The sequence below is a fragment of the Mesorhizobium sp. WSM1386 genome, assembly GCF_055901595.1.
Genome location: NZ_CM148373.1, coordinates 2,663,503 through 2,721,173, shown reverse-complemented (window position 1 = coordinate 2,721,173; position 57,671 = coordinate 2,663,503). Strand labels below are relative to the sequence as shown.

Annotated in this window: 54 protein-coding genes (2 of these 54 only partly in view); 35 read left to right on the top strand and 19 right to left on the bottom strand. The window is 61.2% G+C overall.

Annotation, left to right across the window (positions count from 1 at the left end):
- Positions 1 to 588, bottom strand: partial view of an ABC transporter substrate-binding protein gene (locus AC0NIH_RS13265; RefSeq protein ID WP_473461589.1) — the 5' portion only. Its footprint begins 561 nt before the window's first position; 588 of the gene's 1,149 nt are visible here — the first part of the coding sequence; the start codon lies at positions 586 to 588; the stop codon falls past the left edge of the window.
- 122 nt (positions 589 to 710) lie between these two features.
- On the bottom strand, positions 711 to 1,895 hold the full coding sequence (gene uxuA, locus AC0NIH_RS13260) for a mannonate dehydratase (protein WP_473461586.1): 1,185 nt from the start codon (positions 1,893 to 1,895) through the stop codon (positions 711 to 713).
- 167 nt (positions 1,896 to 2,062) lie between these two features.
- On the opposite strand from uxuA, the gene AC0NIH_RS13255 reads away from it, so the two are divergent.
- From AC0NIH_RS13255 to AC0NIH_RS13240, 4 genes are all read left to right on the top strand, one after another.
- Positions 2,063 to 2,863 (top strand): FadR/GntR family transcriptional regulator, encoded by an 801-nt coding sequence (locus AC0NIH_RS13255; protein ID WP_473461584.1) that lies wholly within the window; start codon positions 2,063 to 2,065, stop codon positions 2,861 to 2,863.
- On the top strand, positions 2,856 to 3,641 hold the full coding sequence (locus AC0NIH_RS13250) for an SDR family NAD(P)-dependent oxidoreductase (protein WP_473461582.1): 786 nt from the start codon (positions 2,856 to 2,858) through the stop codon (positions 3,639 to 3,641). The genes AC0NIH_RS13255 and AC0NIH_RS13250 overlap by 8 nt, the downstream gene beginning before the upstream one ends.
- A gap of 3 nt (positions 3,642 to 3,644) precedes the next feature.
- Positions 3,645 to 4,757 (top strand): mannonate dehydratase, encoded by a 1,113-nt coding sequence (locus AC0NIH_RS13245; RefSeq protein ID WP_473461579.1) that lies wholly within the window; start codon positions 3,645 to 3,647, stop codon positions 4,755 to 4,757.
- A gap of 99 nt (positions 4,758 to 4,856) precedes the next feature.
- Positions 4,857 to 5,057 (top strand): KTSC domain-containing protein, encoded by a 201-nt coding sequence (locus AC0NIH_RS13240; protein ID WP_473461577.1) that lies wholly within the window; start codon positions 4,857 to 4,859, stop codon positions 5,055 to 5,057.
- A gap of 567 nt (positions 5,058 to 5,624) precedes the next feature.
- On the opposite strand, the gene AC0NIH_RS13235 is transcribed toward AC0NIH_RS13240, so the two are convergent.
- From AC0NIH_RS13235 to AC0NIH_RS13205, 7 genes are all read right to left on the bottom strand, one after another.
- On the bottom strand, positions 5,625 to 6,620 hold the full coding sequence (locus AC0NIH_RS13235; RefSeq protein ID WP_473461574.1) for an acyltransferase family protein: 996 nt from the start codon (positions 6,618 to 6,620) through the stop codon (positions 5,625 to 5,627).
- 103 nt (positions 6,621 to 6,723) lie between these two features.
- On the bottom strand, positions 6,724 to 7,263 hold the full coding sequence (locus AC0NIH_RS13230) for a prepilin peptidase (RefSeq protein WP_023767808.1): 540 nt from the start codon (positions 7,261 to 7,263) through the stop codon (positions 6,724 to 6,726).
- Between the two features lie 8 nt (positions 7,264 to 7,271).
- Positions 7,272 to 7,832, bottom strand: a complete 561-nt coding sequence (locus AC0NIH_RS13225) for a tetratricopeptide repeat protein (RefSeq protein WP_473461571.1) — start codon at positions 7,830 to 7,832, stop codon at positions 7,272 to 7,274.
- Between the two features lie 53 nt (positions 7,833 to 7,885).
- Positions 7,886 to 8,836 carry a type II secretion system F family protein gene (locus tag AC0NIH_RS13220; protein ID WP_224731754.1) on the bottom strand — a complete coding sequence of 317 codons (951 nt, stop codon included), beginning with the start codon at positions 8,834 to 8,836 and terminating at the stop codon, positions 7,886 to 7,888.
- A gap of 18 nt (positions 8,837 to 8,854) precedes the next feature.
- A complete protein-coding gene (locus tag AC0NIH_RS13215; RefSeq protein WP_023767804.1) occupies positions 8,855 to 9,826 on the bottom strand; it encodes a type II secretion system F family protein in 972 nt (323 codons plus the stop codon).
- Positions 9,826 to 11,217: a CpaF family protein gene (locus tag AC0NIH_RS13210; RefSeq protein ID WP_473461568.1), complete on the bottom strand. Its 1,392-nt coding sequence runs from the start codon at positions 11,215 to 11,217 to the stop codon at positions 9,826 to 9,828. The genes AC0NIH_RS13215 and AC0NIH_RS13210 overlap by 1 nt, the downstream gene beginning before the upstream one ends.
- Positions 11,218 to 11,349: 132 nt before the next feature.
- A complete protein-coding gene (locus tag AC0NIH_RS13205; RefSeq protein WP_473461566.1) occupies positions 11,350 to 12,597 on the bottom strand; it encodes a phosphatase PAP2 family protein in 1,248 nt (415 codons plus the stop codon).
- 485 nt (positions 12,598 to 13,082) lie between these two features.
- Here AC0NIH_RS13205 and AC0NIH_RS13200 point away from each other — a divergent pair, with 485 nt between their 5' ends.
- The 11 genes from AC0NIH_RS13200 to AC0NIH_RS13150 all read left to right on the top strand — a co-directional run bounded on the left by AC0NIH_RS13200 (position 13,083) and on the right by AC0NIH_RS13150 (position 21,472).
- Positions 13,083 to 13,298, top strand: a complete 216-nt coding sequence (locus tag AC0NIH_RS13200) for a Flp family type IVb pilin (RefSeq protein ID WP_473461564.1) — start codon at positions 13,083 to 13,085, stop codon at positions 13,296 to 13,298.
- 51 nt (positions 13,299 to 13,349) lie between these two features.
- Complete coding sequence (locus tag AC0NIH_RS13195; protein ID WP_473461561.1) at positions 13,350 to 13,550, top strand: Flp family type IVb pilin; 201 nt, start codon at positions 13,350 to 13,352, stop codon at positions 13,548 to 13,550.
- 95 nt (positions 13,551 to 13,645) lie between these two features.
- Positions 13,646 to 14,686 carry a Flp pilus assembly protein CpaB gene (gene cpaB / locus AC0NIH_RS13190; protein ID WP_031258213.1) on the top strand — a complete coding sequence of 347 codons (1,041 nt, stop codon included), beginning with the start codon at positions 13,646 to 13,648 and terminating at the stop codon, positions 14,684 to 14,686.
- Between the two features lie 55 nt (positions 14,687 to 14,741).
- Positions 14,742 to 16,178, top strand: a complete 1,437-nt coding sequence (locus AC0NIH_RS13185; protein ID WP_473461558.1) for a type II and III secretion system protein family protein — start codon at positions 14,742 to 14,744, stop codon at positions 16,176 to 16,178.
- Positions 16,179 to 16,182: 4 nt separating this feature from the next.
- Positions 16,183 to 16,461, top strand: a complete 279-nt coding sequence (locus AC0NIH_RS13180; protein ID WP_473461555.1) for a hypothetical protein — start codon at positions 16,183 to 16,185, stop codon at positions 16,459 to 16,461.
- Positions 16,462 to 16,580: 119 nt separating this feature from the next.
- A complete protein-coding gene (locus AC0NIH_RS13175) occupies positions 16,581 to 18,047 on the top strand; it encodes a pilus assembly protein TadG-related protein (protein WP_473461553.1) in 1,467 nt (488 codons plus the stop codon).
- Between the two features lie 4 nt (positions 18,048 to 18,051).
- Positions 18,052 to 18,546, top strand: coding sequence for a TadE/TadG family type IV pilus assembly protein (locus AC0NIH_RS13170; RefSeq protein WP_181176798.1), 495 nt, complete (start codon positions 18,052 to 18,054; stop codon positions 18,544 to 18,546).
- Entirely contained in the window at positions 18,540 to 19,172 is a 633-nt protein-coding gene (locus AC0NIH_RS13165; protein ID WP_473461550.1) for a TadE/TadG family type IV pilus assembly protein, read from the top strand. The genes AC0NIH_RS13170 and AC0NIH_RS13165 overlap by 7 nt, the downstream gene beginning before the upstream one ends.
- Positions 19,169 to 20,332 carry a CpaE/TadZ family protein gene (locus AC0NIH_RS13160; RefSeq protein ID WP_473461548.1) on the top strand — a complete coding sequence of 388 codons (1,164 nt, stop codon included), beginning with the start codon at positions 19,169 to 19,171 and terminating at the stop codon, positions 20,330 to 20,332. The genes AC0NIH_RS13165 and AC0NIH_RS13160 overlap by 4 nt, the downstream gene beginning before the upstream one ends.
- The gene (locus AC0NIH_RS13155; protein WP_473461545.1) at positions 20,316 to 20,894 is read left to right on the top strand and encodes a L,D-transpeptidase; all 579 of its coding nucleotides are present in this window, start codon (positions 20,316 to 20,318) and stop codon (positions 20,892 to 20,894) included. The genes AC0NIH_RS13160 and AC0NIH_RS13155 overlap by 17 nt, the downstream gene beginning before the upstream one ends.
- Positions 20,891 to 21,472, top strand: coding sequence for a hypothetical protein (locus tag AC0NIH_RS13150; protein ID WP_023767792.1), 582 nt, complete (start codon positions 20,891 to 20,893; stop codon positions 21,470 to 21,472). Before AC0NIH_RS13155 ends, AC0NIH_RS13150 begins: the two co-directional genes overlap by 4 nt.
- Before the next feature lie 26 nt (positions 21,473 to 21,498).
- Here the strand turns inward: AC0NIH_RS13150 and AC0NIH_RS13145 are convergent, their stop codons facing one another.
- On the bottom strand, positions 21,499 to 22,035 hold the full coding sequence (locus tag AC0NIH_RS13145) for a hypothetical protein (protein ID WP_031258210.1): 537 nt from the start codon (positions 22,033 to 22,035) through the stop codon (positions 21,499 to 21,501).
- Positions 22,036 to 22,360: 325 nt separating this feature from the next.
- On the opposite strand from AC0NIH_RS13145, the gene AC0NIH_RS13140 reads away from it, so the two are divergent.
- The 4 genes from AC0NIH_RS13140 to AC0NIH_RS13125 are packed head-to-tail and all read left to right on the top strand — an operon-like array spanning position 22,361 to position 27,942.
- Complete coding sequence (locus tag AC0NIH_RS13140) at positions 22,361 to 23,809, top strand: TolC family protein (RefSeq protein WP_352712483.1); 1,449 nt, start codon at positions 22,361 to 22,363, stop codon at positions 23,807 to 23,809.
- Positions 23,810 to 23,851: 42 nt separating this feature from the next.
- The gene (locus tag AC0NIH_RS13135) at positions 23,852 to 25,984 is read left to right on the top strand and encodes a type I secretion system permease/ATPase (RefSeq protein WP_473461542.1); all 2,133 of its coding nucleotides are present in this window, start codon (positions 23,852 to 23,854) and stop codon (positions 25,982 to 25,984) included.
- 43 nt (positions 25,985 to 26,027) lie between these two features.
- Positions 26,028 to 27,317, top strand: a complete 1,290-nt coding sequence (locus tag AC0NIH_RS13130; protein WP_031258209.1) for an HlyD family type I secretion periplasmic adaptor subunit — start codon at positions 26,028 to 26,030, stop codon at positions 27,315 to 27,317.
- The gene (locus tag AC0NIH_RS13125; protein ID WP_023767787.1) at positions 27,307 to 27,942 is read left to right on the top strand and encodes a ribbon-helix-helix domain-containing protein; all 636 of its coding nucleotides are present in this window, start codon (positions 27,307 to 27,309) and stop codon (positions 27,940 to 27,942) included. The genes AC0NIH_RS13130 and AC0NIH_RS13125 overlap by 11 nt, the downstream gene beginning before the upstream one ends.
- A gap of 34 nt (positions 27,943 to 27,976) precedes the next feature.
- On the opposite strand, the gene AC0NIH_RS13120 is transcribed toward AC0NIH_RS13125, so the two are convergent.
- Complete coding sequence (locus tag AC0NIH_RS13120) at positions 27,977 to 28,960, bottom strand: transglutaminase-like cysteine peptidase (RefSeq protein WP_473461539.1); 984 nt, start codon at positions 28,958 to 28,960, stop codon at positions 27,977 to 27,979.
- A 324-nt stretch (positions 28,961 to 29,284) separates the two neighbouring features.
- Here AC0NIH_RS13120 and AC0NIH_RS13115 point away from each other — a divergent pair, with 324 nt between their 5' ends.
- The 6 genes from AC0NIH_RS13115 (at position 29,285) to AC0NIH_RS13090 (ending at position 39,623) form a co-directional block, all read left to right on the top strand.
- Positions 29,285 to 35,545: a beta strand repeat-containing protein gene (locus AC0NIH_RS13115; RefSeq protein ID WP_474025232.1), complete on the top strand. Its 6,261-nt coding sequence runs from the start codon at positions 29,285 to 29,287 to the stop codon at positions 35,543 to 35,545.
- A 24-nt stretch (positions 35,546 to 35,569) separates the two neighbouring features.
- Positions 35,570 to 35,938: a hypothetical protein gene (locus AC0NIH_RS13110; RefSeq protein ID WP_140780845.1), complete on the top strand. Its 369-nt coding sequence runs from the start codon at positions 35,570 to 35,572 to the stop codon at positions 35,936 to 35,938.
- Between the two features lie 14 nt (positions 35,939 to 35,952).
- Positions 35,953 to 36,729 carry a lytic transglycosylase domain-containing protein gene (locus AC0NIH_RS13105; RefSeq protein WP_473461533.1) on the top strand — a complete coding sequence of 259 codons (777 nt, stop codon included), beginning with the start codon at positions 35,953 to 35,955 and terminating at the stop codon, positions 36,727 to 36,729.
- 94 nt (positions 36,730 to 36,823) lie between these two features.
- A complete protein-coding gene (locus AC0NIH_RS13100) occupies positions 36,824 to 38,041 on the top strand; it encodes a type 1 periplasmic-binding domain-containing protein (RefSeq protein WP_473461531.1) in 1,218 nt (405 codons plus the stop codon).
- A gap of 48 nt (positions 38,042 to 38,089) precedes the next feature.
- Positions 38,090 to 38,785: a thermonuclease family protein gene (locus AC0NIH_RS13095; RefSeq protein WP_245272654.1), complete on the top strand. Its 696-nt coding sequence runs from the start codon at positions 38,090 to 38,092 to the stop codon at positions 38,783 to 38,785.
- Between the two features lie 106 nt (positions 38,786 to 38,891).
- Positions 38,892 to 39,623, top strand: coding sequence for a GGDEF domain-containing protein (locus AC0NIH_RS13090; protein ID WP_473461528.1), 732 nt, complete (start codon positions 38,892 to 38,894; stop codon positions 39,621 to 39,623).
- 299 nt (positions 39,624 to 39,922) lie between these two features.
- Here AC0NIH_RS13090 and AC0NIH_RS13085 read toward each other — a convergent pair whose 3' ends face one another.
- Together AC0NIH_RS13085 and AC0NIH_RS13080 are read right to left on the bottom strand one after the other, a co-directional pair.
- Entirely contained in the window at positions 39,923 to 40,705 is a 783-nt protein-coding gene (locus AC0NIH_RS13085; RefSeq protein WP_473461526.1) for a Crp/Fnr family transcriptional regulator, read from the bottom strand.
- Between the two features lie 134 nt (positions 40,706 to 40,839).
- Entirely contained in the window at positions 40,840 to 41,004 is a 165-nt protein-coding gene (locus AC0NIH_RS13080; protein WP_023767776.1) for a hypothetical protein, read from the bottom strand.
- Between the two features lie 217 nt (positions 41,005 to 41,221).
- On the opposite strand from AC0NIH_RS13080, the gene AC0NIH_RS13075 reads away from it, so the two are divergent.
- The 7 genes from AC0NIH_RS13075 (at position 41,222) to AC0NIH_RS13045 (ending at position 48,714) form a co-directional block, all read left to right on the top strand.
- Positions 41,222 to 41,521 (top strand): PRC-barrel domain-containing protein, encoded by a 300-nt coding sequence (locus tag AC0NIH_RS13075; protein WP_023776591.1) that lies wholly within the window; start codon positions 41,222 to 41,224, stop codon positions 41,519 to 41,521.
- 32 nt (positions 41,522 to 41,553) lie between these two features.
- Positions 41,554 to 42,048, top strand: coding sequence for a GFA family protein (locus AC0NIH_RS13070; protein WP_474025231.1), 495 nt, complete (start codon positions 41,554 to 41,556; stop codon positions 42,046 to 42,048).
- Positions 42,049 to 42,320: 272 nt separating this feature from the next.
- Positions 42,321 to 44,033 (top strand): HAD family hydrolase, encoded by a 1,713-nt coding sequence (locus AC0NIH_RS13065; RefSeq protein ID WP_473461520.1) that lies wholly within the window; start codon positions 42,321 to 42,323, stop codon positions 44,031 to 44,033.
- A gap of 104 nt (positions 44,034 to 44,137) precedes the next feature.
- Complete coding sequence (locus AC0NIH_RS13060) at positions 44,138 to 45,331, top strand: HlyD family secretion protein (protein WP_473461517.1); 1,194 nt, start codon at positions 44,138 to 44,140, stop codon at positions 45,329 to 45,331.
- 8 nt (positions 45,332 to 45,339) lie between these two features.
- Complete coding sequence (locus tag AC0NIH_RS13055) at positions 45,340 to 46,926, top strand: DHA2 family efflux MFS transporter permease subunit (RefSeq protein ID WP_473461515.1); 1,587 nt, start codon at positions 45,340 to 45,342, stop codon at positions 46,924 to 46,926.
- A gap of 128 nt (positions 46,927 to 47,054) precedes the next feature.
- A complete protein-coding gene (locus AC0NIH_RS13050) occupies positions 47,055 to 47,450 on the top strand; it encodes a hypothetical protein (protein ID WP_473461512.1) in 396 nt (131 codons plus the stop codon).
- Between the two features lie 73 nt (positions 47,451 to 47,523).
- On the top strand, positions 47,524 to 48,714 hold the full coding sequence (locus AC0NIH_RS13045) for an NADH-quinone oxidoreductase subunit D (RefSeq protein ID WP_023767769.1): 1,191 nt from the start codon (positions 47,524 to 47,526) through the stop codon (positions 48,712 to 48,714).
- A gap of 196 nt (positions 48,715 to 48,910) precedes the next feature.
- On the opposite strand, the gene AC0NIH_RS13040 is transcribed toward AC0NIH_RS13045, so the two are convergent.
- The 6 genes from AC0NIH_RS13040 to AC0NIH_RS13015 form a co-directional block, all read right to left on the bottom strand.
- Positions 48,911 to 49,654, bottom strand: a complete 744-nt coding sequence (locus tag AC0NIH_RS13040) for a ribonuclease activity regulator RraA (RefSeq protein ID WP_473461509.1) — start codon at positions 49,652 to 49,654, stop codon at positions 48,911 to 48,913.
- Between the two features lie 23 nt (positions 49,655 to 49,677).
- A complete protein-coding gene (locus tag AC0NIH_RS13035) occupies positions 49,678 to 50,841 on the bottom strand; it encodes a mandelate racemase/muconate lactonizing enzyme family protein (protein ID WP_473461507.1) in 1,164 nt (387 codons plus the stop codon).
- A gap of 27 nt (positions 50,842 to 50,868) precedes the next feature.
- Positions 50,869 to 51,966, bottom strand: a complete 1,098-nt coding sequence (locus AC0NIH_RS13030; protein ID WP_023767766.1) for an ABC transporter ATP-binding protein — start codon at positions 51,964 to 51,966, stop codon at positions 50,869 to 50,871.
- Between the two features lie 9 nt (positions 51,967 to 51,975).
- Positions 51,976 to 52,866 carry a carbohydrate ABC transporter permease gene (locus AC0NIH_RS13025; RefSeq protein ID WP_287274872.1) on the bottom strand — a complete coding sequence of 297 codons (891 nt, stop codon included), beginning with the start codon at positions 52,864 to 52,866 and terminating at the stop codon, positions 51,976 to 51,978.
- Complete coding sequence (locus AC0NIH_RS13020) at positions 52,863 to 53,810, bottom strand: carbohydrate ABC transporter permease (protein WP_473461503.1); 948 nt, start codon at positions 53,808 to 53,810, stop codon at positions 52,863 to 52,865. The genes AC0NIH_RS13025 and AC0NIH_RS13020 overlap by 4 nt, the downstream gene beginning before the upstream one ends.
- A 76-nt stretch (positions 53,811 to 53,886) precedes the next feature.
- A complete protein-coding gene (locus AC0NIH_RS13015) occupies positions 53,887 to 55,368 on the bottom strand; it encodes an ABC transporter substrate-binding protein (RefSeq protein WP_473461500.1) in 1,482 nt (493 codons plus the stop codon).
- A 185-nt stretch (positions 55,369 to 55,553) separates the two neighbouring features.
- On the opposite strand from AC0NIH_RS13015, the gene AC0NIH_RS13010 reads away from it, so the two are divergent.
- The 3 genes in view from AC0NIH_RS13010 to AC0NIH_RS13000 are tightly spaced (at most 60 nt apart) and all read left to right on the top strand, a layout consistent with a single transcriptional unit that may run on beyond the window.
- Positions 55,554 to 56,264, top strand: coding sequence for a GntR family transcriptional regulator (locus tag AC0NIH_RS13010; RefSeq protein ID WP_023767762.1), 711 nt, complete (start codon positions 55,554 to 55,556; stop codon positions 56,262 to 56,264).
- Positions 56,265 to 56,320: 56 nt separating this feature from the next.
- Positions 56,321 to 57,487, top strand: coding sequence for a mandelate racemase/muconate lactonizing enzyme family protein (locus tag AC0NIH_RS13005; protein ID WP_473461497.1), 1,167 nt, complete (start codon positions 56,321 to 56,323; stop codon positions 57,485 to 57,487).
- 60 nt (positions 57,488 to 57,547) lie between these two features.
- On the top strand, positions 57,548 to 57,671 hold the beginning of the coding sequence (locus AC0NIH_RS13000; RefSeq protein WP_473461494.1) for a mandelate racemase/muconate lactonizing enzyme family protein. 1,235 nt of this gene lie beyond the right edge of the window; 124 of the gene's 1,359 nt are visible here — the first part of the coding sequence; the start codon lies at positions 57,548 to 57,550; its stop codon lies off the right edge, out of view.

Genomic DNA, 57,671 nt, shown 5'->3' with positions numbered 1-57,671 from the left:
AAGTTCGCGCAGTTGCCCGACGACCTGCTCGACCATGTCCCTGGCGATGAAGTGCTCGCCGGTCTCCTGCGGATGACCAAGCGTCAGGAGCATGCACATGGCATCCGTCGGCACCGAGGGCAGGCCCAGCCACTTGCCATCCTTGCGCGCCTGCCGGCCAAGCTCGACCATGTCGTCGTGCGTGCGCGGCACCGGCCCGTAGCGCTCCAGGAGATCCGGACGATAGGAGGCGACCTGGCAGGCGGCATCGATGGGCAGCGCCCACTGGCGCCCGTTCTTTTCGTAGGATTGCCAGGAGGCACCGACGGAATCGCGTTCGAAGAAGCGGATTTGCTCCGCCGACAGATAGGCGTCGAACGGCACCATCAGCTCATCCTGCGCGATGTCGCCGATGAAAGGATGGTCGAATACGACCAGATCGTAGGTGGCAAGCACCGGGCCGAGCGCACCCTCGCCGAATTCATACAGGCTGCGGCGGTCCCATTGGATTTCCAAGCCCGGATTGCCAGCGCAATACGGCCCGACGCTGGCGTCCAGCGGTCCCCAGCAACGTCGATGATCCCACGCAAGACCGCGCAGTCTTGTCATTTCAGGCAATTCCTCCCTGGAACCGGGCATGCGTGCCCGGCCCGCTGTAGTAGCAGGTATTTTCACCTAGACAAACAGTTTGTACATATGCAAACGGCGAACCTATCGCCGGCTGACCATTCTCATGCCAGCCCGAACCGCTCCACGGCGCGCATGATGCCGCGCAGTTCAGCGAGCCCTTTCAGCCGGCCGATCAGCGAGTAGCCGGGGTTGATCTTCTTCTTGCCGATGTCGTCGGCAAGCAGATGACCGTGATCGGGACGCATCGGGATCCGCCAGTCGGCGCGGCCTTCCCCGCGGCGGCGCGTCTCTTCCTGCATCAGAGCGAGGATGACATGCGCCATGTCGGTGCCGCCCTCGAGATGCTCGGCCTCATAGAAGGAGCCATCTTCCTCGATGGTGATGTTGCGCAGATGGACGAAGTGGATGCGGTCGGCGAATTCCTTGACCATGGCGACGATGTCGTTGTCGGCGCGCGTGCCGTAGGAACCGGTGCAGAACGTCAGGCCATTGGCCGGGCTGTCGACGGTTTTGAGGATGAAACGCGCATCCTCGGCGGTCGAAACGATGCGCGGCAGGCCGTAGAGCGAGAAGGGCGGGTCGTCGGGATGGATGCACATGCGCACCCCCTCCTCTTCAGCCACCGGAATGATCTCGCGCAGGAACCAGGCTAGGTTTTCGCGCAGTTCCTTCGGGCCGATCGCATCGTATTCCGCCAGCGCCTCGCGAAAGCTGTCGCGGTTGTAGCTGCGCTCGGTGGCCGGCAGGCCGGCGATGAGGTTGCGCTCGACCTGGTCGATCTTGTCAGGCGCCAATTCCTTCAGCCGAGTTTCGGCCTCCGCGATACGAGCCGCCGTATAGCTTGCCTCGGCATTTCTGCGCTTCAGCACGAACATGTCATAGGCCGCGAAATCGATCGCATCGAAACGTAGGGCATAGCCCGTCGTCTGCAGCCGATAGGCCAGGTCCGTGCGGGTCCAGTCGACCACGGGCATGAAATTGTAGCAGATCGTCGCGATGCCGGCCTTGGCAAGCGATCGGATCGAGTCGCGATAGTAGCCGGCATAGCGCTGGCGTTCCGGCGCGCCGATCTTGAAGGAATTGTGGACCGGGATGCTTTCGACGACCGACCATGTCAGGCCGGCGGCCTCGATGATCTGCTTGCGCTCGAGCACTTCGGGCTCAGACCAGGCCCTGCCGTCATAGATGTGATGAAGCGCCGAAACCACGCCGGTCGCTCCAGCCTGTTTGACATGCTCAAGCGTCACGGAATCATCCGGACCATACCAGCGCCAACACTGTTCCATGAAGCCTCCTCGACATTTTCGGCAACCATATTGTTGGACCACAAGGCTGTCAACAAGCCAGAACTATGGCTCCCAAAGACCGCCCTTGGCCATTTCATCCCGCATCCAGTTGATTTCTCATCGTGTTCGACGTAGCCTTGGTCCAACAAATGGCACGAGGTATTCGCGTGGAACAAGGTGATTCCGACCTGGCCGGAACGACAGACGACGCTGGGGTCAGCAGTTCGGCCGTCGACCAGACCGTACGGCAGATCCTCGACCTCATCCGCAATCGCTCGATGACCGTCGGCGACGTGCTGCCCACCGAGCGGGAACTTTGCGAACTGTTCGGCGCCAGCCGCAACACGATACGCGAGGCGCTGCGCACGATCCGGACCTATGGCCTGATCGATCCCAAGCCGCGTGTCGGCGCGGTGCTGGCCGATCGCCAGAATGTCGCGATCCAGAATTTCTTCGCCGCCCAGATGGACATTTCCAAGACCTCCTTTCACGACATCCAGGGGTTTCGCCGCATCATCGAAGTGAGCATCGGCGACCACGCCATTCTCAATGCCAGCGCCACCGAAATCGATGCCCTTGACGAGATCAACGGCCTGATAGAGGCCAGCAAGGATGTGCAGGAGGCCGCGCAGCGCGATTTCGATTTCCACCTCGCGCTGGTGAAGCTCGCCGGCAACCGCATGCTGGTGCAGACCTATCAGTTCCTGTCGCCGGTCATCCTGCACATCATGACCGTCGGCAAATCCATCCGGCCGATCCTCAGCGAAACACGCCGCGCCCATGGCGAGATCATCGCGGCGCTGCGCGCGCGGGACCGCATCGCCTATAGCTACCTGATGAGCCGGCATCTCGATTTCGGCTTGCGCTTCGTTCCCGACGACCTCGAAAACGTACGGACCCCAACTCCTTCCAGGGATCTGCCTTCTTCCAGGGATCTGCCTTCTTCCAAGGATTTGCACCATGTCTGATTTTGAGAACAAGGTCGCGCTGATCACCGGCACGACCGGAATAGCACTCGCCACCGCAAGGCGGCTGGCGCAGGGCGGCGCCGCCATCATAGCTTGCGGCATCGACCGGGCGGCCAATGCCGCCATGCAGGAAGGCCTCGTCAAGGCCGGAGCCAAGGCGCTGGTGCAGACAGTGGATGTCTCGGTTTCGGACCAGGTTCGCGACGCGGTCGCGGCCGGCGTCGAGCGGTTTGGCGGCATCGACATCATCGTCAATTCCGCGGCGGTCCATCCCTATGGAACGGCGACCACGACCGACTGGGAAACGTGGAACAGGGCAATGACCGTCAATGTCGGTTCGATCTACCTGACCGCGCATTTCGGCATTCCGGAGATGGTCAAGCGTGGCGGCGGCGCCATCGTCAACGTCGCTTCGGTGCAGGGCTTCGCCTGCCAGCAGAACGTTGCCGCCTATGCCACGACCAAGGGCGCCATCCACACGCTGACGCGCTCGCTGGCGCTCGATTACGCGGCCGCCGGCATTCGGGTCAATTCGGTCAGCCCCGGCTCGATCCGAACGCCGATCCTCGAGAAGGCCGCGCGCGGCGAAGGCGGCAGCGACGCCGATGTCGAAGAGGCCTACAGGCGCTTCGGGGCGGCGCATCCGCTTGGCCGTATCGGCGAACCGGAGGAGGTGGCGGAGCTCATCGCCTTCCTGTGTTCGGCGAAAGCCGGCTTCTGCACCGGCGCCGACTACAAAATAGACGGCGGCCTGACCGCCGGCATCGGCGTGAAATAGACCATGAAGATCGGTCTTGGCCTTTACCGGGAGTCGCTTACACCGGAGAATTTCCGCTTCGCCCGTCAGGCGGGCGCCACTCATATCGTCGCCCACCTCACCAACTATTTTCGCGGTCGCGATCCTTCGCTGTCCGCCGGCAGCGAGAAGGAAGGCTGGGGCGACTGCTCCACGGACGAACTTTGGAACTACGAGGATTTCGCCGGCCTGGTGAAGACCGTGCACGACAATGGTCTGGAAATCGCCGCGATCGAGAACTTCTCGCCGCGCTTCTGGTCCGACGTGCTGCTCGGCGGACCCGACGGGGCGAAGCAGATCGAAGGCTTGAAGCGGCTTGTCCGTGATGCCGGGCGCGCCGGCATTCCCTGCATCGGCTATAATTTTTCGATCGCCGGGGTCTGGGGCTGGTCGCGCGGGCCGTTCGCGCGCGGCGAGGCGATGTCGGTGGGGCTCGATCTCGCCGCCATCGACCCCGACCTGCCGCTGCCCGACGGCGTCGTCTGGAACATGCGCTACCGTGCCGGCCGGCCGAGTGCCGAACCGGTGTCGGTCAGCAGCGAGGAACTCTGGCAGCGGCTCGGCGGCTTCTTGCGGGACCTGGTTCCGGTCGCCGAGGAAGCCGGCGTGATGCTGGCGGCGCACCCCGACGATCCGCCGGCCGAGGCGCTGCGGGGTGCCGCGCGGCTGGTCAACCGGCCACAGAAATACGACCGGCTGATGGGCATCGTCGACTCGCCGTCCAATGGGCTGGAACTCTGCCTCGGCTCGCTGCAGGAAATGCCGGGCACGGACGAGATCTACGAACATGTCCGGCGCTTCGCCCGGACCAAACGCATCGGCTACATCCACTTCCGCAACGTGCGCGGCAAGGTGCCCAGATATCACGAGACCTTCGTCGACGACGGCGACATCGACATGGCCGAGATCGTGCGCATCCTGCGCGATGAAAACTATGACGGCGTGATGATCCCCGACCATACGCCGGAAATGTCCTGCGATGCGCCATGGCATGCCGGAAAGGCATTTGCGTTGGGTTACATGCGCGCGCTGGTCCAGAATGCCGCGGCACTCGGGCCTTCGCGCACCCAAGCCACCAGCATCCGGATGCAAGCCTGATGACCATTCGCGGCGGCATGAGCGCCATGTAGGCCACCGCGCGGCAGGGAACCGGACCAGGCTTGGCGGGTTGATCCGGCTGGGCAGTCAGGTGCCGATATGCCGTCGACCGCGATCCGGAACACACAATACGATCCCGCCACCAGGATCCTCTCCGTCTGGTTCGTGCCGAGCGGCAATCGCTATGACTATCTGGACGTTGCCCCGGCGACCTATGCCGCTTTCAGGAGGGCTTCCTCGAAAGGCCGCTTCTTCAACGAATTCATCCGGGATCGCTACAGCTACCGTCGCGTGGCGTGACGGGCGCTAACGCACTTTTCCTGGAATTGCCCGAGAAGCAATCCGCCATCTGCCCGAAGCCGCTCGGGCTGCATATCCGGCCGGCATGGCTGACGTGGGGCCTTGGACTCGCCCGGTGACCGCTCTGGCAGGCGCTTATCGCCAGCAACAGACCCAAAACCAGGAGTTTTCTTCCAACCTTGATCACCACGGCAACGCCTGGCGCGGGTACATCTGACGGGAACCTGAAGGCCCTCGGATCGCATTTCATCGCGTCTCGCGACAGGCACGTCGGGGCTTTGCCGGCAGCGCGACCGCGGACGCGATCGATTGCGGTTGGAATGGCAAACATTCTTGCCGCCGAAGCCCGAATGAGCGTCGGCAAACCGGGGTTGGAGGGCTTGGTTCGCCGACGCTCGACGATCGCGGTGGTTGGGGGTACTGGGGGGTCGTCGGTACCGCGAACCATCATTTATTAGCACTTGCGAATATAAAGATACAGGGCCATTCGCGAATAAACACAGCTGATTTCCAGAGGATTGGTGCTGGGAGCCTGGGATTGCCTGAAGGCAAGAGACATCGACCTTTTTACGCAGGACGGAAGCCAGTTTCCAGGTGGGGATCATGCCGGCGCAGGAATTTGCGCAGCGGCAGCTCGAACCGGATGTACATCCGCCAAGCGAAAAGAACTGATGTGGCTGTGCCGATCACGATGACAAGGTCCGGAGGAATCGGGAAGGCGGTCCACACCATCAGAAGCAGCGTTATCGGCAGAGTGTGGATCAGATAGAGCATATAGGAGGCATCGCCGAGAGACGTCCAGACGCTCGGTTTCGCGTCGATCTGCATCGTGCCGAAGACGATCATCGCCGCCGGGAGACCGTAGACGAGCACGCGCTGGAAGCCATTATCGCCGGCGAGAAACTCCATCGTCCCCCCTCCCGGCGCTATCCCGATGAAGCCGGCGGCTATCATCGCCATGGCGCCGAGCGGCAGGCACCAAACCGAAGGTTTCCACCTGGGCATGTAGGCGAGACCGACGCCGAAGCCGAACTCGATGATCAGCGGGTTGCCAAGAAACTGCGGGACCGGACCCGCCGAGCGAAACATCATCGCGAGGCCGAAAATACCGACGAGTCCGACCAGCAGTCGCCGGTCGATGAGAACGATGGTCGCGGCGGCGTAGAAAAGCATTTCGAAGCACAGCGTCCAGGCCGCTGGCAATGCTGGCGCGGTCATTTGGTCGGTGGCAGGCCACAGCAGGAGCGTCGCTAACGCGTCCCGCCAGCCGAAGCCGGTTTTGTAGGCGACGATCGCATAGGGGATGCTGATCAGCAGGTAAAGCGGAACAATGCGCCGGAACCGTCTCCAGGCGAAAGATCGCCAGGTCAGACCAGGTGCCGTCCTGGCAATGATCACCCCCGATATGACAAAGAAGATGTCTACGCCCGCGAAGCCGGCAACCTGAAAATCGTGAGGCAACAGGCCATTGGATCCGGTGGCCGTAACGGCAGTCTGGGCTGCGTGGACATAGACGACCATCAGCGCAGCGACGAAGCGAAGTACTTGCAAGGACCAGATCAAGGACGCTGCCTATATCCGTTTGAACCTTTGGTATTCGATCGCGCGCCATTCCCTTGATGATCACCACCGGAATCTGGTCGATAGCGACTCTCGGAGCTGAGGTTCAGTTAAGCTGATTCAGAATTCCCGAACTGGTGGCAACCACCAGCGCCGAATATATCTGCGTAACCATTGCGCATATGGCAGCTGCCGATATGGGCACGCCAAAGGGTACGACGCCTTTGCGATCCATGTGCTCGACATAATGGCGAAATAGTCCTGCTGGCAGCAAAAAGGGATTCTTGACCAGTGCGGCCGTGGCGATCGCAAAGACCAACAGCAACACGGAAAAGACGGCAAGATTGCTTCCCCCGATGAGAAAAGGGGTGACGCTCAACAGTTTCACATCGCCAGCCCCAATCTTGCGTAACAGCCAGAATGGAAAGAGTGCGACGAACAGGATGGAGCCGCCAATCGCACTGATGCCCATCTCCAGCCACGAGCCGGTCTGCAGTGAATGCAGTTGCAGCGCGGCAAGTCCCAAGCAGAGCAACAGCAATACGTCGCGGTTAGTGATCTTCTGCACGCTGAAATCCGTCCAGGCGATCTTTGCAAGGAGCAAAATGGCGAAAGCTTTGAACAGAAGCGCGACGGCGAGCAGCATTGGATTGCCTACCGTTCTATATTCTGCACGCTGGATGACAGCAGCTTCAGATTGTTGGCTACCGTAGGGTCGTTGGGTGCCAGCTCATAAGCCTTGAGGAAATTCGCGCGGGCATCCTGCAGCTTGCCGCGCAGCAGATAGGAATAGCCGACATTGTTATAGTATTCGGGCGACGCACCCATCAGCTTGAAGGCTCGGCCATAGGCCCTATCGGAAAGATCGAAACGGTGAATCCGGTCGGTACAGGCGGCCAGCCCCATCCAGGCCCCGCCGTCATTGGGGGCGAGTTGCGTCGCCTTGAAGAACAGGGCGCCGGCATTGCCGTAGTTTTCGGCGCGAAACTGGTTCTTGGCTTCCGCCACGGCCTGGTCCGAGGCGTAATATTCGACGTCGCTGACCGTCTTCAACCCATCGAAGGCATCGCCGAAGGACGTTACGTCGCCTTTCGACGGTTCGTTGGTGCGGACGACACCACCCGTGGTGTCCGCGCCGTTCGTCTGGCAGCCAACAAGCGCCATCATCAACAGGCTGGCTGCGGCTGCGACTGAGAGGCGCGTTGGCCCTGTCATTTTGTCCCCCAAGAGTCGACCGACTCTATTTTAGAATCAAAGCATATTACCATTTAGAAGAAAATGCCCTTCATGCGAATGATCACCGGCAACATGATCACCATCATCACCACCGGGAAGATGCACAGCCCCAATGGAATCATCATTTTGACGGGCAAGGAGTTGGCGCGTTCTTCGGCATGAAGAATTCTCTGGCTGCGCATCTCTTCGCTGTAGACCCGCAAAGCGTCGGTCAGGCTGGTACCGAGCTCTTCCGACTGCCGAAAAAGGACGGCCAGCGCCCGCGCCTCGTCAAGACCGATTCGGTCGGCGAGGTCGCGCAGCGCCTCGCGCAGCGGCTTTCCAGCACGCAACTGCAGATTCATGATCGAAAGCTGGATGCCGAGCCATTTATGGGTGCCAGCCAGTTCGCTGCTGACACGCTCCACCGCCGCCTCCAGGCTCATGCCCGCGTCCGCGCAGGTGATCATCATGTCCATGAAATCGGGAAAGGCGCGGCGATAGACTTCCTTCTGCGCACTCTCGAAGCGATCGAGCAGAATGCTGGGCACCACGATGCATGCGAGCCCGAAAAGAGCAGAACCGGCAAAGCCTATGAAACCGGGCATTTGAGGCGGGAGAACTCGCGACAAGAGCGCATAGGCAGCCAGAAAACCGGCACAGGCAGCAGCAAGCCGTGACAAGGTGTAAATGAGCGGAGCGCTGGTCTGATAGAAGCCGGCTCGAAACAGCTTCGCCTCGAGCGCATTTGGTTCGTCCCGTTCCTTCTCCATCGACCGGAAATAGGCGTCGACCGGTCGCTGCGCGGATATCTTCGCGAGCAGTTCCTGTCCAGCGAGCGAGCGGCGATCGGCAATCCCTTCCGTCTTCAGGCTTTGCGCGACTAGCGTCCGCGTCTGCAGCGCCGGGAGAAACACAAGCGCGCCGAAAAGGAACAGCGCAACCGCCGCCACGAAAACGGCAGCTGAGATCAAAAAGCTCAGATCCTGGATGATCGAAAACAAGTTTTTGCTTCGCTCCCGTCAGAAATCGAAATTGACCATGCGGTACATGATGAAGTCACCCAATAGCGCCCACAGCCCGAAAATCGTGAACACCGGCAAGATCAGCGGATTGCCCCAGACGGAGCCGTAATAGGACGGGGCAAGCAGCAGAAGAATCAGGAACATGACAATGGGAAACAGTGAGATGATCCATGCGGACACGCGGCCCTCTCCCGAAAGTGCCCTGATCTTCATCCTGAGTTTCTGTCTTTCGCGCAGCACCACGGAAAGATTGGACAGGATCCCGGTAAGATTGCCGCCCGTCTTGGCCTGGATTGACAGCGAGATCGACAGCAGGTGAAGGCCCTCGAAGCCAACGCGTTGCGACAGCTTCCGCACGGCTTGCTCGATACTGAGACCAAATGTGATTTCGTCGGAAACAATGCCGAATTCGGTGCCGAGCGGATCAGGCATTTCGCGCGCTACGAGTGCGACCGCGACCGAAGCCGGATGTCCGGCGCGCAGCGAACGGACGATCATGTCGAGCGCATCCGGAAGCTGTTTTGCAAATTTCAGAATGCGCTTGTTGCGGGCGCGGCGAAGAACGAGAAGCGGCAGCCCAACTCCGATCACCAGAAAAGCGATGAGCGACGCCAACGTGGAGAAATGCAACAGGACCGACATCAGCAACGCAATCGCCAGTCCGGCGCTGAGAAACGTCGCGGCGAAAACCATTGGGTTTCCGGTGATGCCGGACTGGGTGTAAAGCCTGTTCAGCCAGATCATCCCGAATAGAAAATCGCCTGATTCCGTCAGTCCACGTTCGCGCAGCAATCCCTGCAGGGTCTGTTCCGCCGGCGCTTCGTCCGCCAGCCGCCTCAGCCGGTGGTTGATCACGCCAATCCGGGATCGGCGCCCGGCAAAGGAAAGATACAGGGCCTCGCCGGCGAGAATGACCGAAGCCGCCGCCAGCATATAGATAAAATATAGCAATGCCTGGCCGGTCGGCATTAGAGCGCAACCTGCGGGTTGAAGGCATCCTTGGCAAAATGATGCCCGAGCGTCGCTGCCTCCGGCGCAAAACGCGGGCGAACGCCGGTGGCGCGGAACTCCCCGATGACCTTGCCGTCCGAGGTCACCTCACGCCGCACGAAGCTGTAGATCTCCTGCAGTTGTACGATGTTGCCTTCCATGCCAGTCAGTTCGGAAATGGACGTCACGCGCCTGCCGCCGTCCGACAGGCGCTGGGTCTGCACGATGATGTCGATGGCCGAAGCGATCTGCGCCCGAATGGACTCGTGGGTCATCGGCATGCCGGCCATGCCGACCATCTGCTCCAGCCGCGAGATCGCGTCGCGCGGCGTGTTGGCGTGGATCGTGGTCATCGAGCCCTCGTGGCCGGTGTTCATCGCCTGCAGCATGTCGAAGGCTTCCTCGCCGCGCACCTCGCCGACGATGATGCGGTCGGGCCGCATGCGCAGCGCGTTCTTGAGCAGCTCTCGCTGGCGAACCTCGCCCTTGCCCTCGACGTTGGGCGGGCGTGTCTCGAGCCGACCGACATGCGGCTGCTGCAGCTGCAGCTCCGCCGCATCCTCGATGGTGATCAGACGTTCCCTGGAGGGGATGTAGCTCGACAGCGCATTGAGCAGGGTTGTCTTGCCGCTGCCGGTGCCGCCGGAAACCAGGATCGACTTGCGTGCCTGGACGGCGATGCGCAGCAGTTCGATCATCGGCGGCCGGATAGAATTGAATGCCATCAAACGCTCGAGCGAATAGGGATTCTTGGAGAATTTGCGGATCGAGACCAGCGGGCCGTCGACTGAAACCGGTCGCACCGCGATATTGACGCGTGAACCGTCATCCAGCCGGGCGTCGACCATCGGCGAGGACTCATCGACGCGCCTGCCGATGTTCGAGACGATCTTGTTGATGACCCGCAGCAGATGCGCCTCGTCGCGAAACCGGATTGCCGTCTCTTCGACGATGCCGCGTCGCTCGATAAAGACGCGCTTGTGGGTGTTGATCATTATGTCGGTGATCGTGTCGTCCTTGAGCAGCGGTTCGATCGGCCCGAGCCCGAGCATCTCGTCGGCGGTTTCGCTGGTAATTTGGTCAAGCTCACGCGCGTTCAGCGGCACGTTTCGGTTCCGGACAAACTCTCGAACGATCGGAAGGATCTCATTCAGGATCTCATCCTTGGAGGCACTTTCAAGCGCGGTCAGATTGAACCGATCGATCAAGTGGCGATGAAGCTCGACCTTGAGCGTCAAGAAATTGTCGCCATCCGATCCGAGGTCGGCGGCAGGCACCGGCGCCGGCGCCGGTGCAACGGGAAGAACCGCGATCGAGTCAGCCCTTGGCTCGATGCGAGACTCGCCACCCTTGATGAATCGCCCCAGCATAATCCCTTATACCCCTCCGACGCATATTAGCGGAAACTAAACGTTAACCAAGCGGCGCACAAGCGCCACGGCGCCCCACGCGTGGCCAATACTTTCAACATAGTTAAGAAGCAGCGCCCGAAAGTATCTTATTTATTTCAGGTCTCCGCGACGCCAAACACGGCTGGCGCACACTAAGCCTAGTGCGCCCGTGTTCCTTGCGTGCCGCGATCCAGTTGTCGGGCGGGCGAGCGTCGAGCGACGTCCGAATTCGACTGCAGGGACGGCAATCCAGCGGACAAATTGAATTGCAACGGCCGCGACTGCTAATCCTCCCAGCACGTCGACGAGATAGTGCCCACCCTCGGGAATTGTGGCGAGGATCATCATCGCGTTCAGAGCGTAGACGGGAAGCGAGATATAGCGGATGCCACGTGTTGAATAGGCGAAGATCGCTGCCAGGGCGGCGTGGAAGGAAGGGAACGTGACAAGACCTTCGGCATGTTCCAGCAGGAATGGTTTCAGTGTCCGCAGGGCATGAAGCTGCCCAAGGTGCCGCGTCGAGGCGCCGGGACTAAAGGAACTCAAAATATCCGGCGAGGGACGGTAAAAATCAAAAGCCCCTGCCGCCGGCACTGCCATCATGACAAGGCACGTCAAACAACCGGCCACTCCGTAATGCGCTACAAATTCCTCTAGCCGGTCCGTTCGAGCAGTCAACGCGAGGATGGCCGGCAGCAGCAGCAACTGAATGCTCAAACTGCTATAGGCCATCGAAAGCACATGATCGATTGATGGGTAGGCGTTGAGCAGCCTCACATAGGCGACCCAGTCGAAGCCCAAGCTTGCGTCGCCCGCGGCCAGATAGTTGTCCAGCAGTGGACGGCTTGTCGCGGTAGCCAAGTAGGAAACGAGCAGAAGCACCAGGGAAAACAGGGTTAAGGCGGTCAAGGCCATGGCCAGCGCCTGTATCCTGCCCGCGAAGTCACTTACCATGTCGCGATAGCGAAAAGGCGTTTTGCGAAGTTGAAGGCGCATCGTTCTAAGGAGCACCCACAGTAAGGCCATGGGCATCGTCATCGCCACATCGAACCAGATAGATCTGTTGAGATTCACGGTCGAGAACGGCAACCAGATCAGATTTGTCACCACAGCTCCGGCCAACAAGGCTGAAATAAAGGCAACAAGCCGACTTTTTCCAAATTCTGCCATCCCGCATCGGGTCCATCCGAACGGCCTGCGGATAAATGATGTGGCCGCCTTCGGATCGGTCGGGTCGCCCGCCGGAAGCGACGAATACGGGAATGCCCGCCCTTCGCTTTCCACCCGACCAGGCATCGACCACCCCATCACGTTAGTTTTCTCTAAATTTGAAATACGTAAAGTAATTGTTAACCACATGGGGGGCAAGCGCCCTCGGGTTCGGGAAGGACCAATCTTTACAAGATAGTTAAGATGCGAGCGGCGAAAATATCGTTTTTATTTCCGGCTTCCACGCTGCCAAACTTGAATAGCGGACTAAGCTTTGGAAGCACCCCTAGCCCCGAGTTCTCAGACATCGGCATCCACTCCATAACTGGCTATAACCCCTTAGATATAAAGGAGTATGCCTTATTGCTAAAGTAGAGCTATCTAAATTAGGCTGCAGACATAATTGTGAACGAATGGTTAAGAGCGCTTGAAAAATTAGACGAATCAAGCTCTTGCTGAAATTTGAGGGCGCTTCGAAGTCGCCAGTTCATGTATTGGAAAGTTAAGGAACCGTTAATCCCGTTTGACTTGGCAATTTCTCGGGACCTAGGATCGAGATGACGGGGGATGCTGGGTATGGGGTTCATCCTTGGCTCTGTCTCGTCGGGTTCAAACCTCCAAAGGGAGAAATTGACATGAAGAAGCTCATGACGATGACCCGGCAGTTCCGCGACGATGAAAACGGCGCTGCTATGGTCGAATACTCAATCCTGATCGGCATCATTGCCGCGGCATCGATCGTCGCGGTCATCGCTATCGGCGGATGGGTCGGCAGCCAGTTCACCGGCCTTTGCGTGAAACTCAGTGGCAAAGGCTTGAGTGCTGCTGGCGGTGCAGGCGGCACGTGCTGACGCTGCGATCCGCTCGTTGAGACGGAATCGGCCAAAGAAGGATAGATAATCATGAAGCGGCTTATCGAAGTAGCCCAGCAGTTCCGCAACGACGAAAACGGCGCTGCCATGGTCGAATACTCGATCCTGATCGGCATCATTGCCGCGGCATCGATTGTTGCGATTATTGCCATCGGCGGATGGGTCGGCAGCCAGTTCACCGGCCTTTGCGTCAAGCTTGGCACTAACGGAGTTGCTGGAAGCACTTGCTAAAAAACTTCCTGGGCCGGAGTCGCTCGATTTCGGCCCAGGATCTTGCGCTTTGAAGGGGCTGAGATTCGCCCGGCGGGCGATGGTGGGGTGGGAAGATGCGCGCTAATACGCTTATCATGATTGTTCTCGCCGGCGTGTTCGGCGTGCTGGCGGTGGTGCTCGCCAATATCTGGCTGGCCAGCCAGCGGAATGCGATGGCGCGAACGGATGACATACCGCGCGATACGGTCGTGGTGGCGGCTGAGCCCTTGAAATTCGGCGACATGCTGACAGAGGACAAGCTGCGCGAAGTCGCGTGGCCGGCGGGCGCGGTTCCGGCCGGCGCTTTCAAGACAACGAAGGAAGCGCTGGCTGGCGAAGGCACCAAGCAGGCGTTGCAGGCGATCGGCACCAACGAGCCTGTTCTGGCCACCAAGATCACCGGCCCTGGCCAGCGCGCCACGCTTTCGGCGGTGCTCGGCGAAGGCATGAAGGCCGTTTCCATCAGGGTCAACGACGTGCTCGGCGTCGCCGGCTTTGTCTTCCCGGGCGACCGGGTCGACATACTCCTGACGCGCACGGCGCGCGGCGACGACGGCACGGACAAGAGTTTTGTCGACGTCTTGCTGCAAAGCATGAAGGTGCTTGCCGTCGACCAGGTGGCCGACGAGAGCAAGGACAGCCCGACAGTGGTGAAATCCGTGACACTGGAGGCCAGCACCAAGGATGCGCAGAAGCTGACTTTGGCGGCGGGCGCCGGCCAATTGTCGCTGGCGCTTCGCCAGGCCGCCGCCAGCAAGGGCGAGACGACCGAAAGGGTGACGCTGTCGGATCTGACCGGCGAAACGCCGGAGGACGTTGCCAAAAGGCAAGCCGAGCTCGACAAGAAGGCCGCGGCCGAAGCGGAGGCCGCGGCCGAGCGCAAGCATGCCGAGGACAAGATTGCCGGACTGACCCAGGCGGTGGAGCGGGTGGGAAGCCGCCTCGACGAGTTGGGCAAGGTGAAGCCGGCTCCGGCCGTGGTGTCGGCTCCGGAAGTCCGGGAAGTCGTCAAGGAAGTGGTCAAATACGTGCAGCCGGAGCCGCCAAAACAGGTGACGGTTGGTGTTTTTCGGGGTGTGAAGCTCGAGACATATGACGTGCCGCGACAACCATAACAGCAGCGCGGCGATGAGTTTGGCGCTGCCGCGGGCAGCGATTGGGGAGACGGGGATGCAGGGGTCTTGGTTGAGGAAGGCGGCGGCGGCGTTGTCCTGTCTGGGCGCGTTGTTGCTGACGAGCCTCGCGGCCGATGCGGCCGACAGATTTATCGACGTGTCGAACCCTAGCGTCCATCGTGTTTTCCTGCCGATGTCGCAATCGGTGACCATCCAGGTGAATGCCAATCTGGGCGACATCGTCGTCGGCGACGAGAAGATCGCCGATGCGCAGCCGATGACCGACCGTACGCTCTATGTCATTGGCAAGGGCGCCGGCACCACGACGGTCAATCTGTTCTCCACCGACAAGCGCTCGCTCGGCGTCATCCAGATCGAGGTCGGCGTCGATGTCAGCGACATGGCGCAGGCCATCCGCCAGGTATCGCCACGGTCGCGCATCGAAATCGGTTCGATCAACGGCAAGGTCAGGCTTGGCGGCCATGTCAAAGACGGCGCCACGCTGGAGGCCATCATGCAGGTGGCGCAGCAATATGGTCCCGACGCCATCATCAATTCAGTCACCGTGGATGACAGCCAGCAGGTCAATCTGGAAGTGCGCGTGCTAGAAGCCAAGCGCAACGCCGGTCGCGACCTCGGCGTGTCGTTCCGTAGTAGAGGCAGCAGTGCAACCATTTTTGGAACCGGCATCGCAGCTACTACTCCACCCGGAGCGGATCCAGGAACCCTGGTGACGGGTCTGCTGTCGAAAACCAATCCTTTCGCGTCACTAATCACCCAGATTATCGACAGCAACATCAAAGTCGATCTGATCATCGAGGCGCTCGAGGCCAAGGGCGTGGTGCGCACGCTGGCGAACCCCAATCTCACCACGCTTTCCGGCGAGCCGGCCAGCTTCAACGCAGGCGGCCAGGTGCCGATCCGCAGTGTCACCAAGGATGGCGTGATCCAGATCGAGTACAAGCAATTCGGCGTCAATCTTCAGTTCACGCCGATCGTGCTCGCCGACGACAAGATTCATATCAGTTTGGCGCCAGAGGTGAGCGACCTGACCGGCTTTACCAGCGCTGGCGACCCGATCTTCACCAACCGCAAATTGGATACGGTCGTCGAACTGCGCGACGGCCAGAGCTTCGCGGTCGGCGGCCTGCTGTCCAGCAAGACCACCAAGCTTCAGAACCAGGTGCCGTGGCTCGGCCAGGTGCCGGTGATCGGCACGCTGTTCCGCAATTCGAGCAACCAGAAGGAAGAAACCGAGCTGGTCGTCATCGTCACGCCGCACATTGTGCGGCCGGTCAAGCCCGGCGAGCAGTTGGCGACGCCGTTCGACAAGACGCGACCGGCCAACGATCCCGAGTTCTTCGTGCTCGGTCAGCTCGAGGTGAACAAGGACATGATCCGTAAATATGAGACGGGTGACGGCGTCACCGGCCCTTATGGCCACATGCTCGACTTCAAATCGAAGGACAAGATGCTCTATGTCAAGAAATAGCGCCTTGATCCTCATTCTGAGCACCGGCCTGCTGACGGGCTGCGCCGCCGACTATCTGAACCACTACGACACCGTGACGCTCGCCGCCGGCGACACGCAGAAGTTCAATTCGATGCTGCAGACCGTCGACCCGCTCAATCCAAACTCCAGGAACACACATATCGAAGGCGACGGCACGCGTGCCGCGCTTGTCGCGCACAGCTACAAATTTCCTCCGCCACCGCCACCACCGCCGGCGATCACGGTCAATGTCGGCGGGTCCGGTGTGACGACATCGCAGTGAACTGAACGGAAGGATGCGGAGGGCGCCGGGCATGCGAGGGGCCCTGACGCAGGAAAGCAGAGAGTAAGGTCATGTTGGGGACCATTCGAGCCTTCTGGAACGATCAACGCGGCGTAGCGATGATCCTCGTGGCGATTATGATACCCGTGCTTATCGGCTTCTCGGTGCTGGCCATCGATATGAGCCGGCTCAACGGGCTCCACAACGATCTGCAGAAGGGTATCGACGCGATGGCGCTCGCCGCCGCGGCGGAACTGGACGGCAGATCGGATTCCATCACCCGGGCCAACTTGGCCGTGACGACCCTCGTCTCCAATAACACCCTGTTTTCGACATCGGGCGATCATCCGCTGGTTTTGGCCGATGTGACCGTCAAGTATCTGACCGGCATCCCCGCCAGCGACGAAACCGCATTGAGCGCTGCCGGCGTCGATGCCGATGGCACAAATTGGGCAAGCACGGATCCCAAGGCTGTTTCATTCGCTGAAGTCACGATCAATGCTTCCGGCGTTGCGGCTGGCGCAGGTGCCTTCGCGACGATCTTTCCGGCAAGCCTGGTCGGCAGCAAGGACACCATGGATATCCAGCCGCAGGCGGTGGCCGGGTTTGTTCAGTCGATCTGCGAGACCGTCCCACTCTTCATGTGCAATCCGTTTGAGACCGACACCCCGGCAACCAGTAAGACAATCCAGCAAGCCTTTGCCTCTGGAGACACCTACAGCCGCGAATTCCGCGTCCTGAAGGTGGATTCCAACCCTGGCCCCGGCAATTTCGGCCTGATCGACAACAACCTTAGTTCGCTGCGTGATGCGATAGCGATGGGCACCTCTGGCACCTGTTACAACCGGAACGCGCTCACCACGAAAACCGGCGTCACCCTTGGCCAGGTCAATACTGGTCTCAATGTCCGGTTCGACCTGTACAGCGGCTCGTTGAACAAGAGCAGCAAGGATTTCAATTACCGACCGGCGAGCAACGTGCGCAAGGGCCAGAAGAACGGCTGCAGCAAATATGATCCCGTTACGGACAACACCGCGTTGCCTTTGCCTCCGGGCACCAACTACGTCGATGCGAAGGGAATGTCCGACGCGATCGGGGCGCAGAGCTTCTGGACAAATTACTGGCAGGTCAACCACGGCGTGGCGTACCCGAATGTCCCAAGCATCACCAACCCGACCGGCTCCAAGACCGCTCCGGCTTCCAGATATGACGTCTACAAGTACGAGATCGCCAAAAGCCTTGTCGATGACAAATCGCTGGCGCCGACCAAGGAAAGCGGTACGCCGTCCTGCTACAAGGGAGACAACCCGACACCCGATCCGGATCGCCGGCTGCTCAATATGGCGATCGTCAACTGCATCGCCAATCAGGCCAAGCTAAACGGCCATGTCTCGATCAAGCCCGACGGCTACGCAAGCGTCTTCATCAACACGCCAATCCAGAAGCAGGACAATAGCAAGGACGACGAAGATTCGACTGCCGGTGAGAAGCCGATCAGCCTGGAGATCGTCGATGTCGATGGCGGCTTTGCCAACAACACCCTTGTCGACAAGGCGTTTCGCAACGAAGCGCAATTGTACCGGTAGCGCCATGTTCATCAAACTGAGGCAGTTCCTCCAGCGGTTCCACCATGACGAACAAGGCGCCGCCTTGGTCGAGATAGCGATCGTCACGCCACTCGTGTTGCTGCTGTCGGCCGGCGTCTTCGAGTTCTCGAACATCTTCAACACGCGCCTGCTTCTCGAAGCCGGCGTCGAGGATGCCGCTCGTTACATGGCGCGCTGCAGCAGCGACTGGAATACTTGTTCAGCGTTGGCAACGAACCTGGCCGTGAACGGGGCCGTCACGAACGGTACCGCGCGCGTTACCGGGTGGACCACGGGTCAAGTCACCATTATCAAGGCTCAGTCGATCCAGGCGACCGATGCGACCGGTAACGAGCTCTATCTCAGCAGCACCGGCACCGTCATTGTCGTGAAGGTCAGCACCGCATATCCATATCCCACTCTGGGCCTCTGGTCTTACCTTGGCTTTGGTGCCCTTACGCTCAATGTGTTCCATCAGGAGCGTGTCTTCGGATGGTGATCTCGCACGGCACGTTCTGGAGAGACCAATCCGGCGCGTCAATGGTGGAGGCGGCCATTGCGATGCCCATGCTGCTGACCCTGCTGCTCGGTTTCGTCGATTTTGGCTATGCCTTCTACCAATGGAATGCCGGCAACAAAGCAGTGCAGGCGGGCGCGAGATTGGCGCAGATTTCCACGCCTGTCGCAATCGGGCTTCCATCTGAGACGATAACGCAGAGCGATGTAACCAAGGTCGGCACCGCGGTTCCGGCCGGCACGTATGATTATGTATGCACTGCAAGCGCAGCGGGCGTGGCTTGCTGCAGTGTCGGAGGAGGCTTGTGCAAGCCCGAGAACGCGAGCCAGGCCTCGTTCGACGCGATCTATGACGGCACCCCCAATCGTGCCGGAATGCACACCTTCCTGCCCATGCTGGTAAAGTCCGAGGTTCAAATTGAATACGCCGCGTCCGGCCTGGGCTACTGGACGCGTCCCGGCGGGCCGGTACCAACGATCACCGTCAGCATTCAAAAACATCCCTTCCAGTTCTTCTTTCTGGCCGGTTTTCTCGGCCTCGGAACCATCACCATGCCCTCCATGCTGAGCACGGTCACGGGCGAAGACATGAAGAGCACCTTCCCATGAACGCGATGAACACCAAGGTTACTCCGACCAAGCGAAAGCAGGTGGCGCTGTTCTCTTCGGATGCGAATTTCAAGCGCGAGGTGGCGACGCGGCTCGATGCGCTGGCGATCTATGACGTCAGGGTTTCCGAGACGGACGATTTTCTCAAGGGCCCGCCCGCCGATGCGCGCCCGGGCATCGTCATCCTCGATCTCGGCAGCGGCGGGCTGCTCGGCAGGCCCGGCATCGTCGAGGCGCGCGCGCTGTGGGCGTCCGTGCCGCTGATCGCGGTCTCCGACGAGCTGACGTCGGAGCAGACGCGCGTGCTGGTGCGCATGAACGCCTCGGACTGGCTGCACAAGCCGCTCGACGGCAAGGAGCTGCTCAACGCGGTGACCTTCCACGACACCGGCAACCAGGGAACGAAAAGCCGCATCATCACCTTCATCAGTGCCAGCGGCGGCGCCGGCGCCACGACGCTCGCGCTGTCGGCGGCCGAATTCCTGGCCTCGAAATCGGCCGAGCGCGCGGCTTCGACCTGCCTGGTCGATCTCGATTTCCAGAGCGCCAATTGCGGCGCCTATATCAACCAGTTCAACCAGTTCGACCTGACGGGCATCATCGGCCAGCCCGAACGGCTCGACGTTGAGCTGATGGACGTGATCAAGCTTTCGCGCCCATCCGGCCTCACCCTCTATGCATTCGAGCGGCCGCAACTGCCCTTCGAGCCGCATGGCAGCGATTTCGTGTTCCGGCTTCTGGACCTCGTCGCCTACCGCTTCGACGACATCGTCATCGACCTGCCCAATCTCGACACGCCCTGGCACAATTCGGTGCTTTCGACGAGCGACGAGATCTTCATCGTGTTCGAGCTCAACGTCGCGTCGCTGCGGCAAGGCAAGCGGCTCTACAGCAAAATCCGCGAACTGCGCGGCAACGCGGTCAACATCACGCTCGTCGCTAACAAGCACAAGCGCAAATGGTTCGGGAACCACTTCTCGCGCAGCGAGCTGGAGAAGATATTCAAGGCGCCGCACATCAAGTCGCTGGCGCTGGATAACGCGCTTCTCGCCGATGCCTTGAACCGGGCGATCCTGCCTTCGGAAGTCGACGGGCGGGCGCGCTTCAACAAGGATCTGAAGACGATGTTCAAAGAGCGGCTCGATGACGCTGCCCGATAGGCATCGGATCGCCTCGGGGCTGGCGGCCGCCTGCATCGCGGGCCTGGCGCTTGTGATGCCGGCCGGCGCCCATGCCGGGTCCGCGGGCGCTCCGCCGCTGCCGGCCATGGGCCCAAGCCTGCGCAAGATAGTCGCCTTCGAAACCGCCGAACAGCCCGGAACGATCATCATCCGCAAGGACGAGAAGGCGCTCTACCTGGTGACACGCCAGGGCCAGGCACTTCGCTACAAGATTAGCGTCGGGCGCGACGGCTTCGGCTGGACGGGGATCGTCAAGGTCGGCGCCAAGACGGAATGGCCGCAATGGCGCCCGCCCAAGGAAATGCGTGCCCGCCAACCGGAGTTGCCGGAAATGGTTCCGGCCGGCCCCTACAATCCGCTCGGCGCCAGGGCGCTCTATCTGTCTCGGGACGGGCACGACACGCTCTACCGAATCCACGGCACCAATGACCCGTCAGGGGTCGGCTTCGACGGAACATCGGGCTGCTTCCGCCTCACCAACACCGATGTGATCGACCTTTTCAAGCGCGTCGCGATCGGCGCCAAGGTGGTGGTTCAATGACGACGATCAGCGAGCCGGGCATGCCGGCGATCGATGTTGGCAAACGCGAACAGGTCGCCGTCGACAGATCCGGCAACACAAAAGCGATTGGCATCGTCGCCGCCGGCGCCTTGCTGGTCACCTTGGTCAACATGGCGGCTGCCATCTATCTCTATCGGGGCATCAACGACCTGCGCTCCGTCGAGGCGCGGCTGGAGCAGCTCGGAGCGTTCGAGCAACGGATCGCGGCGCGGCTCGATACGGTCAACAACGGCTTCCAGAGCCGGTTCGAAAAACTGGACAGCCAGCTGCAGGGCAACTTCAACGAAATCAATGGCAGCCTTGCCAGGCTGGAGCAGACCCCGCCCGCCGTCGCCGGCAACAGTCCGCCGAACATGGCGGAACAATCCGAGGTTACCACCAGCACGGTGGCGGAAGCGCCCGAGGCGCTCGACAGCGAAACCGCTGGCGAGGCCAGCGTCATCGAGGCGCCGCGACCGCCCAAGAAGAGGATCGCTTCGGCGCCGCCTCCCCCCAACTCCAACTACCAGCGCATAGAGCAGCCGGACGGCAAGGTCTATTACCGCAAGGTCAATTGACCGCGGGTGCCGGTATTGACGGCGTCTTAGAGATCCCGCTGCAGGGTTACGAGCTGCATTGCCCGCAACTCCGCGCGTTGTTTCGCTTCGGTGAGGAAGGCAACGTGACAGTAAACACACGCGGCCGTGCCCAGAAGCAGGACCATGCTGTTCTGCCAGGAGAAATCGACCATCAGCGAGAATTGGAGCCCGCTGGGCGCCGTAAAGGCGGCAATGGTGCTCGCCGTCTGAGATTGGCTGCTGGCGGCTATCATCAGTCCCACGAAAAGCAGCGCCAGATGGTTGGCCAGAAAGAATGGAGCCCGCTTGCGGGCGTGGCAGGCAAGCCAGCTGACGATCAAGGCGGCGGCCAGGATCGTGAAATCGAGAACCATCGAGCTGTCCAGATAGAAGTCGACCTGCTGCCAGAACATCGTCGACAACGGCCGCAGTTCAAGCCAGATCCACCACATTGTGGGGCTCGCCGGATAGGCGCCCAGCAAGAATGTCGCGATACGCGCTCCCGCCAGGATGGCAAGGACAAGAGCGGGAAAGAGAAAGAGCAGAATCGGCTTGCGTTTCATGTCGCCCTCCACATTAGCAATCGATGATAGACGGCAGAACTTGCGCAACCCTTAACGGCCGGGATTGCCCATTAGGAAGATTGGCTGGCGCATCAGCAGCGGCCTTCACGTTTCCCTAACCGTACACGTCGGTTTTATGTGCCATTTTTGCTACATCACGCGGACGTTCTGGCTGGAAAATACTTTTAGCGTTTCCTAAAATAATAATTACCCACATATTTCGTGTAATCTGGTAGATGATCCACCGACGGCCGGCCTTGCTTGGGCCCAGGTTTGGTTGTGGCGCCCCGGAAAAGGGCGTTGGGGAAAAGTTGGGGCGGGCTAAATGAAAAAAACACGCATTTCGGCGATGGGCAAGCGCTTGGGTCTTTTGATGGCGGCCACGATGCTGTCTTGCGGGGGTGCAAATGCCCTCACGCTCAAGGAGGCCGTGGCGGTAGCTGTCGAGTCCAATCCCGAGATCGGCCAGGCCATAGAAAATCGCGAGGCGATCGAATTCGAATTGCGCCAGGCAAAAGGGCTCTATCTTCCCAGCGTCGACGTGGAAGCATCCGGAGGGGCTCGCCGTCTCGACAACTCGTCGCGTCGCGCGCTTTCCCTCGATGATGACAACCTCTACCCGGCAGAAGCCGATCTGACGGTTTCACAGACCGTCTATGACAGCGGTGCAAGGCGGGCCGAGCTCAATCGTCAGGCATCGCGGGTCGATGGCGCGTCGTTCCGCGTGCTGGAGCGGTCCGAATTTATCGGGCTCTCGGTGGTCCAGGACTACCTCGAATACATGCTGCAGGCGTCGATCGTTTCAGAGGCGAAGAAGAACCTGGGCTTCCATCAGGCTATCCTCCACGACATCCAGGAAGGCATCGCGGGCGGCGGACTGAACGAAGCCGACCGGCAACAGGCCGAGGAGCGGCTGTTCGCGGCCAAGGCCCGCATGCAGGAAGCCTCGGAGGAGCTGGAGGCTTCGAAGATACGGTTTTTCAAGACCGTCGGGAAACCGCTGACCAATGCGTCGCGGCCGGGCGACGTTTCGACCGCGCTGCCGAGGTCGCTGGACGATGCGCTGGGCCTGGCACGAGCAAACAACCCGCGCGTCCACATGGCCAACAGCGATATCGCCGCGGCGGCCTCGCTGGTGGACGCGGCCCGAGCGAAGTACGGTCCCTCGATCGTCGCCGAGGGCACGGCCCGGGCGGGATACGATATCGACGGCGACAATGGCGACACATCCGACCTGCAGGCGCGCTTGGTGTTGCGCTGGAACCTCTATCGGGGCGGCATCGACAAGGCCAATGAACAGGAGCAGATCCGCCGCACCAGCGAACAGCGGCTCGCCATGCATCAGGTTCTGCGCGAGATCGAAGAAGCGGTTCGTACCTCATGGGATCGCCGCTTCCGGCAGGCCGACCTGGCAAAGACCCTGAAGCTGCAGGCCGCCTCCAACGAAAAGCTGGTCGCGTCCTATCGCGAACAGTTCAAGGTCGGGCAGCGCTCGCTGCTAGACGTGCTCGATGCGCAGAATACGCGGTTCAACACCGCGACGCTGGCGGACACCGCATCCTATGCGTCACTCTTTGCCCAGTACCGGCTTCTGGCTGCGACCGGGGAATTGCTGAAGACGATGGATATCCAGCCGGCAAAGCAGGCCAACGCCTACGCACGGACCGAGTTCGCCGCACCGGAAACGGCTGACACCGAAACCTATGCGCGCACGCCCTCGGAACAGAAGAATGACCTGCCCTTCGACATTCTGGCGCCGGTCAGGAAGAAGTAAGCAGCGACATAAGGCGCGACCGACAGTCCTCGCGGGCAGATCGTGAACCAGCAACCCCATATCCTGTCGCCGAAGGAGGCTTTCAAGGCCTGCTTTTCGGCCGTTGCCGCGTATCTCGGCCGACCGAGCGCCGAGACCGTGCTGTTCGCCGGCGTGCCGCTGTCGGATACCCGCGTCGAGGTCGACGAGATCCGCAATCTTGCCGAACGCATAGGTCTGGAAGCGCGGGCGTTCGGCCATCGCGATTTCCTGCGCGGGCGGATCGATCTTCCCGCGATTGTCTTTCGCGTCAGCCAGTTGCCTGTTGCCCTGCTCGCCGAGGAGGAAGGCGGCGACTATTTCACCGCCCCCCAGGAAGACGGGCGCACCGCGATCAGCCGATCGGAACTCGCCGCCAGCTATATCAGCGGCGGTGTGTCCTTCTCGATCACCTACGCCAACGCCACGGAGGCGATGAGCATCGGCTCGGCGCCGAAGATCGAGCGGCGACATTGGCTGACGGGGACGATGGGCGGCTTCTGGCGCACATATTCGAAAGTCGTGCTGTCGGCGATGTTCATCAATCTGCTCGCCATCGCCTCGCCGATCTTCACCATGAACGTGTACGACAGGATCCTCCCGAACAAGGCGATATCGACGCTCTGGGTCCTGGCCATCGGCATCGGCGCCGTCATCGTGTTCGACCTGCTTCTGAAGACCGCCAGGGCGTCGCTCATCGACTATGCCGGGCGCAAAGCCGATCTTCGGATTTCGTATATGCTGTTCGAGAAAGTGCTCAACTCGTCGCTCTCGGCGCGACCCGGTTCGACCGGCGAGTACGCAAACCGGATAACGCAATATGAGTTCGTGAGAGAGTTCTTCACCTCGAACACCATCAGCGTCTTCATCGACACCGCTTTCGTGTTCGTCTTCCTGCTGGTCATCTATGCGATCGGCGGCTGGCTGGTCATCATTCCGGCCGTGGCCTTCCTGGCGTCGGTCGCCGTTGGCCTGGTCACGCAGCGGCGCATCGGCAAGCGGGTCGCGGCCTCGATGAACGAGGCTTCGCAGCGCCAGTCCCTGCTGGTGGAGTCGATCTCCACGCTGGAAACGATCAAATCCCTGCGCGCCGAAGCCTATCTCCTGCGCAAATGGGGCGAGCACTCGAAGAACGCCGCCAACACGTCCGAGAAGATCAAGCAGCTTTCGGCGGCAGCCGGCAACATCACCCAGGCGATACAGCAACTGGTCACCGTCGCCCTGGTGGTGGCTGGCGCCTATGCCTTTTCGGAGGGGCACGTCTCGACAGGGGCGATCATCGGGACGGTGATGCTGGCGGGCCGGGCCGTGGCCCCCCTCGGCCAGATCGCCATAACACTGTCGCGGTTTCGCCAGGCCATGCTCTCGTTGCGGATGGTCAACTCGATCATGGCCCAACCGGAAGACCGGCCGGACACGGTGGGCTTCGTAAACCGCCCGATCCGCAATGGCGCGATGGCATTCAAGAACGTCGGATTCGTCTATCCCGGTTCCGAAAACGAGGTTCTGTCCGGCCTGAATTTCACCGTCAAGCCCGGCGAGCGGATCGGCATAATCGGGCGGATAGGATCCGGCAAGACGACCATGGGCCGGCTGATCGGCAGGCTCTTCCTGCCGACCTCCGGCGAGTTGCTGCTGGACGGGATCGACATCCGCCAATACCACCCGTCGGAGGTTCGCGCCGCGGTCGGCATCGTTGCGCAGGCCGGCGATCTGTTCTCGGGCACGATCAAGGAAAATCTGCTGATGGCCTGCCCGGAAGCGACCGATGAGCAGATCATCGACGCGGCCAGGGCTGCCGGTGTCGACGAGTTCGTCTCCCGCCATCCGCGTGGCTACGACATGAACGTCGGCGAGCGTGGCACCAACCTTTCCGGTGGACAGAGGCAGACGGTGGCGATTGCCCGGCTGCTGCTGACCAAGCCGAAAATCGTTTTCCTGGATGAGCCATCCGGCTCGATGGACCTGGCGTCGGAACGTCAGCTGATAAAGCAGCTCAAGGTGGCCTTTGACCGCGGCACCACGCTGATCGTCTCCACCCACCGCTTCAGCATGCTCGAGTTGGCCGACAGGCTGATCGTGATCGAGCAGGGCAAGATCGTCGCCGACGGACCGAAAGAACAAGTCATACAGGCGCTGCAGAAAACAAATGTTTGAGACAAATTATATTGATCCAGATCAATATAATGGGGTTTGGTAAATGCTTGCTAGGGAAGATCGGCCGCCGCTTTTTGCGTCGGCATCCATATTGATCATCGGCGCGCTCTTTGTAAGCTCGGTCGCTTGGGCGTCCTATGCTGAGGTTGATGAAATCGCACGCGGCGACGGCAAGATCATACCCGCCTCGAAGACTCAGATCATCCAGGCCAGCGAGCCGGGCGTCGTTCAGGAAATCGCGGTGACGATCGGGCAGATCGTCAAGAAGAACGACCTCATCATCCGCCTCGACAATACGTTCAACACCTCCAGTCTTGGCGAACAGCAGGCCAAGGCGCGGGCTCTGCAGACGCGCATTGCCCGGCTCAAATTCGAACAGACCGGGAATATCGAAGGCTCATTTCCATGTCCGTCCGAAATCCAGAAAGTCGCCCCTGAAATCTGTGACAACGAGCAGAAGCTGCTCGTAGCCCGCCGCGACAACTTCGAAGTCAAGCTGTCGGTTCTCAAGTCGCGTCTCGATCAGCGCGAGAAGGAGCTGGACGAAGCGACCGCCAATTCCGATCGCCTCACCCAGAATCTGACAGTCAGTGACCAGGAGGCAAAGCTGGTCGAATCGATGGTCAAGAAGGGCCTGATGGCACGAACCGAGCAGTTGCGCGTCGAGCGCGAGCTGACCGAACTCAACGGCCAGCTGACGCTCGCCGGAGAGACCATCAAGAAAGCCAAGTCGGCCATCACGGAGGCTCAGCTTCAGGTCGACGAACTCGGTCTGCAGTTGCAACAGGAGGCGCTCAGCGATCTGACGCAGGCGCTGGCCGACCTCTCGGTGGTTGACGAGACGATACGCGGCGCCACAGATAAGGTGGCGCGCACCGATATCCGTTCACCCGTGGACGGCATCGTCAACACGCTTGACGTGAATACGCTCGGCGCCTTCGTCCAGCCCGGCGCGGTCGTCGCCGGCATCGTCCCGACCTCCGAGACATTGCTGGTCGAAGCCCGGGTCTCGCCGCGAGACGTCGCTTTCATTCGACCGGGCCAGGACGCGCTGATCAAGGTAACCGCCTATGACTTCTCCATCTTCGGCGGCATCGAAGGCAAGGTCTCCAACATCACCGCCGACAGCCTGGTCGACCAGAAAACCGGCGAACCTTACTATCAGGTGCGCGTCGCCACGGAGCGATCCACGCTGACACGGGATGGCAAGGTCTATTCGATCATTCCCGGCATGATCTGTTCCGTCGATATCAAGACCGGACGCAAGACCATCCTGACCTACCTCCTGAAGCCGATCAACAAGGCACGAGAGGAGGCAATGAGTGAACGATAGCGCCACTCCTCCCGCCGTCCTCGACCGGTTGCTCGTGCCGACGAAGGCAGAAGACCTCGGCATGGAGTTCCGGGTCGTCGCGCGCCTCGGCATACGACGCGGAATCCGCCTGGAGCGGGCTTTCTGGACGTCGCTGAGGCATATGGCGGAAAGCCGGAAGTGCACGATCGGCATGCTTGTCGATGAGATCGCCGAAGGTCAGCCTGCTTCTGGCAACCTGACATCGGCGATCAGAGTTGCCTGCATACGTGACATGGCGGAGGAAAACCTGACGTTGAAAAGGCTAGCCTCGATAAGGACGATCAGCGCGATACTGGTCGCCTGTCCCTCGCCCGCCTTTGCCCTTTCATCGTCGAAAAAAATCCTGACCTTCAACGCTCCGTTCCAACAGCTGGTAAAGCGTCAATTGCCGACGGCACCGAACGATGACGGGCGTCAGGATCTCAGGCTGGCACTCGATCTCAACGTCGCGGATATATTTGCACGGCTTGATGCCAATGGCGAAACCCCGGTCGCCAGCGGGTTCGTCATCGGCGCCGGCGACCGCCGCTATCGCGGCCAGTTGAACGCGGTGCGGGCGCCGCTGATCGAGCAGGACCTGCTGATGGCGTTCGTCAGCGGCTAGAGTGTAGCTTCGATCCAACGTCCGCCGGCTGTGCTTACTTTCGCACAAGCTTCCCCAAAGCCGTATCCGGCTGCAATCCTTCGCCGGGTGCGACGCCGGCAAAGCCGCCCTTGATTTCGGCAACCTGCGCATTGCCCGATCTCGAGCCATGGATCCAGGCGCGATCCGTGCTGAAGGAATAGAGCGGAACGTAGTCGGGGAGATCGCTGTCACGCAGGACGGTGTTGTGGAGGCTGTCGAGAATGAATACGCCATCTGCAGTGCTCACCGACAGGACGGCGTGGAAGAACCCGCGCTTGCGATCCTGCAGGACGACGAGCGCCATGCTTTGCGCGGGAATGCCGGCCCTGAGCAGCGCCGTCATCTTCAGTATGACAAAATCCTCGCAGTCGCCGGCGCGCTTGTCGAGCACCTCCGAAGGCTTCGCCCAATAGTCGAGCTTGCCATAGACGACACTGTCCTTCCTGTAGGCGATCAGGCGATTTATGCCGCTGTTGACGAGGGATAGTTTCTCGGTGAATCCCTTGCCCTGTGCCGTCGAGATCAGCGTGGCGAAAGCCGCGCTCTTGTGCTCGCAGGCACTGCCTGCCGTGCAGCCGACGATTGCCTGGTAGACAGGTGCCCACCGCGCCGCGACAGGAAAGTTGTGCATGGACAGCGCGACCGACCCGAACACGCCGGGAATGATCGCAGCCGTCTGGATAGGATCAATTCCAACCTCGGCCGGTCGGACATCGGCGGGCGTTGGCGCAACGGCGACATTGGCGTCGTCGATGGCGTAGCTCGTGGAGACAATGCTAGGCTGGTATCCCGCAACCAGCTGCCAGGGCCGGGACCATTCCAGGGAAACGCCACCCAGGCTACGCGGCGCCTCGACCTTTTCGACGAGCCCGCCGACCGATGCGACACCCTCGAAACGAGAGCTCGCGAGCGATGGCTGCGGCAGGCCCGCAAGGCCGATCGCCAGCAAGAGCAGTTTGAGACCGGCTGTCCCCGGCGCGGTTTTTTCTTTTTTCATAACGCCCACCTTTGACTGTGGACGGTACCAATCTTGTCTCAAATTATTGGCAACGAAGGTAGGTAATGGGGACAGAACTTACTTCATCCGTTTTGCATAAAATTTTATTCTAATTTATCCTTCTATTTACGATCCAGACGGAGGCGAGCCGCCATCAAAAGCCGCCGATACCGACAATATATAACGGAATATATGTTACCGGTTTACCACGCGTAAAAAATACGATTTTGTGCATATTGCAGTATATCAAATGGATTGACGAGCCGTTGCAAAGCAATGGTGAGCGCTGTCTCTTTCCGGGAAATTCCGGAGGGGTACAAGCAAATGACCACCAATATCGAATTGGACACCGCAGCAAGGTCCTGGGACGAGCATTCCGCCGCCAGTGACCATCACGGTCAGACATCGCCGGCGGAGATCCAGGTCGCCCAGGCGGCTTCGACGCAGCAGGCCGCGCCGGCAGCGGCCGAACCTGTGCCGGTCGATGTCGGCAGCGGCGCGCCCGTCAAGCCCGAGGCGCCCGCGGAGGCGAAAGCACCAGCGGCTGCCGCGCCCCACGAATACGTGGCCGACGCCAGCAACGTCGTGAAGCTTCCAGCCAACGTCTCGATCGACAACATCAAGGTCGACGGCCACAATCTCGTGCTCGAACAGGCCGATGGCTCCGTCATCGTGATCAAGGATGGCGCGCTGAACGTGCCGACCTTCCTCATCGGCGACGTCGAGGTGCCGCGCGTTGCCCTGATCGCCGCGCTCGAGGCCAGCCATGTCGATGTCGCCTTCGGCGCCGACGGCTCGATGTCGGCCGGTCCGGGAGGCTCGACCTCCAGCGCAGGCGGAGACTTCTCGGTTCCCGCCGGCGGCATCGGCGACGGGTTCGGTCTTTCGGCGCTGTTGCCGCCGACCGCCTTGCAGTTTGGGCTTCTGGATCGCCGCGAACTCTTCCCGTCCATCGTCGACAGGCCGGTTTCAGTGGTGGCCACGTCACTGCTTGCCCCGGACGAAGCGGCCAGTGAAACCGGCCTTAACGGTGGTGGAGCGCAATCTCCGGGCAGTAACGCGCCGAGCAGCGCGGAAACCTCCGGCACTGGAACGATCAGCATCAACGCACCGGATGGAATTGGTTCAATCGTCATCAACGGCGTCACGGTCACCACCGTCGACCAGCATATCCCGGGGGAGTACGGCTACCTGACGATCGTCTCCTTCAATCCCAACACTGGTGCTATCGAATACAATTACACGGTCACCGAGTCGGTCACTCATACCGATCAGACAGCCGGCTATGATCCCAACAGCGACACGGTTCCGGACAATTTCAGCATCACTGTCACGGATGTCGACGGCGATTCGGCCAGCACGACTTTTGCAGTCGCCATCGTCGATGACGTGCCGACGGCGGGTGCCGACACCGACAGCGTGACCGAAGGCGGCACGGTGAGCGGCAATGTGATCGCCGGGCTCGGCAGCGACGGCGATCCGGCCGGCGCCGACACCAAGGGTGCCGACGACGCTTCGGTAAGCGGAGCGACGGGTGCCGGGGCAACGACGGTCGTGGGCGGCGACTTTCACGTCGCTGGCCAGTACGGCACGCTGACACTGAGCCCGGACGGGACTTACAGCTACGTCGCCAATTCCAGTATCAGTAACGCATCGCCGGTGACGGACACCTTCACCTACACGTTGAAGGACGGCGACGGCGACACCTCGCAGACGACCCTAACTATCACCATCAACGATGGAACCGACCCGTCGGTGGCGACGAACGCGATCATCACGGTGGACGAGGAAGGGCTTGGCACCGCCAATGCCACCGGCAGCGCGGCCGCGACCGACGTCGAGAACGGCAGTGGAACGGTATCGTTCCATGCTGGTTCGGACAATATCACCGGAGTGGCGTTCACATCGGTTGCCGGAATCACGGCCGACGTCAACGGGGTTGCCGGAGCCGACATCATCTGGACGCTGGCCGGCCCGACGCAGATCATCGGTTCGATCAACGGCATCAATGCCATCCAGATCGACCTGGTTGCCCCGTCGCTGCCGATCCTGGTGGGCACCAACGGGTCCGCGACAGTCAATGTGACGCTGCTCGACAACTTCCCGCATCCAGACGCGGATGGTGAGAACGTCATCAGCCTGAGCGGCATCAACGTGGTCGCCACCGATACGGACGGCGACCAGGCGAGTGCAACGGTTCAGGTCAATGTGACTGACGACGTGCCGACAGCGGTCAATGACGGCCCGTACGCGGTCGTCGAGGATGGTGCCAGCACGGTCTCGGGGAATGTACTGACCAACGACATCTCGGGCGCCGATACGCCCAAGAGCTTCTCGGCCTGGTCGGGAAGCGACGCGGCGGCGATCACCGCTCTCAACACCTACGGCACGCTGACGCAGAACGCCAACGGCACGTGGTCCTATGTGCTCGACAACAGCAAGGCGGCAACCCAGGCGCTGACCTCCGGTAGCCATCTGAGCTACGACCTGCATTACACGATGACCGACGCCGACGGCGACACCTCGCCGGCGACGCTGACCATCACCATCGACGGCGCCAACGACAGCGCAACCGTGGTGACGGCACAGGCCCAGGGCGCCGACAACACGGTCTACGAGGCCGGCCTCAACCCGAACGGCTCGGATGCCTTGGCCAACACCGAGACCAGCACCGGCTCCTTCACCATCTCGGCGACCGACGGCATCCAGAACATCGTCATCGGCGGCGCCACCTTCACCATGGCCCAGGTGCAGGCGTTCGCGACGACCAACGGCGTGGTCAACACCGGCGAAGGCGTGCTGACGCTGACCGGCTACACCGGCGACGCCCATTCGGGCACGGTCGCCTATAGCTACACGCTGTCGGCGACGATCGACAATGACAGCAAGGTGCCGACCGGCAACGACAGCGTCAACGCCACCGGCTTCGACGACAGCGTCGCACTGACGGTCAATGGCGTCGGCGGCACCACCGCCAGCGACAATCTCGTCGTCCATGTCGTCGACGACGTGCCGACAGCGGTCAATGACGGCCCGTACGCGGTCGTCGAGGATGGTGCCAGCACGGTCTCGGGGAATGTACTGACCAACGACATCTCGGGCGCCGATACGCCCAAGAGCTTCTCGGCCTGGTCGGGAAGCGACGCGGCGGCGATCACCGCTCTCAACACCTACGGCACGCTGACGCAGAACGCCAACGGCACGTGGTCCTATGTGCTCGACAACAGCAAGGCGGCAACCCAGGCGCTGACCTCCGGTAGCCATCTGAGCTACGACCTGCATTACACGATGACCGACGCCGACGGCGACACCTCGCCGGCGACGCTGACCATCACCATCGACGGCGCCAACGACAGCGCAACCGTGGTGACGGCACAGGCCCAGGGCGCCGACAACACGGTCTACGAGGCCGGCCTCAACCCGAACGGCTCGGATGCCTTGGCCAACACCGAGACCAGCACCGGCTCCTTCACCATCTCGGCGACCGACGGCATCCAGAACATCGTCATCGGCGGCGCCACCTTCACCATGGCCCAGGTGCAGGCGTTCGCGACGACCAACGGCGTGGTCAACACCGGCGAAGGCGTGCTGACGCTGACCGGCTACACCGGCGACGCCCATTCGGGCACGGTCGCCTATAGCTACACGCTGACGGCGACGATCGACAATGACAGCAAGGTGCCGACCGGCAACGACAGCGTCAACGCCACCGGCTTCGACGACAGCGTCGCACTGACGGTCAATGGCGTCGGCGGCACCACCGCCAGCGACAATCTCGTCGTCCATGTCGTCGACGACGTGCCGACGATGCTATCTCCCGAGAGGGCAGTCCTCGTCAACGTCGCCGGCGGCACGGCGACATTCGACCTGGATGCGGATGCCAATATTGATAACAATGTCGGCGCTGACCAGCTTGGCGCGATCAGTTTCTCCAACATCACAAACGGCCAGCTGGCCACCGGCATCATAAACGGGAGTTCCGTCAATCTGACATCGGGAGGTCAGCCCATCCAGTTGTTCCTTGTCGACCACGACTCCAATCCTGCCACCCCAATGCAGCTGCAAGGGTGGACAGGCGGTCTGGGCACCGGAACCGAGATCTTCCAGATAACATTGCAACCAGATGGAAGCCCGGCGTCCAGCGCCGACCATTACCAAGTCGAAGTGTTCGCCGCGATTGGCGCCACGCAGCAGACCCACATCGACAATTTTTCCGCGCTTGGCTCTAACACACAGCAATTCAAGGTGCTGGACGTGGCCGGTACCACTCAGGATGTGTTGTTCTCCGGCTTCGAGCGCCAGGCCAACGGCGCAAACAACGCCGGGTCGGGATCCTCAGTCTCGGCAAGCACGACTGGTATCGGCGTCGCCAACAACTCGATGAATGACGGAGACAACCTGCGGATTGATTTCGTCAACAGTGCAACCGTCACCACCGGCAACAACAATACGTACGACTACTCGACGCACTACGACGTCAATAGTTTCCAGTTCGCCATTGTCCAGGTGAACGGCAGTCCCCCGGCGGACTCGATCGAAACCTGGGTGCGCATATACAATGCGGGGGATGACGATCCGAACACCACCTCGGCGGCAGACTCCGCCGCCCTTGCGAACGACACACGGCTCCAAACGATCACCGATATCAAGGTAAACGGCATAAGCCTGAACCTAGCTTCGCTGACGACGGACGGAAATGGCGGTTACCTGGTCACAGGTCTCGACCTCAACGACACCGTTCTCGTCACGGCGTCCGGGACCGGATATGACAGGATTGAAATCGAGAATGCTCGTTCCATCAACGGTGCAACCCCCAGCCTCGATGGCGAGTCTTTCGACATTGGCGCATTTGCATTCGTCAGCACCATCACAAACGTCCCGTCAGTCGAACTCAACTTCGACCTCCTATTGAAGGACGCAGACGGTGACACTTCCATCAGTCCTCTGGTTGTCGATCTGCTTTCATCAGGTAGCGCGACCACGGATCATTCAAGTTCCGGCTCTTTGGTGAATGAGACTGCCGGTGCGGGAGTGGACAACATCATCGGTTCCAACTTTGGGGATTCGCTTACCGGGAATGGCTCGGCGAACGTACTGGCTGGGTTGGACGGGAACGACATCCTGAACGGCGTCGGTGGAAACGATTTGCTCATTGGCGGCTCGGGTGACGACACCCTCAATGGCGGCGACGGCAATGACATCCTCGTTGGCGGCGCCGGCAAAGACACGATGACCGGCGGTATCGGTGCCGACACCTTCGTGATCGGGGCTGGTGACTCGACGCCCGTCATAGGCGGATCGGGCAACGCCGGCACGATCTCCGGCTACGACATCATCACCGACTTCGTCGCCGGGACCGACAAATTGACCCTGCCGGGCAGCCTGGTGGCTGCGACCGGCGGCAACATCAATGGCGGGAATTCCACGTTGACGATTGGCGGGGACACGGTTCAGTCCCATTCGGTCACGAACGGTATCGCCACGTTCTTCGGGACGGACGGCTTTACAACACAGTTGACAGTCAATTCGACCGCAAGCTTGGCGGCAGCTGTCCAGTATCTGACGATGACGGATATCGGAAACGCGGGGGCGACACTCGCCTTCACGGCGACAATAGCGGCAGTAAGCCATACATTTGTCTACACCCAGACCGGTGCAGACGCCGGCGTGGGAACTCTCGTCGATCTCCAGGGTGTCACGATAACGAATCTGAACACCCTGATCGGAGGATCGATCGATCCCATCATCCTCGACCTGAACCATGATGGCTTCGCCTTCTCCGACGTCAGCCATGGTGTCCAGTTCGATATGAATGGCGATGGCACCAAGGAGCAGCTCGCCTGGAACACATCCCATGACGGCATGCTGGCGATGGATCTCAATCATGATGGCAAGATCGACGATGGCACGGAGCTCTTCACACCGAACTTCGGCGGCGGCCATTTTGCCGACGGCGCGGCCGCGCTGGCCTCGCTCGACAGCAACCATGACGGCGTCATCGACCACAATGACGCTGCGTTCAGCAGCCTGCTGATCTGGAAGGACGCCAATGCCAACGGCATCAGCGACACCGGAGAATTGTCGCACCTCACCGACAATGGTGTCGTGTCCATCAGCACAGCCGCGAATACCACGATCAGCGAAATCGATGGGCAGACCGTGACTGGAACAGGAAGCTTCCACATGGCCGACGGCACGACCGGCAATTACGTCGAGGTCGAGCTCGACACGTCGCTCGTTGCCCCCGGGCAAACGTCCGTTGCCTCCGATGGCACGAAGACCTTCGCCGTCGGCTCGCTCGAGGTTACCGACCTGATCGCCGACTTCCACGATGGCGACAAGATCGATCTTTCCTCGTTGCTCAAGGGCCTTGCCGGCGTCACCGATCTCGTAGGCGGCGGCTTCGTGGAGATCGCGCAGTCCTCGGCCAATGCGGCCAATGCCGAGGTCAAGGTCGATACCAATGGCGGCGGCGACAATTACCACACGGTCGCCGTGCTGGAGAATTATACATTCCACAGTGCCGCCGAGGCGGTGAAAATACTTTATGATGACAGCCACGGCACCAAGACGGACGTGGCCTAAAGGCGAAAGGGACGGGGTAGCAACATGAACAGAATTTTGCGGGTGGCTTTCGGGGCTGGTCTACTGTCGATCTTGTCGACGGGGCTTAATGCCGCCGACATCATCGAAGGGCCGACGGGCGACTATTGCCGGACCGTCGGCACTTCCAATCTGGTGCTGACCGACAACATCGTCGATCTCAAGGCCCAGGTGGTGAAGCTGATGGACGAATCGGTCGCCGCGGCCAACAGCTCGGAATGGATCAACTCGTCGCGGCCGGTCTTCGTCTGGGCGTCGGAAGCCAAGGTCGCCTGCGGCATGGCCTATGGCTATCTGAAGACGAACTACAAGGACGAGGACACGCTCAACAAATGCGAGTGTTTTCACGATCGCATGGTCGAGTACATGCACTGACCGGATAGGCAAATTTGCGCCTGTTGGCCATCATGCCAGCCGACGGATCCTTTTTGAGGGCGATCGCCGCAACGATCGCGTTGGCTGGCTTTGCCCAAAGTGTCACGCCGGCCCGCGCCAACTGGCTCGAACGGCCTTCCGTGGCGCAACATCGGTCGTCGGGTTCGACGCGGCCGCCGCGTTGCGACGCGGCCGCGGCGTGGACCCGGCAGACGTTCAAGGCATTTGCGAGCTGTCAGGCCTCAATCTATGGCCTCGAGCCGGCGCTGGCGCATGCCGTCATGGAGATCGAAAGCGGCTTCGATCCCGACGTGCGGGGGGCCGATGGCGAAGTCGGCCTGATGCAGGTGATGCCGGCGACAGCGCGAATGCTTGGCTTTCGAGGCTCCCTCGACGATCTGGGCACGCCGGCGACGAACATCGCGCTGGGGGTCAGATATCTTGCCCAGGCAAACAGGCTCTCCGCCGGTGACCTCTGCACCACGGTCATGAAGTATCGCGCCGGGCATCATGAAAGCCGGTTCTCGGCGCTCTCCGTCCGTTACTGCCAGCGCGCGCGGGCAATCCTTGCCAGGGACGGGTTCGAAGTGACCGGACCGTTGCCGGTCGCGACATTCGGCTTTTCCACATTTTCGACAGACGGGCAGGATGGAGCCGCCGCCCAGGAAAACCGTGTCTGCGTGCGCCGGGTGTTCGTACCCGGGCCGCGATACATGAAATGCGCCGACTACAGGACCGCGGGGCAAGCAAGACAGATCAGGGCCCTGAGGGCCCGGCTCTTCGGCGGGTAAAGAAAACAACAGGACGGCGCGACAAGTCCACCGTAACATGCGTGGCAGACCAGACCGGGAAGAACAAGCCGGCAGCAGACAGGGCGGGACAATCATGGAAACTGGCCGAAGGGTCTATTGTGCGCGGTCGTCGGCTCTCGCCTTCGCGCTCGCCGTGACATTGTCGGGCTGCCAGTCGAAGGGCAACGTCACCGAGGTGCTCGACCCGGCGGCAATTGCCGCGCCCGCCGAGCAGGCCACGCCGGCGGGGCAGAATGGCGGTGCCGGCACCGGTCCGGTCCAGGCGACCCAATCGCTAGGCACCGGTTCGGCAAAAGTGACGATGCTGCTGCCATTGTCCGCACCCGGAACGGCAGGTGAAAACGGCCGCAAGATGCGCGATGCGGCCAAGCTGGCGATGACGGATATCGGCAATGGATTGCTCACGCTGACGATAGAGGACACGAAGGGCGACAGCACACAGGCCGGCAAGCTGGCGGTACAGGCCATCACCACCGGGGTGAAAGTCGTCATCGGCCCAACCGAGTTGCCGGCGGCTCAGCACATCGCCACGCTGTCGGGATCGAAACGGCCACCGGTTCTGGCACTTGCCGACAATTTCGCCGGCAGCGCCGGGGTTTATGCCGTGCCGCTCAGCGAAGCGGACAGCGCCGCGGCGGGTGCCGCGGGGCTTGCCGCCAAAGGCAGCAAGAAGTTCGTATTGCTTGTCTCGGGTGGCCCAAACGCCAGCGCCGTCGAGAAGCGGGTCGCCAACGGCCTCAGCATCTATGGCGCCACGCTAGCGGTCACTGTCCCCTATTCGGGCGGCGACGGTGCCGCGAAAGCGGTCGACGAAATGGGCTCGCTCGTGGACACCCCCGACGCGGTCATCGTTGCCAGCGGAGACAGCAGCCCCTCGTCCGTGCTTGCCGCCCTCAAATCGAAGGGCATTCCGGGAAAAGCAATCTCTGTCGTGGGAACGAACCGCTGGCTGGAGCACCCCATCGATCCCCTGTTTGAGGGCGCGTATATCGCCACGCTCGATTCGAGCGAAACCGGGCCGATCGCCGACCGCTTCAGGACGACGTACAATTATCCGGCCGACGTCAATGTAGCCTACGCTTATGATATGGTTGCCCTGACAGCGGGAATTGCCAGCGCGGTCGGACCCGACGGTTTCAGCAAACAGGTTCTCGAAAACCCGAACGGATTTCGCGGATCAACGGGCCTGTTCCGCTTTCGCGCCGACGGGTCCAGCCAAAGATCGATGCCGTTCTATCGGGTTCAGAAAGGTGCGCTCAAACTGGTTGCCAAATCGACCTCTGGTTTCTGAACCGCCGGTGACGGGGCCTGGCTCGAACGCCGCGCTGGCGTGATGGGCATGCCCGGGCGCATCCGCTGGGTTATCGCGGTCGGAGGCTTCGAGCTCGTGCTCGGGATTGTCCTGATCATGCAGGCCGGAGCCTTGCTTGCGATCGACCGGCCCGCCCCCGCGCCCCAAATGGAGCGTGCCGGCAACCATCCAACCCCTGTGGTCGCGGCCGTTCCCGACGGTCCATGGCGAGACGCGCGCAGGGTTGCCGAGAGTCTTGTCGCGCCGCCGCCGATTGACTTGTCCGAAATCGAGCGGGCCGAAGCCCGCCCGCCGCTCGGCGATCTGGGTCTCGCCGTGCCCCCCAAAAGGCCGAGGCCCGGTGACTGGCGCGAAACCCTGCTCTTTCGCCCGGTCGCTACGTCGTCGGCGACTTTCGAATCCATGGGACGCAAAGTGATCATCAGTGGCGTCGCGAGCATCGAACCGGAGAGAACCTGCTCGTTTCAAGACGTCGCCTGGCCTTGCGGCCAGCGCGCACAAGACGCCTTCAACTCCTGGCTGCGGGGACGCGCGCTGAAATGTTTCGTACCGCCGGACATTGAGCATTTTGCCATCGCCGCGCCGTGCAGTCTTGGCAAGCAGGACGCCGGCGCCTGGCTTGTGTCCAACGGCTGGGCGATGGCGCTGCCGACCGGCATCTATGGCAAGGCACAGGCGGTCGCCGAAGAGACGCAGATGGGAATCTTCGGCCCTCCGCAATAGCTGCCAGGATCGATGACGCTCCCACATCGATCAAATTGTATGGTTTGCCGAAACTGAAATTGCGGGAGCCGGTGCTATATCAGCTGATCTGACAGGAGATTGGCCAATGGCACAAAACGCAGCGAACGCCTCCGCCCCAGCGTGGAAGAGCGTCGCCTGGCTCACCGTTCTGGGAACTGTCGGGAGCCTTGGCCTCTCCGTCGGCCTCAACTACCTGCTGTTGTTCAGCGATGCCCTGACGCCGTTCGGGCGCAGCATGGTCGCCGCGGTGCTGTTGCCGCTGATCATTGGGTTGCCGCTTTTCGTGCTGATCGGCTGGATGCAGACCCAGATCCGCGGCTATCGGCGGGAACTCAACAGGTCTGGAACCTATGACAGGGTGACAGGCTGCCTGAATGGTCCGGTTTTCACCTCGATGATCGAGCGGCGCACAGCCAGGCCGTCGGCGTCGGGGCCACGCTCGGGCGCCTTCCTGGTGATCCATGCCGAGCATCTTCGATCCATCAATCTTCGCTTCGGCCCCGGCTGGGGCGATGAGGCCTTGCGGCTCGTTGCCTCGGCCATACAGTCCGCTGTCCGCAAGGAGGATATGGTGGGGCGCATAGGAACATCGATGTTCGGGGTCTTCCTCCCCGGTGCGACCGAAGCCGAGGCCAAGGACATTGGCGAGCGCATCCGGGCAGGCGTCGCGCGGGTCTATTTCGCGCCCAAGGGCAGCGAGGACGTCCTGGCGATCAGTGTCGGAAGCACCGTGTTTGAAACCGAGCTGGCATTCGAAGACATGTTCCGCTCGGCGGAACAGCAACTGTCAGGTGCAGAACCGGTCGCGAGTCTCTGAGCGCGATCGCGGGAGAGGCCGCCAACCACGCAATCTCCACGGCATCGAACAGGCAGTGTGACCAATTTGCCCAGCATGCAGTGCGTTACCAGGCTATGTACAGTTCGTACTAAACCTCGAGCGTTCGTTGCAGGCTTTTTGCGGAGCGCTAGATTGGCCACGCGGCATCCCCAATTCATGCCGCAGTGGCCGACGCGGGCTTAGGCAATGGTGTCTCACCGGCATCATCGCGTCGGCCACTCGCAAAATGATCCGAGCCGGTCCCGACAGGCACGCACCCTTCCCGCTTCCCTCAACGCTTACGTGGGAGGCCGTTCCTGCCTTGCGGGGTTTTTTGAACCCAAGTCCCCGACAAGCCGGCGGTATTGGGCTTCGGGTGGTCCGTAAGCCTCTCGCGCCAACGTCAGCAGGCCATCGCGGCTACGGATCGTGATCTCTCCGCGACGGGCACGGATATACCCATAGCTCTCGATCATCTGCAGCCCGACAGTCACTCCAGGGCGTCTGACGCCGAGCATGATGGACAGAAATTCATGGGTTATCACGAGCCTGTCGCCGACAGTGCGGTCGCCGCACATCAAAAGCCACCTGGCCAGGCGAACTTCCAGGCTTTGCCGCGCGTTGATCGCTGCCGTGTAGCTGGTCTGGACGTGAAGATATTGGACATAGCGCAACAGAAACGGCCGCAGCGTCGGGCTATCCTCCAAGGCTTCGACGAATGGGGCAGCCGGTATGCGGATCGCTTCACTCGTCGACTGCACGTAACAGTCGAAGTTCGCCTGTTCGTCCCCCATCACCAGCGCCGAGCCGGTCATTCCTTCGAAGCCGATTATGCCCACTTCTGCTTCGGCCTTCGCCGATGTCTTCGCCACCACCGATGCCAGCCCGCTTTCAAGAAAGTAGACGGCTTCAATCTTTTGACCCGCGGTTTCCAGCGGCGCGCGCAGATCCAGGAAGACGCTCTGGAGATGCGGCTTCAGCCGCGCGAAATCGTCCACGCTCATACGGCGCAACAATTCGCTCTTGGCTTGCAGGATCTGGTGATCCACGAGACTCTCTCCCTTGGGCAAGAGCACTCGCATCTCTTAGCCGGCCGCGCCCGTCGAACGAGCGGACGGTGACGAACCATAGACTGCGCTTCACGCAGCACTAGGAGGGCTAGCACGTTGGTATAAAACCGACATTTACTGCTGTGGAAAAATCGCGGCTTCGCGGGCTATCCATCTTTCGCCGCAAGACGAGCCTCGCGCAGGATGGAGGCGCGATCGAACCCGACCAGCGATATTATTTCGCGTATCTGCTGCTCCGTAGCGCCGGAATCCCGTGCAAGTGCACGCACCGTCTCTGCCGTCAGACCCGGGCGCTCAGGTTCTTTCGCCATGACATCCTCGTGCCGGCCAAAGCGCGATCGCCTTTCCCAAGCGTCGCGCGAACCATTTTCTCTTTGTACGATTTCGTACAGACCTTGGCGAGTCAAATCGGGCCTTGGCTCAATTCGGGTGGTTCTCCAGCCCATCCATCCGAGACCACCAAAATCGTTCGGAACGATTGCCTCGCTGGGTGGTTCAACTATCCCGTCCCAACAGGAGACTTGACCGATGGATCACACCAATCACGTCCGCCTCACGAGCGCAGAATTGACGCCTGACATCTTGGAAGACGCCACGATTTACGACGCTGACGACAACAAGGTCGGCACCGTTTCACATGTTCATGGTTCCGGCGCCGGCAGTCAGGTGGTGATCGACGTCGGCGGATTTCTCGGCATCGGCGCCAAGCCGGTGGCCGTCCCCGCGAGCCAGTTGGATTTCATGCGCGATGAAGATGGCGATGTCCACGCGGTGACCAACTGGACCAAGGATCAGCTCAAGAACATGCCCGAGCATCACGACGCCTGATCAGGGATTTACCCTGTCCCGGGAGCGGCCGCATGACCAATCCCGGGAGATCGGAACGCGGCAGATGCTTCGGCACCATGGAGTGTCGGATGACGCGGCGCGAGACCGGGACTTGCTTCTGCGGGGCGATAGCCGCCGTCATGGACGGCGAGCCTTTCTGGATATGCTACGATCACGACGACGATTGCCGTAGGGCTATTGGCGGTCCGCTCACGGTCTGGGTCGGGTATCGGCCCGACCAATTCCGGCTTTTGAGGGGAACTCCGAAAAGCTTTTCGAGGACACCCGGCGTGGTCCGCACCTTCTGCCCTGACTGCGGTAGTTCCATCGGCTACAGCGACGAAGGCCTGCCGGACGAACTCTATCTGACGATCGGCTTCTTCGACAAACCTGAAGGGTTGCGCCCACAAGCTCATGCCTATTGGGAGCTCAGGCTGCCTTGGGTCGCATTCGACGACAAGCTGCCGCGCATCGATCGTTATTCGAGGAAGCGCGACGCAAAATTCGGCAATCCACGTGACAGGTAAACTGACCGCGCCGCTGGGACGATGCTGAGATCACCGCTTCTTCGAGAAAGGGTTCATTGCGCGGTATGCGCTCGTAACTGAATGGCGACAGGTCGAGCATCTGAAACGCGCCATGGACGATCAGTTCCGAGACCGCCCGGATCTCAGAGGGGAGGACACTCCCACTCTTTTAACCAATGATTCCCGGCGCTCCTGCGAATGGGAGCCTTTATCCCGATCATTCGTTCTAGCCTGAGTTCAACGCAACCTGGCAACGATGAAAGGTGGGCGGAATGTACTTCATCGCCCTGGCGACTGACTATGACGGCACGCTGGCTCATGACGGGATCGTCTCCAAGAAAACGCTCGCTGGCCTGGAGCGCTTCAAGAAGAGCGGCCGCAAGCTGGTTCTGGTCACCGGACGCGAACTGCCCGATCTCAAACGCGTCTTTCCCGAAGTCAGCCTGTTCGACAAGGTGGTGGCTGAAAATGGCGCCTTGATCTACACGCCGGCAAGCGAGGAAGAGCGGGCGATCTCGCCCGCGCCGGATCCCAAATTCGTCGCCAGGCTGAAGAAGCTCGGCGTCAAGCCGCTTTCGGTGGGGCGCTCGATCGTGGCGACATGGGAGCCGCATCAGGCGACAGTGCTCGACGTCATCAAGGAGACCGGCCTGGAACTTGAGATCATCTTCAACAAGGGCGCGGTGATGGTCCTGCCGAGCGGCATCAACAAGGCCACCGGACTGATCGCCGCGCTTCAGGATCTTCGTCTCTCGCCACACAATGTCGTCGGCATCGGCGACGCCGAAAACGACCATGCCTTCCTGCAAGCTTGCGGCTGCAGCGTCGCCGTGGACAACGCGATTCCCGCCGTCAAGAAAACCGCCGATCTGGTCATGCCTGGCGCACGCGGCAAAGGCGTCGAGCAACTGGTCGACAAACTGATCAAACACGATCACGAGATCGTTTCGAGACGGCATGACGGCATTGTTCTGGGATCGGCCGCCGGCGACGATATCTATTTGTCGCCGACCGATACGGTGCTGATCGCCGGCAGTTCGGGCATCGGCAAATCCACCTTGGCCACAGCGCTGACGGAACGCTTCGTAGAGAGCGGATTTCAGTTCTGCGTGTTCGATCCCGAGGGCGACTATGACGGCCTCGAGGGCGCCGTGCGGATGGGCGATGGATCAAGCGCACCGACAAAAGCGCAAGTGCTGGACTTGATCGCCAAGGCCGACAGCAATGTCGTCGTCAACGGGCTGGCGCTGCGCGTCAACGAGCGGCCGGACTTCTTTGCCGACCTTTTGCCCGACCTCGGCAGTTTCCGCCGCCGGACGGCCAGACCGCACTGGCTGATCATCGACGAAGCGCACCATCTTCTTCCCAAGCGGCGCGAGGATACGCGTGCGGTCCTGTCACTGGAATTGCCGGGCACGGTCTTGATCACGGTCCATCCCGAAGCGATCTCGACCGATGCGCTGCGGCTGGTAACAGCCATTGTTGCCCTTGGCCCCAAGGCGAAGGACGTCGTGAAGGTCTTCTGCCGCGAGACCGGCATCGACCCGCCAAAGGACATGTCCTCGCCCAAGGGCGAGCGGGTGTTGTTCTGGCGGCCCCAGAAACGCAAGAAAATCGCCACGGTCAAGGTCGTCGAGCCGCGCCAATCGCTGAAGCGGCACAGCCGCAAATATGCCGAAGGCCAGCTCGATGAGGCGGGCAGCTTCTATTTCCACGGACCAGACGATGCAATGAACCTCAGGGCTCATAATCTGATGATTTTCGCCCAGATCGCCGAAGGCATAGACGACAAGACCTGGGAGTTTCACTTGCGTGCCGGTGACTATTCCAAATGGTTCCGCAACCAGATCAGGGACAAGGACCTGGCGCGCGAAACCGCCGAAGCGGAGAAGGACAAAACGCTGTCGGCCGAGGAGAGCCGCAAACAGGTGCTCAATGCCGTGCGCCGCCGCTACACCGCCCCCGCCACCGCACCTGAAGAATAGACCTGCAATGCGCCCGTCGCACCCTTCGTCAGGAACTTTTATGGCCAGATGCCGTTGACTCGGCTCCACAAAGCGGGCGGCACCCTTTGCTCGAGAGTTTTCCCGTGGACGCGAAAACCCAGACAAAAGAACCGGATGAAACGTACAAAACGCGCGAAGCTTCGAGCCGGGCGAAGCCAGGCCCTTCGCCCAAACGCAAAGGGGCTGCGGCGCGAACCGACGCCCCGGAGAATGAGGCGGGCGACAAAAGCGCTGGGCAGGCGAAGCCTGGCCTGCTGAGCCTCCCGCGGCGGCGTCCTTACCTGTCCATCGCCGTCCTGATTGTCCTGCTGCTGGTCGCTGCGGGGCTCGTCCTATGGTGGCTGAACGCGCGCCAGTATGAATCGACCGATGACGCCTTCATCGACACCCGCACGGTGACCATCGGCGCCGAGATATCTGGCCGCGTCACCGACGTCGCCGTAACCGACAACCAGCCGGTCAAGGCGGGCGATATCCTGTTGCGCATCGACGACGCCGACTATCAGGCTAACCTCAAACAGGCCGACGCAGGCGTGGCCGCGGCACAGGCCGAGATTGCCGACGTCCAAGCCCAGATCGAAGCTCAGAACGCAAAGATCGACGCCGCGCAGAAACACGTGGCCCAGGCCCAGGCGGCGCTCGATTTCGCCAAGGCCGAGGATCAGCGCAACCGCGAGCTCCTGGCCAAGGGCACGGCCACGCAGCAGCAGGCCCAGCAGGCCGCTTCAACGCTGCGCCAGGATCAGGCTGCTCTCGACAGCGCCCAAGCCAACGCGGCTGCCGCCAAGAGCCAGATCGTGGTCCTGCAGGCGCAGGGCAAGAGCGCCGAAGCCAAGCTCAACCAAGCCAAGGCGAGCCAGGACCAGGCGCACACCACGCTGTCGCGCACCGCAATCACCGCGCCGGTTGCCGGGCATGCAACCAGCATCTCGGTTGGCCAGGGCACTTACGCCCAGCCCGGCCAGGTGCTGATGATGTTCGTTCCCGACGAGGTCTGGGTGAAGGCCAATTTCAAGGAAACGCAGCTCGATCTGATGCGGCCTGGACAGCCGGTTGACATCGACATCGACGCCTATCCTGAAAAATCCTTTCATGGTCGCGTCGACAGTATCCAGGCGGGCAGCGGCACCGCCTTCAGCCTGCTGCCGGCCGAGAATGCCACCGGCAACTTCGTCAAGGTCGTGCAGCGCGTGCCGGTCAAGATCGTCTTCGACAAACCGCCCGGCGTGCTGCTGGGACCGGGCCTGTCGGTGGTGCCGACCGTCAAGGTGCGGTGAGTGGCGAGATGGCCGGCGCGCAAAGCGAAAGCAGATCCGCCGCCGGTGGGCGCAATCCCTGGCTGATTGCAATCGTCGTCTCGATCGCCACCTTCATGCTGGTGCTCGACACCTCCATCGCCAACGTCGCGCTGCGCAACATCGCCGGCAGCCTGGCGGCCGGGATGGATGAAAGCACCTGGGTGATCACCACCTATCTGGTGGCGAATTCGGTGATCATCCCGGTCAGCGGCTGGCTGGCCAGCGTGATCGGCCGCAAGCGTTACTACATGCTTTGCGTGGCGACCTTCACCATCGCATCGCTGCTGTGCGGGCTGGCGCCCAACCTGGAAATGCTCATCGTCTTCAGGGTCCTGCAGGGCCTCGGCGGCGGTGGCATGGCGCCCAGCGAACAGTCGATCCTCGCCGACACCTTTCCGCCCGAAAAACGCTCTCAGGCGTTCGCGCTCTACGGCATCGCCGTCATCGTCGCGCCGACAGTGGGGCCGACCATCGGCGGCTGGCTGACCGATCATTTCTCCTGGCATTGGATCTTCTTCATCAACGTCCCGTTCGGCATCATGTCATTGGCCCTGGTGCAGTGGCTGGTCGTGGAACCGGATGTGCTTGAACGCGAACGCCTGGAGCGGCTGAAGGGCGGCCTCAGAATAGACTGGGTTGGGTTCGTTCTGGTGGCCACCGCGCTTGGCTGTCTGGAAATCTTTCTCGACGAAGGCCAACGCAACGATTGGTTCGCGTCGGCCTTCATCACGACCTTCGCGGTGATTTCGGCGATCTCGTTCCTGCTGCTGATCCCCTGGGAGTTCAACCACCGCGATCCGATCGTCGATATCCGCTTGCTGTTCAGCCGCCAGTTCGGCACGTCGTTCCTGGTGATGATGGCCGTGGGCGCGGTGCTGTTCAGCACCACGCAGCTGATGCCGCAGCTGCAGCAGACCGCCTTCGACTATACGGCGACACTATCGGGCCTCTCGATGATGCCGGGTGGCATCGCCATGCTGATACTGATGCCGATTTCCGGATTTGCCGGCAGCATCATCCAGCCAAAATATCTGATCATGGCGGGGATGTCCGTTGTCGCCATCGCCCTGTGGCATATGACGGCGCTGACCCCGGACGCCAGCTTCCGCTTCTTTGCGTTTGCGCGCGTCTTCCTGATGATCGGCCTGCCGTTCCTGTTCATCCCCATTTCGACCGCGGCCTATGTCGGTCTGGCGCCGCAGCAGACCAACCAGGCATCTGCGCTGATCAATGTCGCCCGCAATATCGGCGGCAGCATCGGCGTATCCTTGTCCAACACGGTGATCGCCCAAAACGCGCAACTCCACCAGGCACACCTCGTCGGCCACACGGCACAGTCGTCGCCGGCCTACCAGCAGGTGCTGCGTCAGGCAACCGAGCACTTCGTGGCTCAGGGCTCGCCGATGGTCGAGGCAAAACAGCAGGCGATCGGCTGGATCGGGCAGTTGATAGCACGCCAGGCCTCATTGCTCGCCTATGTCGATGTCTTTCGGTATTGCGCGGTAGCGACGGCCATCCTCGTACCGCTCGCACTGCTGCTGCGGTCTCCAACACCGAAGGCCGAAAAGCGCTAGCCGCATTCCTCCCAAATCCCATCAGACGTTTGCCGGACAAAAACGTCCCGATGTGGTCAGAGTTGCGGAACCATCCCCCCGGCATAGGGGTTTCTTTCGATGTCTCTCGAGAGGATGAAGGAGCGACCATGCGGATTTTGACGATAGCCATCGCACTTTCCGGGGCGGTCATCACTCAGCCCATCCATGGGCAAACCATCGCCCCGCAGCTCCCCCAGATGACGTCACCGCAGGGGGAAGTCCAACCGGAGCAGACGCTGCCCGATCAAGGCTCTCCTGATTTGAATTTTACCGGCGTCGCCGTTGTCGCGGTTGAGGATTTGCCTGCAGAAATCAAGGCGCAGGCGGATGCCGTGATCAATCAGACCAGTGCGCAAGACTTGCTTCGGCTGCAAAACTCCATCGACGCTTCGCCTCAGGCGAGCTCGGCATTGAGGGCGAACGGGCTCAACTCCTCGCAGGTCGTCGCGGCAAACATCGATGGCGATGGCACTTTGACGCTGATCATCCAGACGACGACTTGAGCGGCGCGCCGACAGGATCACGCTGCGAACCAACAAACGCACTTGCCAGTAAACGCACTTGCAGAGAGCCGTCATGGCCGAAGCCGCCGTTCGCAACTTCACCATCAATTTCGGACCGCAGCATCCTTCCGCCCACGGCGTTCTTCGATTGGTGCTCGAACTCGATGGCGAGATCGTCGATCGCGCCGATCCGCATATCGGGCTCCTTCACCGCGGCACCGAGAAACTGATCGAGTACAAGAACTATCTGCAGGCCCTGCCCTATTTCGACCGGCTCGACTATGTCGCGCCGATGAACCAGGAGCATGCCTTCTGCCTTGCAGCCGAGAAATTGCTCGAAATATCGGTGCCCAGGCGCGGACAGCTCATCCGCGTCCTGTTTTGTGAAATAGGCCGGCTTCTGTCGCATCTCCTCAACGTCACGACCCAAGCCATGGACATTGGAGCGCTGACCCCACCGCTCTGGGGGTTTGCGGAGCGCGAGAAGCTGATGGTCTTTTACGAGCGTGCCTCCGGCGCCCGCATGCATGCGAACTACTTCAGGATCGGCGGCGTGCACCAGGACCTGCCGCCAAAGCTGCTGGACGATATCCAGGCTTTCTGCGACCCATTCCTCAAGGTCTGCGACAATCTCGACGATTTGCTCACCGGCAGCCGTATTTTCAAGCAACGCAATGTCGATGTCGGCGCGATCGGGCTGGAAGATGCCTGGGCCTGGGGTTTTTCCGGTGTGATGGTGCGTGGATCTGGAGCGTCATGGGACCTGCGCAAGGCACAGCCGTACGAATGTTATCCCGAAATGGATTTCGACATTCCCGTCGGCAAGAATGGAGACTGCTATGACCGCTACCTCGTTCGCATGGAGGAAATGCGTCAGTCGGTCCGGATCATGAAACAATGCCTGGATAAATTGCGGTCACCGGAAGGCCAAGGGCCCGTGGCCGTCCCGAACCGGAAGATCACGCCGCCGCGGCGCGCCACGATGAAACGGTCGATGGAAGCGACCATCCAGCATTTCAAACTTTATACTGAAGGGCTTCATGTGCCGGCCGGAGAAGTCTACGCCGCGGTCGAGGCTCCGAAAGGCGAGTTCGGCGTCTACCTGGTTTCGAACGGCAGCAATGTTCCCTATCGGTGCAAGATCCGCGCGCCGTCCTTTGCGCATCTGCAGGCGATGGATTTCCTGTCCCGCGGACACATGATCGCCGACGTTGCAGCGATCATCGGATCGCTGGACATCGTGTTTGGGGAGATCGATCGCTGACCGGTGCGGGGATCATGTACCGCTGATCACGTAGCTTGTCGAAATCGGTGATGTCGCCCGCGCATCGCGAAAGCTCATCGAGATATGGGCGCGCCTTATATGGCCGATCGATTCCCAGTCGCCGATCTCAGCCGGGGCGCTCGTCGTTCCCGTCGAGTGGCGCGGCCCCGATAGCAGCCCATGCCGGATTCCAAGGTCAATCCGCCGGGCGACTGGTTTTGCGCCACTCCTCATATTCGCCTCGGGCATCGTCATGCAGTGGGTAGTAGCGCTGCAGCGGAGCACCCTGCATCAGCTTCATTCGTGAGAACTCCTCCCAGTCGTGATGCTTCCGTGATTCTTCGATCACCTTTGCGGCCATTGCGACAGGAAGCACCACCGCCCCGTCATCGTCGGCGATAATGATGTCGCCGGGGAGCACCGTGACGCCGCCGCAGGCAATCGGAACATTGACGGCATTAGGATAGATGCTGGTCTGCACATGATAGTTGGGCGTCCAGCCGCGCAGCCATAGGGGCAGATCGAGCTTCTCGACATTGGGCCTGTCGCGCATGCACCCATCGATGACGATGCCGGCTCCGCCCCTGCCCTTGAAATAGGTCGACATCATATCGCCGAAGACGCCCGAACTCATGTCGCCGCGCGCGTCGACCACGACCACATCACCCTCCTGCGCGTGATAGAGCACGTGCCGGTGCAATTGCGTCTCCGGATCGGCATATTCTCCCTCGTTGAAAAGGTCCGGCCGCTGCGGCAGGAATTGCAGCGTCAGCGCCGGCCCGACGATCGACTTCCCGTGGTTCTGCGCCACCGGACCGACCATGTGCGGATTGCGGAAGCCCATGTGGCCAAGCGTGCCGGCAACCGTCGCGGCGCCGATCTCCCTTAGCGCGTCGATCAGGTCCTTGGGCGGCCTCGTGATGTCGGGAGTATGCGTCATTGTCGGACTCCGTTTGCAGGGAATTACCAGTTCGTGACAGAACCATCGCGGCGCTTGAGGTGAGGCGCTTCCCAGAAGCGCAGGCTCTGCGCCTGGACCGCCGCTTCGTTGACTTCGATGCCGAGCCCTGGCAGATCGCCGACCGGATAATCCGGGCCGTCGAGCCGTGGTTGAACGGGGAAGAAATCGGAATTGTCGAAGCCCAGCTCTCTTTCGGGCACCCTGGTCTCGAGCCACGCGAAGTTAGGCACCGCGGCGGCGAGATGCACGGTCGCGGCGGTGCACACCGGACCAAGCGGATTGTGCGGCATCAGGTCCACATAATGCGCCTCGCTCCAGCCGGCGACTTTCATCGCCTCGGTGAGCCCGCCGACATTGCAGACATCGATCCGGTTGAACTGGTGGATGCCGCGCTCGATGTAGGGCAGGAAATCCCATTTGCTGGCAAATTCCTCGCCGATGGCAAAGGGGACGTCGGTCATGGTGCGCAGGGATTCGTAGGCCTCCGGCGTCTCGGCCCGTATCGGCTCCTCGAGGAAATCAAGCACGCCGCGGCCGAGCTTGTTGCAGAAGCTCGCCGCCTCGGCCACCGACAGCCGATGGTGATAGTCGATGCCGAGGACGACATCGCCGCCCAGCGCCTCGCGCGCTCTGTTCAGCATATGCGCGGTAGCCCCGATCGACTCGCGCGGCTCGAAGATATCCTTGCTGCTTTGCCCTACGGGGAAGAAGCGGATCGCCTGCCAACCCTGTGCGCAGAGTTCGCGGGCTCGCTCGATGGCAGCATCGCCCTCGGCCTCGTCACCGGTCGAGGCGAAGGTGGGGACGCGGTCGCGCTGCTTGCCGCCCAGCAGCTCGTAGACCGGCACCCCCAGGGCCTTGCCCTTGATGTCGTGAAGGGCGATGTCGATAGCGGAAATCGCTGCCTGCAGAACGCGGCCGCCTTCGAAGTACTGGCTGCGATAAACCTCCTGCCAGATCCGCCCGACCTGCATCGGATCGCGGCCGATGAGAAACTCGCGATAGTGCTCGATCGCGCCGGCCACTGCCTTCTCGCGACCGCTCAAGCCGCTCTCGCCCCAGCCGAAGATGCCTTGATCGGTCTCGACCTTGACCAGCATCTGGTTGCGCGTCCCGACCCACACTGGATAGGGCTTGATCGCGGTGATCTTAAACTTCTCGGTCATCCAGCCCCACCCAATGAACCCACCCTCTCAGTTGCCCTCGAGGGCCATCTCCGTTTCGCCATCGAACAGGTGAATGCGCTCCTGATCGAACTCGAGCCAGATCTGCTCGTCGGGTGTGACGGCGATGTTGGGCGACACGCTGATGTTGACGATGGCACCGGAGAGAAACGCCTGCACGAAGGTGATGTCTCCGGTTGGTTCCACCGTATAGGCCTTGGCCGGAATGGCTCCGTGGACCGCGCTCTTGTGCAGCTTGATGGTCGAGTGTCGCGCACCGAGAACGACCTTCCTGCTAGTCGCTCCCTGGACCTTGCGCGCGTTGGGTTGCGACAGCTCAAGGCTCCAGCCCTCAGCGCTCGAAAGGACGGTGTCGCCATTGGCCGTCGATGCCTGCAGTGGAATAAGGCTCATCGCAGGGCTGCCAACGAAGCTCGCGACGAACATATTGGCTGGATGTGCGAAAACTTGCGCCGGTGAATCGTATTGTTGCAGGTATCCGCCGTTCATCACCGCCATCCTGTCTGCCATGGTCACGGCCTCGAGCTGGTCGTGCGTCACATAGACGATCGTCGCCTTGAGATCCTGGTGGAAGCGCTTGATCTCCGACCGCATCTGCACGCGCAGCTTGGCGTCGAGGTTGGAGAGCGGTTCGTCCATCAGGAACACCGCAGGATCTCGAACGAGGGCGCGGCCCAGGGCCACGCGCTGCTGCTGCCCGCCCGAAAGTTCGCGCGGCTTGCGCTCGAGCAGTTGCGTCATGTCGAGCACGCGCGCGGCTTCCTTGACCTTCCTGTCGATCTCGTCCTTGGGCAATCGGCGCATCTGCAGCGGGAACGCCAGGTTCTTGTAGACCGATTTCTGCGGGTAGAGCGCGTAGTTCTGGAACACCATCGCGATGTCGCGGTCCTTGGGATCGAGGTCGTTGACCACCCGGTCCCCGATGACGATGTCGCCGGATGTGACCGGGATCAGCCCGGCGACGAGATTGAGCGTGGTCGTCTTGCCGCAGCCTGAAGGGCCGACGAGTGCAACGAACTCGCCGTCATTGACCGTCAGCGAAACATCGTTGACGGCTTTGAAGCTGCCATACGTCTTGACGAGATCTTTGAGGACCACGTGGGCCATCGGCAACTCCTAGTGCTTGACGGCGCCTTCTGTAAGGGCGCGTACGAAGTATCGTTGCAGGACGAGGAACAGCACCACGACGGGAACACTCATCATGAAGCTGGCCGCCATCAGACCCGGAAAGTCGGTCGTGTTCTCCGAGAAGAAGCGCTGGATGCCGACAGGCAGGGTCAACTGCTCGTTCTTGGAGAGGAAGGTGTAGGCGTAGATGTACTCGTTCCACGCGCCGATGAAGGAATAGATCGCGGTGGCGATGATCCCTGGTGCCGAGAGTGGCATCACGATCAGGATGAACGCCTGGAACCGCGTCGCTCCGTCGATGCGCGCCGCCTGCTCGAGCTGCACCGGGATGTTGTCGTAGAAGCCCTTGAGCAGCCAGATCGCCAACGGCAGTCCGAATGTGAGGTAGGTGAGAATTAACGAGCCATGCGTGTTCACCAGCCCGATCGCGCGCATGAGGATGAAGAGCGGCACCAGAAAGATCACCGCCGGGAACATGTTGCGAAGCAAGACGGCGAAGAACAGGAAGTTCCGGCCCGGGAAGGTGAAGCGCGAAAAGGCGTAGGCCGCGGGAACCGCCACGATCACCGAAAGGACGGTCGTGGCAGTGGAGACGTAAAGGCTGTTCCAGAAGAAGCGGAGGAAGTCCTGGCCGACACTGTTCTGCGGATCGAGCAGCTTCTGGTAGCTGGCGAGGGTAGGCTCGTCCGGCCACCATTGCGGCGGGAATTGCATCGCCGCGAAGCCGGACTTGATCGAGGTGATCAGCATCCAGATCATCGGCAATGCGGTGTAGAGCAGCATGAAGGCGAGGAAGATGCGCCCGCTCCACCGCCATCCGTCGACGCGTATGCGGCGACGGGTCTGGCCTCGAGCGGCTGTCTCGGCAATCGTGCTCATGCGCCCTCATCCTTCCGGTCGTTTCCGCTTAGCGCGCGGACGTAAAAGTAGCCGAGCGTCATCAGAATGAAAAACAGGAGCACCGAGTAGGCCGATGCGACGCCCCAGCGCTGCCGGCCGAAGGCGAGCTCATAAATGTGCGTGATCCAGATGTGCGACGCGTTCGACGGCCCGCCGCCGGTCATGATCCAGGGGATGATGAAGGAATTGAAGTTGGCGACTGCCAGCAGAAGGATCGTCACCGTCGAGACGTTTCTAAGGTGCGGGAAGGTGACGTGCCAGAAGCGCTGCCATGCGCTGGCTCCGTCGACCTTCGCAGCGCGCAGCAACTGGTCCGGGACGGTCTGCAGACCGGCCATCATCATGATCATGGCGAACGGGAACTCCCGCCAGATATTGACGACGATCAGGGAGGGCAGCACCGTGCTGACGCTGTCGATGAAATTCGGCGGCCGGTCGGCCCATCCGAGGCCGACCAGCACGGCGCCGATGATCCCAAAGTCCGAATGGTAGATCCACTTCCAGATGTAGGACGCGGCGACGGCGCTGATGACCCAGGGAATGATCAGGATAGCGCGCAGCACCCCCCGACCGATGAAGTCGCGATGCAGGGCCAGCGCGCAGCCAAATCCCAGGACAAAGGAGAGGAAGGTGGATGCCAGTGTCCAGATAAGGGTGTTCGAGGTGACCTTCCAGAACACCGGGCTGGTGAGGATGGCGGTGTAGTTGTCGACGCCGATGAAGATCTTGTCGCGGAGCTGCAGGCCAGGCGGCGTGTTGAAGAACGACAGTTCGATCGTGTAGTAGATCGGATAGGCGATGACGATCAGCATGACGGCAATCGCGGGAAGCACGTACGCGTAGTCGGCGCGATGCTCCCAAATCTTGCGCAGCAGGGGTCGCAATCTCCCGCGAGCCCCGGTCTTGCCGGTCACGATCGTCACTTTGGCGGGCCCTTGTTTTCGGAAAGAACCGGTTGCGCTCCGGGCGCAACCGGCAAGATCGCAGGTCAGGCTTCGGCTAGAGTCCGCCGCCCATCAGGTCTTTCACCTTCTTGGCCGCGTCGTCGGCTGCCTGGTCGACGGTCATTGCTCCGGTGAGGGCATTTTGGAGCATGTCCGGGACGATGATGTTCATGATCTCGGGAGATTGCGGCAGCGCCGGGAACGGGATGCCGTATGGCAGCATGGAGGTCGTGACGTCGAGGAACTTGATGCTGTCCAGACGCTCCTTCATCCATTTGGTCTTGAAGCCGTTAAGGTTGCCCGGGTTCGAACCCGCATAGGCCATTTTCAGTGACCATTCGGGACTGGTCCACATGCAGATGATGGCCTTCGCAGCCGGTTCGTCAACCTTGCCGCCCTCGACATATTCGGGCTTCAGGATGTGGATGTTCGAGCCGCCGAACACGACGGCGCGCTTGCCGTCGGGACCGGTCGGAATCAGCCCGTAGCGCATATTGTCGATGACGGTCTGCGCCTTGTCCTTGTCGGCGCCCGTCGCCTTCGCCTGCAGATCGAGCATGACATTGTAATCGGACGGGTGCGAGATCATCATGCCGAGCTGGCCGGCGAGGAACAGCGGCTGGTTGTCGGCCTGTTGGTTGGTGAGCGCCGAAACCGGAACCGACTTGTCGCGGACATACATGTCGTAAGAGGCTTGCAGCGCGGCCTTGCTCTGCGGGCTGTCGAGTTCGATCTGCTTATAGGTCGGGTTCGGCGAGGTTTCGTCGAATACGCCGCCGCCATAAGCCCACAACTGAGGCATGAAGCGGTACGGGGTATTGCCGGCATTCTTGCGAGCCACGAGGCCGTAACCGGCGATGCCGAGCTTGTCGTGGATCTGCTTGGAATACTTCACGACGTCGTCCCAGGTTGCCGGAGCCTTGTCCGGATCGAGACCCGCGCGCTTGAAAATGTCGGCATTCCAGATGAACGCCATGGTTTCATTGTTGGTTGGGATGCCGTAGGTCACGCCGTCCCAGGTCACGGCTTTCATGGCGCCGGGCCAGAAATCCTCGGTCGAATATCCGACATCCTCGGGCTTGAGCGGCTCCAGATAGCCCTTCGAGGCGAACTCGGTGCCACCCAGGATCTGCAAGCGGACCGCCATTGGCGCTGCATTGCCAAGGAGCGCCGTGCGGAACTTGTCCAGGAGATCGTTATAGGTGAGCGCCTGATCCTCAAGCTGGATGTTCGGGTAGGTCTTGCGGAAGGTCGCGAAGAAATCCTTGTAGTACTGGCGCAGAAGGTCGGGGTCGCCCTCGAAGACGCCCTGATACCAGAACGTCAGTCGTCCCTTGTAATCGAGCGGGGTGACCTTGCCGCAATCGGCGGCGGTGTCGAACTCCTGTGTGCCTGCAATCGAGCGCACATACTCCGGCGACCACTTGCTCAGGTCGACCGGCGGCGCACCAAGCGCCGATGTGGACATCAGCGATGCCGTCAAAACACCGACGACAGTGCCGCGCAGGATCGCACTGCCGAGCGTAATTCTCGTCATAGGTATCCTCCCTGGTTCTCCGCCCTGCGATCGCGAGGATGCCCTTTTTCGGCACGGGTGTACCCTCTCGACCATTTAGTACGTTTTCAGATCGTTGATTGTCTGTCAACGCACAGGATCGTACATTGTTTGTGAAAGCCGTGTGTGATATCCGGCAAAGAATGTATTGACCTGAGGAGCCGGCCTTGGCCGAAATAGCTGATTTCAAAGCCATGCCACCCGATGGGATCGATCCCATCGGGGCCTCCAGCGAGGGCGCCTCGCTTTATGAGCGGATCAGGGAAGACATCATCGAGGGACGGCTCGCCGCCAACGAACGGCTTGTGGTCACCGATCTCGCCCGGCGCCACGGGACTTCGACCAATCCCGTGCGCGAGGCGCTGCAGCTGTTGCGTGGAGAGGGCTTTGTCACCTTTGTCGCCAACCGCGGGGCGCGCGTGCGACCCATAGATCAGGATTTTGTCCGCGATATCTACGAGATCGGTGTCTTGATCGAGCCGGCGCTGACGCGATGGTTTGTGAATATGGCCACCGGTGAGGACATCGCCGAACTCGAACGTCTCCAGGGCCTGATCGAAGAGAACAACTTCGCCGACACGTTCAGGCACAGCGAGCTGGATACCGCCTTCCACACCGTGATGTACCAGCGGCACTACAACCGCCATGCCGCCGAGCTTTGGTGGAAGCATCGCGAAGTGCTGCGAGCCGTGAGCAGGCGTTTCAATTTCACGCTCGCCCGGCGGGCCGCAATCATGCGCGAGCACCGCGAACTCATTGCGCTGGTGAAGGCGGGAGAAGCCGACAAGGCGGCCGAACTCGTCTCCCGCCATGTCGAGGGTTCCGGCCGGCATGTTCTCGAACAGATGCGTGCGCGCAACGCCGCTCGGGCCGGATAGGACGAGAGCTCAAGTCCAGAACATCGTGCCCTGACATTTCAGACAAGGGAGTTGAGATGAAAATCACCAGCGTTCGGCCGTGGCTGATCAAGTCCGATGCTTCCTATTGGGGAGAGTACCTGTTCGTCGAGGTAACGACCGACGAAGGGGTAAGTGGCTGGGGAGAAATCACCACCACGACAAGCCTCGCCAACCGCGCTCTTTGCACGATCCTGCGGCAGATCGGTGTCGCCATGACAGGCGAGGATCCTGCGCGTATCGAGCATCTCTGGCACAAGATTTTCCGCAGCTTCACCTATATGGGCAGCCGCGGCGCCGCCGTCGAATGCGTGAGCGCCATCGACATAGCGCTATGGGACATCCGGGGCAAAGACTTGGGCAAACCGATCTACGAGTTGCTGGGCGGGCCGGTGCGTGATGAAATCGCTCTCTACACTCATCCCAACCAGGCCAAGTTCACCAGCAAGGACGCGGTGGTCCGCGAAATCCTGGACATCGTCGAATCCGGACATACCGGGCTAAAGTTCGATCCATTCCCCCACCAGGGTCGGACCGCCGATGGCTTGGCGCGTGAACAGCGGGACGGCTATCTCGACGGCAGCATGACCCGCAAGGACGAGCGCGAAGCGGCCGAACTTACGGCGCTGATCCGCGAAACGGCCGGTCCTGACGTCGACATCCTCATCGATGCGCATGGCCGCTTCGATGTCCCCACCGCCATTCGCCTGTGTCGGAGCCTCGAGGAAGCCGGCCAGATCGACTGGTTTGAGGAGCCTTGCCCGCCCGAGAGCCTGAACGCCCTCAAGCAGGTGCGTGAGAAGGTCAGTGCTGCTATCTCATGGGGCGAGCGCGGCCACACGAAATGGGATTTCGTGCCGGTACTCGAGAACAGGCTCGCCGACTACATCATGCCGGATGTCACCTGGACTGGCGGCATTACCGAGCTCAAAAAGATTTCAGCCCTCTGCGAGGCCTACTACATCCCGGTCTCGCCACATGACGCCGCGGGCCCGATCAACGTGGTCGCGGGAGCGCAGGTGATGATGACCGTTCCCAATTTCTATAAGCTCGAAACGTCGGAGTGGAACCTGGGCAAATACGATCATCTCATCGACAGACCGCTCGACGTTTCGAACGGCAGCCTCAAGCTGACGGCGAAGCCTGGCCTCGGTGTCGAGATGAACCGCGACTACTTGCAGGCCCATGAGATTGAGCTGAGCTAGCAAGGCTTCATGCCGGCCAGCGTTTGGGGCGACAAGCCCCGACCAGAATGAGGACAAGTCATGCCAAAGACGGACCGAGCCGGCGAGGCTCTCAATTGGGTCAACACGAACTCCAAACCCTCCGACCTGCGCATCACCGACCTGCGCGTCGCCGAGATCGTCGGCGCGCCGTTCACTTCGGCGC

Coding starts and splice junctions, on each gene's coding strand:
- AC0NIH_RS13205 (WP_473461566.1), bottom strand. CDS start 12,597: ATGTGGTTAACAATTACTTTACGTATTTCAAATTTAGAGAAAACTAAC.
- AC0NIH_RS13040 (WP_473461509.1), bottom strand. CDS start 49,654: ATGACGCATACTCCCGACATCACGAGGCCGCCCAAGGACCTGATCGAC.
- AC0NIH_RS13185 (WP_473461558.1), top strand. CDS start 14,742: ATGCAGGGGTCTTGGTTGAGGAAGGCGGCGGCGGCGTTGTCCTGTCTG.
- AC0NIH_RS13145 (WP_031258210.1), bottom strand. CDS start 22,035: ATGAAACGCAAGCCGATTCTGCTCTTTCTCTTTCCCGCTCTTGTCCTT.
- AC0NIH_RS13075 (WP_023776591.1), top strand. CDS start 41,222: ATGGATCACACCAATCACGTCCGCCTCACGAGCGCAGAATTGACGCCT.
- AC0NIH_RS13210 (WP_473461568.1), bottom strand. CDS start 11,217: ATGCTGGGGCGATTCATCAAGGGTGGCGAGTCTCGCATCGAGCCAAGG.
- AC0NIH_RS13240 (WP_473461577.1), top strand. CDS start 4,857: ATGCCGTCGACCGCGATCCGGAACACACAATACGATCCCGCCACCAGG.
- AC0NIH_RS13055 (WP_473461515.1), top strand. CDS start 45,340: ATGGCCGGCGCGCAAAGCGAAAGCAGATCCGCCGCCGGTGGGCGCAAT.
- AC0NIH_RS13080 (WP_023767776.1), bottom strand. CDS start 41,004: ATGGCGAAAGAACCTGAGCGCCCGGGTCTGACGGCAGAGACGGTGCGT.
- AC0NIH_RS13120 (WP_473461539.1), bottom strand. CDS start 28,960: ATGAAAAAAGAAAAAACCGCGCCGGGGACAGCCGGTCTCAAACTGCTC.
- AC0NIH_RS13015 (WP_473461500.1), bottom strand. CDS start 55,368: ATGACGAGAATTACGCTCGGCAGTGCGATCCTGCGCGGCACTGTCGTC.
- AC0NIH_RS13100 (WP_473461531.1), top strand. CDS start 36,824: ATGGAAACTGGCCGAAGGGTCTATTGTGCGCGGTCGTCGGCTCTCGCC.
- AC0NIH_RS13195 (WP_473461561.1), top strand. CDS start 13,350: ATGAAGCGGCTTATCGAAGTAGCCCAGCAGTTCCGCAACGACGAAAAC.
- AC0NIH_RS13215 (WP_023767804.1), bottom strand. CDS start 9,826: ATGCCGACCGGCCAGGCATTGCTATATTTTATCTATATGCTGGCGGCG.
- AC0NIH_RS13250 (WP_473461582.1), top strand. CDS start 2,856: ATGTCTGATTTTGAGAACAAGGTCGCGCTGATCACCGGCACGACCGGA.
- AC0NIH_RS13200 (WP_473461564.1), top strand. CDS start 13,083: ATGAAGAAGCTCATGACGATGACCCGGCAGTTCCGCGACGATGAAAAC.
- AC0NIH_RS13050 (WP_473461512.1), top strand. CDS start 47,055: ATGCGGATTTTGACGATAGCCATCGCACTTTCCGGGGCGGTCATCACT.
- AC0NIH_RS13090 (WP_473461528.1), top strand. CDS start 38,892: ATGGCACAAAACGCAGCGAACGCCTCCGCCCCAGCGTGGAAGAGCGTC.
- AC0NIH_RS13175 (WP_473461553.1), top strand. CDS start 16,581: ATGATCCTCGTGGCGATTATGATACCCGTGCTTATCGGCTTCTCGGTG.
- AC0NIH_RS13085 (WP_473461526.1), bottom strand. CDS start 40,705: ATGCGAGTGCTCTTGCCCAAGGGAGAGAGTCTCGTGGATCACCAGATC.
- AC0NIH_RS13070 (WP_474025231.1), top strand. CDS start 41,554: ATGACCAATCCCGGGAGATCGGAACGCGGCAGATGCTTCGGCACCATG.
- AC0NIH_RS13245 (WP_473461579.1), top strand. CDS start 3,645: ATGAAGATCGGTCTTGGCCTTTACCGGGAGTCGCTTACACCGGAGAAT.
- AC0NIH_RS13035 (WP_473461507.1), bottom strand. CDS start 50,841: ATGACCGAGAAGTTTAAGATCACCGCGATCAAGCCCTATCCAGTGTGG.
- AC0NIH_RS13030 (WP_023767766.1), bottom strand. CDS start 51,966: ATGGCCCACGTGGTCCTCAAAGATCTCGTCAAGACGTATGGCAGCTTC.
- AC0NIH_RS13095 (WP_245272654.1), top strand. CDS start 38,090: ATGCCCGGGCGCATCCGCTGGGTTATCGCGGTCGGAGGCTTCGAGCTC.
- AC0NIH_RS13045 (WP_023767769.1), top strand. CDS start 47,524: ATGGCCGAAGCCGCCGTTCGCAACTTCACCATCAATTTCGGACCGCAG.
- AC0NIH_RS13160 (WP_473461548.1), top strand. CDS start 19,169: ATGAACGCGATGAACACCAAGGTTACTCCGACCAAGCGAAAGCAGGTG.
- AC0NIH_RS13130 (WP_031258209.1), top strand. CDS start 26,028: ATGCTTGCTAGGGAAGATCGGCCGCCGCTTTTTGCGTCGGCATCCATA.
- uxuA (WP_473461586.1), bottom strand. CDS start 1,895: ATGGAACAGTGTTGGCGCTGGTATGGTCCGGATGATTCCGTGACGCTT.
- AC0NIH_RS13165 (WP_473461550.1), top strand. CDS start 18,540: ATGGTGATCTCGCACGGCACGTTCTGGAGAGACCAATCCGGCGCGTCA.
- AC0NIH_RS13150 (WP_023767792.1), top strand. CDS start 20,891: ATGACGACGATCAGCGAGCCGGGCATGCCGGCGATCGATGTTGGCAAA.
- AC0NIH_RS13005 (WP_473461497.1), top strand. CDS start 56,321: ATGAAAATCACCAGCGTTCGGCCGTGGCTGATCAAGTCCGATGCTTCC.
- AC0NIH_RS13140 (WP_352712483.1), top strand. CDS start 22,361: ATGAAAAAAACACGCATTTCGGCGATGGGCAAGCGCTTGGGTCTTTTG.
- AC0NIH_RS13025 (WP_287274872.1), bottom strand. CDS start 52,866: ATGAGCACGATTGCCGAGACAGCCGCTCGAGGCCAGACCCGTCGCCGC.
- AC0NIH_RS13065 (WP_473461520.1), top strand. CDS start 42,321: ATGTACTTCATCGCCCTGGCGACTGACTATGACGGCACGCTGGCTCAT.
- AC0NIH_RS13110 (WP_140780845.1), top strand. CDS start 35,570: ATGAACAGAATTTTGCGGGTGGCTTTCGGGGCTGGTCTACTGTCGATC.
- AC0NIH_RS13225 (WP_473461571.1), bottom strand. CDS start 7,832: ATGACAGGGCCAACGCGCCTCTCAGTCGCAGCCGCAGCCAGCCTGTTG.
- AC0NIH_RS13230 (WP_023767808.1), bottom strand. CDS start 7,263: ATGCTGCTCGCCGTCGCGCTTCTGTTCAAAGCTTTCGCCATTTTGCTC.
- AC0NIH_RS13155 (WP_473461545.1), top strand. CDS start 20,316: ATGACGCTGCCCGATAGGCATCGGATCGCCTCGGGGCTGGCGGCCGCC.
- AC0NIH_RS13170 (WP_181176798.1), top strand. CDS start 18,052: ATGTTCATCAAACTGAGGCAGTTCCTCCAGCGGTTCCACCATGACGAA.
- cpaB (WP_031258213.1), top strand. CDS start 13,646: ATGCGCGCTAATACGCTTATCATGATTGTTCTCGCCGGCGTGTTCGGC.
- AC0NIH_RS13115 (WP_474025232.1), top strand. CDS start 29,285: ATGACCACCAATATCGAATTGGACACCGCAGCAAGGTCCTGGGACGAG.